The following is a 56,755-nucleotide window of genomic DNA, read 5'->3' on the forward strand; positions in this document are numbered from 1 at the left end:
GCTGCCCGATCGGCTGGTCACCGCGTGCGTCACGGGCCTGCGCGCCGCGGGTGGCAGCGTGGCGACAACGCTGGGCACGACGGTCGATCTCGTCGCCGAAGTACGGGCGGGTGTGTGCGATGTGGCGGTGATCGAACATCCGGCGCTGGTCGACGGGGTGGAGGCCGGACCGGTGGTGAAGTTGCCGCGCTGGTTGGTGGTGCCCGCCGATCACCGCACCACCACCGCCGAGCGGCCGACCTTCCCGATGCTCGCCGGCCTGAACTTCGCCCAGCCACCGCGTGCCGCGAACCCGCCTGCCTTCGACGCCATCACCGATCTGTTACGCGAGCGCGGCCTCGATGCGCCACCGCTCGCGGCTCCCGACGATCGCGCCGTGCTGGCCGCCGTCGCCGCGGGTACGAGTTTCGGCGTGACCGCCACCCCGCCGACTTCGACGCCGGGGGTCGCCTGGCTGACCTTGGCGCCGCAATCGATTGCCGTGCGGGTCAGGGTGATTCGCCGCGCCGACGCGGGTACGCATGCCGATGCGCTGGATCGGGTGCTGTATCGGGAGAGGCTGCGATGAGCGCGTTCGACGCGGCGACAGCGGGCAGTGCCCCCGATCCGGGATGGCTCGGCTCGACCGACGCGCGGCCCGGATCGAACAGCGCCGACACCGTGCCCGGCATCGCGGAATCGGCGATCGCCCGGATCCGTGCCGTGTTCGCCGACGCAGGCTGCGTCGGCTGGTTGCATGCCCGGCGCTGCGACGGCTCCCCCGGCGAGGTTTCCGTCGGTGGGCGCGACCGGGTGGTGATCGCGTCGGTGTACAAACTGCTGCTGTTGGCAGCGTTCCTCCGACAGGTCGATCGCGGCCTGATCGACCCCGTCGGCTCACTCACCATCGACCCCACCGACTGCACCCCGGGTCCCACCGGCATTGCGGCACTGCGTGATCCGGTCACCGTGAGCCGTCGCGATCTGGCCACGTCGATGATGACGGTGTCCGACAACGCCGCCGCCGACGTGCTACTCGGTGAGGTGGGCCTCGCCGCGGTGAGCGAGCTCGTGCACGAACTCGATCTGACGGATACCCGCATCGTCGGCGGCACCGCCGACCAGCATCGCAGCCTGGTCCGCGACACCGATACCCACAGCACCGCAGAGGCTTTCGCGGCCCTGGCCGACAACGACGAGGCCTGGACCGTCTCCGCCTACGACCCCTCTTACGCCAGCGCCACCACCCCTGAGGAGATGACCAGATTCCTGTGGAAGCTCTGGTCGGGCGACATATTGTCCACGGCGAGCGGCGAATTCGCGCGCGCGGTGATGAGCAAGCAGATCTGGCCGCACCGCATCGCCGCCGGATTCCCGCATCGCGGCGTGCTCGTCGCGGGCAAGACCGGCACCATCGGGGTGATCCGCAACGAAGTCGCCGTGATCGAATTCCCCGGCGAAACACCCGTGGCGGTGGCGGTTTTCACCCGTGCGGCCCGAGCCGATCCGGTGCTGCCGGTGGTCGATGCCGCGATCGGCGAGGCGGCCCGGATCGCTGTCACCGAACTGCGCCGCCCGCGCTGATCGACAACTCCCCTACGGCCATGGCTAGCATCGTCGTTTGTGGGTGGAGATTCTTCCGGCTTCGGCCGAGTGCAGAAAATCGGGATCGCGGCGGGGGCGCTGGGTGTAGTGCTTGCGGTGGCGACCCCGCTGTTGCCGGTGCACCAGCAGCGCGCGAGCCTGGATTGGCCGCAGCCTCAGTCGATGCAGCTCAGCGCGCCACTGGTGGACTACGTGCCGTTATCGCTCGATCTGAGCATTCCGTGCACGGCTTTGCGGGATATGACGGGCGCAACCGTGCTGTCCACGGTGCCCGCCCAGGCGCCGCGAGCCGGTTCGAAGGGATTGGTCGCGCGGATCGAGGACCGGCCGGGAGCTGGGCGGACGCTGTCGGTGGTGTTGCGTGACAAACTGCTGCTGAGCACGTCGATCGCGGATATCGCGGGAAACGTTCCCGCGAAGGAGGGCTCGGCCGCCGAGGGCCGAGACACCCCGCCGCCTCCTACCGGAGCGAACCAGCCCGCGCGGCCTACCGCAGGCAGCGCCGCACCTGACAGCGCGTCGCCCACCCCGCCGAACGGCGCCCAGCCGCCAGGGGCCACACCTCCCGGCGGCCCGCCCCCGTCCGGCAGCGCTCCCCCGTCCGGCAGCGCTCCCCCGTCCGGCGCCGCTCCCCCATCCGGCGCCGTTCCCCCGAACGGGCCGAGCGGTGCACCACCTTCGGCCACCCCACCGCCGCCCGGCGGCGCTGCGCCGGAGAACGCGCCGGCCGCGCGATGCGGGGCGTTGACGGTGGTCTCCACCGCGACCAGCACGACCGCTGAGCTCACGGGCATGACTCGCGCCGACGGGTCGCCGATGAAGACGACCGTGGACGCCGATGTGCGGCCGCAGGTGGTCGGGGTCTTCACCGAGCTGGATCGCGGTCGGATGGGCGATGCCCGGCTGCACGCCGAGATCGATGCGCGGTTCTCGTCGAGCCCGAGCGGCTGGAAACTGGCGGCGATCATCGGGGCCGTGTCGAGTGCGCTGCTGGCGTTGATCTGCTTGCACCGCGGCGATACTCGCGACGGACGCCGGGCGCGACGCGTTCTGCCCGCGCGCTGGTGGCGGTTCACCGGTCTCGATGCGGTGGTCGCGGGCACATTGGTGACCTGGCATGTGATCGGCGCCAACAGTTCTGACGACGGCTACATCCTCACGATGGCGCGCGCGTCGAAGGAAGCGGGCTACACCGCCAATTATTACCGGTGGTTCCAGGTCGCCGAGGCCCCGTTCGGGTGGCCCTACGAGGTGCTGGCGCAGATGACCAGAGTCAGCGAGACCGGGTTGTGGATGCGGCTGCCCGCGTTGCTCGCCGGGTTCGTGTGCTGGCTGGTGCTCAGCCGGGAAGTGTTGCCGCGCCTCGGTTCCGGTGTCACCTCGAGCCGGGTGGCGCGCTGGACGGCCGCGCTGATCTTCCTGTCGATCTGGCTGCCCTACAACAACGGCCTTCGCCCCGAACCGTTGATCGCGCTCGGCGCGCTGCTGACCTGGTGTTCGATGGAACGCGCGATCGCCACCCGCCGGCTGCTGCCCGCCGCCGTCGCGGTACTGATCGCCGCGTTCTCCCTCGCGGCCGGTCCCACCGGATTGATCTGCGTGGCAGCGCTGTTGGCCGGTTCGCGACCGGTGCTCCGCACGATCATCAGCCGCGCCACACCGGAGCCGCGCGGAGCCGCGCGCGGAGCCACTCTCCTCCGGTACACCGCTCTCGTTGCGCCGATCGTCGCGGCGGGCACCGTGGTGCTGGTCGTCGTCTTCGCCGACCAGACCTTCGCGACCGTTCTCGAAGCCACCCGCGTCCGCCAGCTCGTCGGCCCCGACATGTCCTGGTTCGAGGAACGCACCCGCTGGGATTCGCTGTTGTCGGTGAACCCCGACGGCTCCCTGGCCCGCCGCTTCGGCATCCTCGCCATGCTGCTGTGCCTCGCCGTCGGCATCGTCGCGACCCTGCGCCGCGGCCGCGTTCCCGCGACCGCCCGTGGCCCGGTGACCCGAGTCCTCGCCGTTGTCTGCATGGCTCTGCTGCTGATGATGTTCACCCCCACCAAGTGGACCCACCACTTCGGCGTCTACGCGGGCCTGGCCGCCGCACTCGCCGCGATCACCGCGGTGGCCCTGCTCCGCGTCGGCCAGAACTATCTCCGCACCCTGTTCGCCGCCGCGGTGCTGTTCCTGCTCGCCGTGAGCTTCACCGGCTCCAACGGCTGGTGGTACGTCTCCGGCTACGGCGTCCCCTGGCCGGACCGCGCGCCCACCCTCGGCGGCATCGAGCTGTCGACCCTCTTCCTGTCCGCTACGGCCGCGACCCTCCTCACAGCGCTGTTCCAGTACTACCGTGCGCCCATCGCCGCTGCCGTGCGGGACAATGCCGATGACCACCTCGGCGGCACCCCTGGCGCCGCGGACGGTGACGGAACCGACAGCGATTCCGCAGGTCAGTGCCGCAGCAGTCCATACCTCAGGTTCCCGGCTGTCGCGCCGCTGACCGTAACCGCAGCTGCCATGGTGCTGTTCGAAGTGGGATCGCTTGCCTCGGCGACTATTTCGCAATACCCCGCCTACTCGGTCGGGCTGTCGAATCTCCGCGCGTTGACGGGTGACCAGTGTGCGATGGCCGATGACGTCCTCGTCGAAACGAATACCGCGGACTCACTCCTCACCCCGTACCGCGGCACCGTCGCCGACGGGCTGGCCGCCGAGAACACCGGCTTCACCCCGAACGGCGTCGACAGCCTCGCCCCCGATCCCGGACCCGGCCAATCCTCCGCCCCGCCTTCGGGTTCGGGCCCTGGACCGAGTGGTGGCGGACCGGGTGGGGGCGCACCCGGCGGCCCTGGTCCCAGCGGAAGCGGACCGAGCGGCGGCGCGGCACCTGGTGGTGGCGCCGCTCCCGGTGGCGCGAACGGAGCGCCGGGCAGCGGGGCGAACGGCGCACCGGCGAATGGTCCCACTGCGGGACCGCCAGGAGCTCCGGGCGCATCCGGGCCCGCGGTGACGGGCGTCAACGGGAGCACGGTGGCATTGCCGTTCGGACTCGCCCCGGAACGAACGCCGGTGCTCGGCAGCTACTCGAGTGGCGAGCCGCAGCGAACACAGCTGACAACACAGTGGTATCGCCTGGATCTCGCTGCCGTGCAGCAGAACCCGGCATATCGGGTGCTGATCCTGACCGTGGCCGGGCGCATCGAGTCCACCGCACCCGATGGCTCGCGCATGCCGGGGCAACGGTTGCGCTTGGAGTTCGGGCACGGCGACGGCGAAACCATCGCGGCCCTGGGTGAGGTGATCCCACCGACAGTCGGCGGCGCTCCGGGCTGGCGGAATCTCCCGATCGCGCTGGATCGAATCCCCGCGGGCACCACCGCGGTTCGACTCGTCGCCGACGCCTCGGAACCCGACCCCATGCAGTGGTTGGCGATCACCCCACCGCGCCTACCGAAGCTGTCGAGCCTCAACACCGTCGTCGGCGCCGCCGACCCGATTCTGGCAGATTGGCATGTGGGACTGACCTTCCCGTGCCAGCGCCCGTTCGATCACCGCAACGGCGTCGCCGAGATGCCGATCTGGCGCATTCAGCCCGACAAACTCAACGCCCAGGTGTCGGAAACCTGGCAGGGCGACACCGGCGGCGGGCCCCTCGGCTGGACCAGCATGCTCATGCAATCGCGCACCATCCCCGCCTACCTGGCCGACGACTGGACCCGCGACTGGGGCGAGCTCCAACGCCTCACCCGCACCGTCGCCGCGCCACCGGCGGACATCACCGTCCACACCGAAACCCGCTGGGGCAGCACCACCGACTCCCCGATCAAGACCAACTGACGTCCCGAAAACACGAACCGCCGCTACCTGTCCAGGTAGCGGCGGTTTCGGTTGCGGCGGAGACTACTTCGGCGGCTCACCACCGGCGGGCGCACCTTCGGCAGGAGGTCCACCGGCGGGCGGTCCACCACCGGCGGGCGGCGTCGCACCCGCGGGCAGCGGCTTGCCGATATTGCGCGCCATGTCCGGCATCAAGCGGATGGCGACCTGCTCCCACGTGCCCCAGTTGTGGATGCCGATGTCGGGGAAGTCGTAGCTGACGTTCTCGTAACCCAGTGCCGTGACCCGCTTTTCGAACGAGCGAGTATTGGCCAGGGCGATCGCTTCCAGCGGCATGCCCTGGGTGATCGCGTCGATCGAGGACAGATCCTGGTCGGCGGGCTTGGCGCTGCCCGCCGAGACATAGAGCCGGGTGTTGTTCGCGATCAGCAACTCGGCGAACCCGTAAGGATCCATCCGCTTCCACTTCTCGCTGCCCGCGGGCGCCATCGCCTCGATGTTGTACCCACCGCTGGCGATCATCGCCCCGCCGAGCGCCTCACGCATGCCTGGCATCGACATGTGCAGGTAGCCCGACAGCGACCCGGCGTAGGTGAACTGCTCCGGGTAGTAGGCCGCCATCAACATCGCCGCGCTACCACCGCTGGACAGGCCGACCACACCGTTGCGGGTGGAACTGAAGCCGAGCCGGGACTTCATGGCGTCCGGCAGGGTCTTGGTGATGAAGGTTTCCCACATGTACTTGGTGGTCTTGCCCTGGGTGTCCTCCCAGCCGCCGATCGCGGAACCGGAGTCGGCGCTGGGCAGCATCGACCCGTCGAGGTTGATGCCGTTGAAGCTGCTCGGCTGCTCCCAGTCGGCGTAGAAACTGGACTGCCCGCCGACCGGCATCACCACGTTGATATTGAATTTCGCCATCTTCGCCGGGATATCGGTGTGCTTCTCCCAGCCGTTGAGGTCGTCCTCGGCGCGTTCGCCGTCGAGCAGGTAGACCACCCGATCGGTATTGCCGTCGGCCGCGCGGATGATTCTCGTGTTGATCTCGCCCATCGACGTGTCAACCCGGAAGTCGATCGCGGACGGGTCGGCATCGGCGGCCGCGGGCGCGACCGACGCGCCGAACGGCAGCACCGCCACCACCGCGCCCGCCACGACCCGCCGAAAGAGCACATTTACGCCACGCATGATCGGTGTTCTGACCTTCCCTTTTGTGCGGCTACGCCGCCTCCCCACTCGACCCGCGGCGGTCTGAACCTGCGCGCGGGGCCCTGCCGGGCAGCATAGCGCGCCCTCGAGCCCGGGGATAGATCGAATGATGAAGTGGGGCAGCACGCTTCGCGCGCCTACCCGGAACTGCGGATTCTCGGCGGCGGCCGACCCGACACGGACGCTAGGCTGGGAGGTCGATTCGTGGCCACGCCCGGCCGCCCTGCCCAGAACGGGACTGCCGTGAAGATCGCCGTACGCCTGATGATGTTGTCGCTGGTCCTCGCCCTGCTCTTCGGAGTGCCGTGGTGGACGTTGGTCTGGGCGCCGACCGGCGGAGACGGACCGCTGTTCTGGATCGGAACAGCGATCTGCGCGGCCGCCCTCGTGTGCCTGCCGGTGACGATGTTCCGTGGGCACGGGCCCGCGCAGTCCGACCCGGCGGTGATCGTCGGCGACACCCTGCTCGGCGTCGCGTGGGTGGTGTTCTCCTGGTCGGTGATCGGGCTGTTCGCACGGGGTGCGCTGGCGGTCGCCGGGGTCGACAGTGCACGGCTCGTGGCGGCCGGGGTGCTGGTCACGTCGGCGATCCTGGTCGGGTGGGGTGTGTACGAAGCGCGTCGGGTGCCGCGGGTGCGCACCGTCGATGTCGCGATCCGCGGGCTGGCCGAGGGTCTGGACGGGTTGCGTGTCGTGGTCGTCACCGATACCCACTACGCGGCGCTGAACCGTCGCCGATGGTCGGAGCGGGTGGTCGAGGTGGTGAACGCGCAGCGGCCCGATATCGCTTGTCACGCTGGTGATCTCGCCGACGGTTCGGTCGCGAAACGTCAGACGCAGGTCGATCCGCTCGGCAAGATCGACGCGCCACTCGGCCGCTTCTACATCACCGGCAACCACGAGTACTTCGGTGACGCCCAGGGCTGGATCGACTACATGGCCTCGCTCGGCTGGCAGCCGCTGCACAACCAGCACAGCGTCCTCACCCGCGACGGCGACCGGCTCGTCATCGCCGGCATCGACGACCCGACCGGCGTCGGACTGCCCGGTCACGGCCCCGATCTGCCCGCCGCGCTCGCGGGCGCCGACCCCGCGCTGCCGGTGGTCCTGCTGGCCCATCAGCCGAAGCAGATCGCCGACAGCGCCGCGGCGGGCGTCGCGTTGCAGATCTCCGGTCACACCCACGGCGGGCAGATCTGGCCGTTCCACTACCTCGTCCGGCTCGACCAGCCGGTCGTCGCGGGCCTGAGCCGCCACGCGAACAACACCCAGCTCTACACCAGCCGCGGCACCGGTTTCTGGGGTCCGCAGCTACGGGTGTTCGCACCCAGTGAGATCACGGTGCTGGTGCTGCACCCCGAGCGCTGACCCGCGCCTCTGCGAGCGACGGGCTGCCCACAACGACCCTGCCGCCCAATCATATTGGGCGGCGCGGCAGTTCTCGGCGCCGAGATCAGCGCTGAGGCTGGGTGACTTGCGACGGGAGCGGGCCGCTCATCACGACAGTGGATCCGGTCCACGAGTAGGTGATCGTCGCGGGTCCGCCCTGGGGTGCGGCGAAGGGTTCGTCGCCGGCCAGCCATCGGTATTCGACGGTGACGGCGGTGCTGCTGGAGCCGACGACGGTGGTGAAGGCGTAGGGCTCGGAAGTACCTGTGCCCAAGTATTTTCCGTTATGGAAGAACAGCACGTGAATCGGTGCGCCCGCCGAGTTGCCGCCGATGGCGCGCACCCACAGCAGCTCACCGCAGTTGCCCGGCTGATCGGCGGATGCCTGCCCCGCGACCCAGCTTCCGGTGAGGCTCGCGAGGGCGTTCTGCACGCCGGTGGAGGAGGTGTCGACGCAGCGATCCGGCCCACTGATGTCGTTGCCGGGAGCGGTCGTGTCCGGAACCGGGACAACCGTGGGAGCCTGTGTGACCGGCGGTGTTTCGGGCTCCGGCGCGATGGTGGCACCGGGCTGAGGTGGCGCCGTCTCCTGCGGCGCGCTCGCTCCCGGAGCCTGGGTGCCCGGCGCGGGTGCGCGGGTCGTCGACGAGGCGGCCGTCGCCTGCGAGGTCGACGTGGTTGTCCCCGAACCATTCTCACCGGTGCAGCCTGCGACCAGCCCCGCGGCGACGGCGATCAGCGCGCTCATTCGAACTGCGTTCTTCATGGTTCCTCGATTCCGTGTCCCCTACGCGCGGTAGCGCGTATGTGCTGACTTCATCGGGGCCCCGAGGACGGCCGTTAGGCGGTTGAACGAATTCCTAACCCTAGGTGGCGACATCCACACCCTGATACCTAGATCTGCTAGGTTATACCCTAGATGTTCTAGGTATAGGAGTGCGATGCGCATAGACAAAGACCTGGTGGCGGCCTCGGCGACACCGCTGGTGCTGGGGATTCTGGCCGAAGGTGAGTCGTACGGCTATGCCATCCTCGAGCAGGTCGGCAAGCTCTCGCACGGACGGATGCAGTGGACCGACGGGATGCTGTATCCCCTGCTGCACCGCTTGGAGCGACTGGGGCACGTGTCCTCGACCTGGCGGGTGTCCGAGGGCGGGCGCCGCCGCAAGCACTACCTCATCACCGATTCGGGCCGGGCCGCCCTCGCCGAACGACAAGCCCAGTGGAGCGTGGTCGCCGAGGCACTGGACCAGGTCTGGCGCAGCACCACCCAGCCGGTGGCGAAGGGATGGGCGTGATGGAGTTGCAGGTTCTCATCGACCAGTGGCGCGGCTACGTCCAGCGTCATCGTGCGATCTCGGTTGCCGATGTGGACGAGATGGAAGACCATCTGCGCGAGCGGATCTCGACACTGGAGGCAGCGGGACTGTCCGGCGACGAGGCGTTTCTCGTCGCGGTCAAACGCATGGGCAGCATGGACGCGATCTCACGCGAATTCGCGCGCGAGCACTCCGAAAGACTCTGGAAGCAACTGGTTCTGGTACCGGAGGAGTCCGAGACCGGCCCGGGCAATCGTGAGCTGATGGTGGTGCTCGCACTCGCCGTCATGGCCGGGCTCGCGGTGAAAGCGGGCTTCACCTGGCTGGACGGTTCCGCCCCCGGCCGCAATATCAGCCTGCTCGTATTCCCCTTCCTCGCAGGCTATTTCGCGTGGAAACGGCAGGTTTCCGGGCGGGTGGCCGCGATTCTGGCCGTACCGTTCGCGCTCACCGCGCTGGTTCTGAATCTGTATCCGTTCGAGCTCGAAGGCGCCACCGAGATCATCGCCGCGATCCACGCGCCGATTCTGCTGTGGCTGGTGGTCGGCCTCGCCTACACCGGCGGCGACTGGCGATCCGGACGGCGGCGGATGGACTTCATCCGGTTCACCGGGGAATGGTTCGTCTATCTGACGTTGCTGGCCCTCGGCGGCGGCGTGCTGATCGGACTGACAGTCGGGGCGTTCGAGATGCTGGATCTCGACATCGAGCCGGTGATCGAGTACTGGGTGCTGCCCTTCGGCGCCGCGGGGGCCGTCATCGTCGCCGCCTGGCTGGTCGAGGCGAAGCAGAACGTCGTGGAGAACATCGCGCCGGTGCTGACCCGGGTCTTCACTCCGCTCACGATCGTGATGCTGCTCGCGCTGCTCGCCGGACTCGCGTCCACCCGCAGCCTGACGACGATCGACCGCGAAATGCTGATTCTGATGGACCTGGTCCTCGTCCTGGTTCTCGGCCTGATCCTGTACACCATCTCGGCCCGCGACCCGCTGACCCCACCCGGCTTCTTCGACCGCCTGCAAGTGCTCCTGGTGGTCACCGCGCTGGCCGTCGACGTGATCATGCTGGCCGCCATGCTCAACCGCATCGCCGAATTCGGCTCCACACCGAACAAGGTGGTCGCGCTCGGCCTGAATGTGGTCCTGCTGGTGAACCTGGTGTGGTCGGGCTACCTCGGTGTCGGATTCGTGCGCGGCACCAAGACCTTCGCCGCGCTCGAACGCTGGCAGACCGACTACCTCCCCGTCTACGGCGTCTGGGCAGCGGCCGTGATCGTCGCCATCCCACCGTTGTTCGACTTCATCTGAATCGGCACAAGGCGAAAATCGCTGGCGGGGCGTGACAGGATCAGCAAGTGCTCTTGACGATCTCCACGACTCACACGCCGGCGACAGACCTCGGATACCTCCTGGTCAAACATCCCGACCGCGTGCAGTCGTTCACGACCACCGGCGGCACGGCACACGTCTTCTACCCCCAGGCCGACGCCGACCGCTGCACCGTCGCGTTGCTGCTGGAAGTCGACCCGGTGGAGCTGGCACGGCCGAGCAAGGGGCACAACGGATCCGCGCTCGGCCGCTACGTGAACGACCGGCCGTATGTGGCGTCGAGCCTGCTGTCGGTGGCGATGGGCAAGGTCTTCCGGTCGGCGCTGAACGGGACGAGCCGGGATCGAGCGGAGTTGGCGCAGACGCCGATTCCATTGGAGATCGACGTGCCCGCCGTGCCGTGCCGAGGTGGGACGCAGATCGTCGAAAGGCTGTTCGCGCCGCTGGGCTGGACGGTATCGACGACGTCGGAACCGCTCGATCCCGAATTTCCGGACTGGGGTTCCTCCCCCTACACCCACCTGCGGCTGACCGGGACACTGCGGCTGGCCGAGGCGCTCAACCACCTCTACGTGCTGCTGCCGGTGCTCGATGACGCCAAGCACTATTGGGTGGACGCCGACGAGGTCGACAAGCTGTTGCGGGCGGGCGAGGGCTGGCTCGGCACACATCCTGACCGTGAGCTGATCGCGCGACGATATCTGGCCGGGCGACGGACACTCACGCTGTCCGCGCTGGAACGGCTGCGGTCGGTGGACGAGGTGGTCGAGGATGCCGAAATCCCCGGAGACGCAGTCGAACGCGTCGAAGCCGCCGAGCGCCGCACGCCGCTGGTGAAGCTCCGCAAGGAAGCGGTGCTCGCCGCACTCATCGAGACCGGCGCATCGCGGGTGCTCGATCTCGGCTGTGGCCCAGGCGCTTTGCTTCTCATGCTGCAAGGCGAGGCCCGGTTCACCGAGATCGTCGGCGCCGATGTCTCGAGCGCCGCACTCTCGATGGCGGAGCGCCGCTTGAAGTTCGATCGGATGTCGGACCGGCAGCGAGCCAGGATCACGCTGATCCAATCCGCGCTGACCTACCACGACAACCGGCTGCGAGGCTTCGACGCGGCGGTGCTCATGGAGGTGATCGAACACGTCGACGAGTCCCGGTTGCCCGCACTCGAACGCGCGGTCTTCGGCCATGCCGCACCCGGCGCGGTGATCGTGACGACGCCGAACGTGGAATACAACGTGCACTACGAAACCCTCGACGGACACCGCCACGACGATCACCGATTCGAGTGGACCCGTGCGGAATTCGCCGCCTGGTCCACCCGTGTGGCCGAGACGTTCGGCTACACCGTCACCATCCGCCCGGTCGGCGACCACGACCCGCAGACCGGATCCCCCACCCAGCTCGCGCTTTTCCGGAAGGCCGCGTAAATGAACATCGACCTCCCCGAACTGTCGCTCATCGCCCTGATCGGTATCTCCGGCTCCGGCAAATCCACCTTCGCCCGCGAGCACTTCAAGCCCACCGAAGTACTGTCCTCGGACTTCTTCCGCGGCTTGGTGGCCGACGACGAGAACGACCAGTCCGCCACGAAGGACGCCTTCGACGCACTCGGTCACGTCGCCGGGATCCGGCTGCGCGCCGGACGACGGGTCGTCATCGACGCCACCAATGTGCAGAAGCACGCGCGCGCCGAATTAGTCGCACTGGCAAGGTCTTTCGACGTGCTGCCGGTCGCGATCGTGATCGATACACCCGAAGCTGTTGCGTGGGAACGCACTCAGGGCCGCGCCGATCGCTCGTTCGGACGCAATGTCCTTCGGCGGCAGAGCCAGGACCTGCGGCGATCACTGCGGGAACTGGGTCGAGAGGGTTTCCGCAAGGTGCACGTCGTCAGCGATCCCTCCGAGGTGACCATCACCTACGAGAAGGCCTGGAACGACCGGCGCGAACTCACCGGGCCGTTCGACATCATCGGCGATGTGCACGGCTGCCGAGCCGAATTGGAAACGCTGCTGGGCGAACTCGGCTGGTCGCTGGTTCGCGACGAGGCAGGCCGTCCGGTGGATGCCACCCATCCGGAGGGGCGTCAGGCGGTGTTCGTCGGCGACCTCGTCGACCGTGGGCCGGATTCGCCGGGTGTGCTGCGGTTGGTGATGGGGATGACCGCGAGCGGTAACGCGCTGTGCGTGCCGGGTAATCACGAGCAGAAACTGCTCAAGAAATTGCGGGGCAAGAACGTCACGGTGTCGCACGGGCTGGCCGAGACGCTCGAGCAATTGGAAGGCGAGACACCGGAATTCGTCGCCGCGGCGGCGCAGTGGATCCATGATCTGGTGAGCCACCTGCGATTGGACGGTGGGCGGCTGGTGGTCGCGCACGCCGGACTGAAGGAGGCGTACCACGGTCGCGCATCCGGGCGCGTTCGCGACTTCTGCCTCTACGGCGAATCCACTGGAGAGACAGACGAATACGGCTTGCCGGTGCGCTATCCCTGGGCACGAGACTACCGCGGTGCGGCCACGGTCGTCTACGGGCACGTGCCGACGCCGAAGGTGGAGTGGATCAACAACACCGTCTGCCTCGACACCGGCGCGGTGTTCGGTGGCGAATTGACGGCGATGCGGTATCCGGAGAAGACCTTCGTCGCGGTCGCGGCCGCCGAGGTGTACTACGAGCCGATCAAACCGCTCGCCGATGCCGAATCCGCCCGCGACAACGAGACTCTCGACCTCGCCGATGTCACCGGGCGCAGGCACCTGCGCACCGACTACGGCACGGTGATCGTCGATGCCGAGAACTCAGCTGCCGCGCTGGAAGTGATGAGCCGGTTCGCGATCGATCCTCGGCTGCTGCTGTGGTTGCCGCCGACCATGTCGCCGCCGTCGACGTCAACGGTCGAGGGCTATCTCGAATACCCCACGGAGGCGTTCGCCGACTATCGCGCGGCGGGTGTGGACAAGGTGGTGTGCGAGGAGAAGCACATGGGGTCGCGGGCCGTGGTGCTCGTGTGCCGTGATCAGGCCGAGGCTCGGTTCGGCGTGGGCTGTTCCGGTGCCATCTACACCCGCACCGGCCGTTCGTTCTTCAACGATGCGACCCTGACCGAGACCCTCCTGGATCGCGTACGTGCCGCAGCCGCACCACTTTTCGACGAACTCGATTCGGACTGGCTGCTCCTGGACTGCGAGCTGCTCCCCTGGTCGGCCAAGGCCGTCGGCCTGATCCGCACCCAATACGCGGCCGCCGGCGCCGCCGCGCGGTCCGCCCTTCCGTCCGCTGTCGCAGCACTCGACGCCGGACTGGCCCGTGGACTCGACCTCGGCGAACTGCGCGACCGCACCGCCACCCGCTCCGGGAACGCGGCCGACTTCACCACTGCCTACCGTCAATACTGCTGGCCGACAACAGGTCTCGACGGCGTCCAGATCGCCCCCTTCGCCCTCCTGGCCTCCGAAGGCGCCACCTACACCGACCGCGACCACAGCTGGCACCTCGACATCAGCGACCGCCTGGTAGCCGCCGACCCGGTAACCTTCCGCCCCACCGGCCGCCGCATCGTCGACCTCGCCGACCCCGCCACCGAAGCCGAAGCCACCACCTGGTGGCTCGAGCTGACCGCGGCAGGCGGCGAAGGCATGGTCATCAAGCCCTACGCCGGCCTCACCCACCGTGCCAAGGGCAAACTCGCCCAACCAGGCATCAAATGCCGAGGCCGCGAATACCTGCGCATCATCTACGGCCCCGACTACACCACCCCGGAACACCTCACCCGCCTCCGCGACCGCACCCTCAGCCGCAAACGCACCCTGGCCCTGCGCGAACACACCCTCGGCCTGGCCGCCCTGGACGCCGTCGCGGCCGGCGAGCCGCTGTGGCGGATCCACGAGCTGGTTTTCGCCATCCTGGCGATGGAATCCGTCCCGACCGACCCTCGCCTCTGACTACCCAAGCCACAGAGCCGCCGTTCCCACACGACTCCGTGTTCTCGGGCGGAGCAGAGGTCGCGCTTCGCTGAATTAAGGCAGGCGCGCCGTGGACCGAGCAGGCCTACCCGATCAGCTCGGTCCTGTGCGGTCTGCGGATCTTCCCGCTGGGCCGCAGGCATCTCGTCGCTGTGCGTACCGGGGTTGAGCGACACTGGATTTCGATGCGAATTCACCAGTCGTAGTAGGAGACAACCGAGGGTTGGCCGGTGTAGCCAGGGCCCGCGGTGGTGTCTGCACCGAGGTAGATGGCCGCGAAGTCGGGTCGGCCGTGGCCGTGGACCTGGCGCCGGCGGACGTCGTAGGTCAAGCCGGCCGCTCGGAGTGTATCGACGATGGTGCTGGTTGCCGGGAAGCCGTTGGAGCGACGGATTTCGGCGGGGTCGAAGTCGGCGGCGAATCGGGCCTTCGGCGCGAGCCAGCTCGTCATCGCCTCGATGAGAGCGAGTTTGTCGCCGATGTAGTGCAGTCCGTGCACGCAGGTGACGAGGTCAGCTTTGCGGGGTGGAGACCATGCTGTCGCCGAGGTGGCGAGTAGGCGCAGGCGGGGGGTGCGTGGACTGCCGAGGAAGAAGTCGACGAGGTCTATGCCGATGATGGTGAGGTCGGCGTCCGGGAATTCCTGCTCGAATCGTGCTTCGGCCTCGAGCAGCGCCCGGCCCGAACCGCAGCAGACATCGATCCAGGTGATGTCGGCCGTCGGATCGGTGCGAAGGCGTTGCGCGAGTAACTCGTACGGATCGAATCCGAGTTCTCGGGTGTAACTGTTCACACCGGACAGTCCTCGGCCACGGTTCATCGCGTTGTTCGCGACTACCGAGGACTGTTCCAGCGTCGGGTTGTCGAGCAGCACGCGATCTGTTGGCACCACACTATTATCGCCGCTGCGCAGGTCACGCGATTGCTTATCGACGCCAGAAGAAGTGGTGTACCACTCCGCTGGGGCTGGGGATCTGCTCGAGGTGGAAGCGGTCGGTGTATTCGTCGGGGCTATCCCAGAATCGTTCGCCCGCACCGATTTCCACCGGCGCGACGGCGATGTGCATCGCGTCGATGAGGTCGGCGGCGAGGAACTCGCGGACCGTCGCGACGCCGCCACCGATTCGGACATCCTTGCCGTCGGCAGCCTCGAAGGCTTGGGCGAGTGCGTCCTTCGGGGTGGCGTCGATGAAGTGGAAAGTGGTGTCGGCCAAGGTGAACGACGGGCGCTCATGGTGGGTGAGGACGAAGACCGGGGTGTGGAACGGCGGGTTGTCGCCCCACCATCCCTGCCAGTCGTAGTTCTCCCACGGGCCGCGCTGTGGGCCGAACTTGTTGCGGCCCATGATTTCCGCGCCGATGTTGACGGCCCAGTCGCGGGTGATGTAGTCATCGAGGCCGTAACTGCCCCCGGGATCGGTGCGGTTGGGCCAGTGCGCGGTGGCACCCGCCCAGGAAACGAGGTCACCCGGATTGGCGTGACCGAACGGGCGGTCGAGACTCTGCCCCTCCCCCGCACCGTAACCGTCGCTGGAAATGCTGAAGTTCTGAACGCGGACCATCTGAGCCATCGAGGTGCCCTTTCTGATTGCAATGTGCAAGCAGTGACGAACGTATCCTAAACTGATCCTATGTCGCAACCAGTTGCTCTGGAAAAGTTGCCCGTGCCGCCGGGCAAGTCGGGTTGCCCGATCAATCTGACGGTGGAGCTGCTCGGTGACCGCTGGAGCCTGATCATCCTGCGCGACATCATGTTCGGCGGTCACACGCACTTCCGGGAGCTGCTCACCGGATCCATCGAGGGCATCGCGTCCAACATCCTGGCCGCGAGACTCACCAAACTCGTCGCCGCCGGCCTGCTCACCCGCGACGACGACCCGAGCCATCGTCAGAAAGTCGAATATCACCTCACCGAGGCCGCGATTCAGCTCGTTCCGGTGCTGGCCGCGCTGGGTGCGTGGGGCGCGCGATGGTTGCACACGTCGCCGGAGCTGACCGTGCGCGCTGAGTTACTGGCCGCGGGCGGGCCGCCGATGTGGGATCGATTCATGGATGAACTGCGAGCCACCCATCTGCGCGGCGCGCCACTTCCCGCCGATGGGGTGCTCGCGGAACTCACCGCCGCCTATCTCGAGGCGGTCGGCGAGTAGGCCCTACGAGGTGGTCTGCACCTGGCGGCCGACTTCGTTCAAACTGGCCATCGCCTGACGGTAGGACTCGAACAAACCGGTCTCGCAATAGGGAACATCGATCTCGGCGCAGAACTGGGCGACCATCGGCTGCGCGTGACGCAGGTTGGCGCGCGGCATGGACGGGAACAGGTGGTGCTCGATCTGGTAGTTCAGCCCGCCCATCGCGGTGTCGACGAGAAAACTGCCGCGCACATTGCGGGAGGTGAGCACCTGGCGGCGCAGGAAGTCGGTGTTGTCGCCGTCGGGCAGAACTTCCATGCCCTTGTGGTTCGGAGCGAAGGTGGAGCCCATGTACAGACCGAACAGGCCCTGCTGAATCGCGATGAACACCAACGCTTTACCCGGCGACAGCACCAGGAACGCCGCGGACAGGATGCCGATGAAGTGGGCGGCGAGCAGCGCGCCCTCCCAGATGCGGTTCGGAATCGGCCAGCGGAACACCGCGACGATGCTCTTCCAGTGCAGGCTACCGCCCTCCAGCAGCAGCAGCGGGAAGAACAGCCACGCCTGGTAGCGGAAAATGAATCGGCGCCAGCCCTTTCCGGCCTTCGCGCGCTCGCCGGAGAACGCGAGCACCCCCATCGCGTCCGGGTCCATGCCCTCGGTATTGGGATGGGCGTGGTGGCGGTTGTGGTTGCTGGTCCACCAGCCGATGCTCAGCCCGATCATGAGGTTGCCCGCGATCAAGCCGTACAGATAGTTGGCCTTGCGACCGGCGAAGATCTGCTTGTGCCCCGCATCGTGTCCGAGGAACGCGATCTGTGAGAACACCGCGGCCAGGAACACCGCGACCAGCAGCGTCCACCACGAGTCACCGAGGGCGAAAAACGCCGCCCAACCAGCAACGAAGGCCCCCGCGGTCAGCGCGCTCTTCCACCCGTAATACCCCACCTGCCGGTCGAGCAGGTCCGCCGCCCGGATACGACGCAACAGGACCGAGTACTCACTGCCACGCACGGGAACGACATCAGACGCGATAACCACGGCACAAGCATGGCGTACGCACACTACGGCCGGGTGAACGGGTTGCAGATCACCCCACTCCGACACCCGACATCCCGGTCCTCGACTATCCCTGTTGCGAGTCGGAGGCCAGAACCTTGGTGGCGAAGTTCGCCAGCTGCGTGCGCATCCTTTCGCGCGGAATGCCCTCTGGTCCGGCCAATTGCTCGACGAGGCGTTGCAAGGGTGCCCATGTGTCTCCTCGATCTGGTTGCATGGGCGAGGGCGTGGTTGACTCGATACGACGCTGCGGCAACGTAATCCGATATTGTCACCGGCCCGGCGTGGCACGCTGGGCTGAAGGGATCGGAACATGGCGATGGGGTGGGACCAGGCAATCGTGCGTGACGATAAGCAGATACGTCCGATCGGGATGCTGGGGGTATGGGCGATCGCCCTGGCCGCCGCGGTTGTGATCATGATGTTCGTCAGTGCGATCGCCGACTGGATACTGCTGGCGGACTTCGAACGAAGCTGGAGACAGCCGACAGGGACACGCACGGAGTGGCAGTCATACACCTGGGCCGGAATCATCTCGGCCATCCTGCAACTCGGTGCAGGAGTGACCGTCATCACGTGGTTGTGGCGGGCGCGCCGCAATGCCGAAGCACTGTGCGCCGCACGCCATCGGCGTTCCATGGCATGGGTGATCGGCGGCTGGTTCTGCCCGGTGGTCAATGTGTGGTTCCCGCACACGATCATGTCCGACGTGTGGCGCGCGAGTGACCCGCACACACCGCCGGACGCGCTGGACCTGCGCGGCCGTCGCGCCAGCGGATGGGTAACCGCGTGGTGGTTGTTTCTGCTGCTCGGGTGGGTGCTCGGGTTCGTCGCGTTGATTTTGGGCCTCCCGGCGGTGCGGACGGAACGAGCCGGTGATTACGTCATCTATGGGCACGCCCCGGTGGGCGGATTCGGGCTGATAGCAGTGGAATTGATCCGGGCAGGTGTGGTCGCGGTCGCGGCGTTCTGCCTGGGCGCAGTGATCATCCAGGTGCAACGCCGGCAGCAAGCTCGGGCGGCTCAGCAACCGGATACGGAAAGACCACAGCCGCCGACTTCGCTGCCGACCGGTGCCGCGGTTGACGCATCCCTGGTCGGACCGGCCAGGCAGTCCGGCCCGCGAACGCTGCCGTTGCGGGCTTCCGCTCCGTCGACGATCGGTCCGTACGTGCTGATCGGCCTGCTCGGTTCGGACGCACGCGGCGATACCTATTTGGGTTGTGCCCCTGGCGCAGACAATGTTGTCGTCCAGACCGTGCACTCGGACCGCGGAACCGATATCAGCGACCGAAGCGAGCTTGCACAGGTTTTCGCGGCCGCGCGAGCCGTGCACAGCGACTTCACACCGACGGTCCTGGACGCGGACCCGCAAGCTCCGCAGCCGTGGATAGCAACCGAATACGTCACCGGCCCTTCGCTGCGCGAGCTGGTGACCGAACACGGGCCGCTGCCACTACCGGCCGTCGAGAAAATCGGTATCGGTATCGCGCACGCCTTGACCGCCATCCACGGCGCGGGTCTGGCGCACGGCGCCATCACCCCGCAGTCGGTGATCATCACCGAAACCGGCTCTCGGGTAATCGATTTCGGTCTTCCCAGGCCCCATTTCGCACCGTCGGCGTTCACGTCGCCGGAACAGCTCACCGGGGAACCGGGCGGACCCGCCGCCGATGTGTTCGCCATGGGCGCTGTGCTTTCCTACGCACTGATGGGGCGTCCTCCCTTCGGCGACGCCAACGCCGCGACGCTCCTGCATCGCGTGGCCACCCAGCCACTGGACCTCACCGGCATACCCGACACCAGACTCCGCTTCGTCATCGCGGGCTGCCTCGCGGCACATCCCGGTGCCCGGCTCACGACTACACAGATACTCCGACAGCTCGAAGCCACATCGCTGGGCGGGCGGGCACCGGCCCCGTCGTTCGAACCGCCCGCAGTACCGACCACCGAGGTTGTGGGTAACCTACCGAACTCGCCCAGCCCGAGTTCGGGGCCCACGTCGCTGGGCCGCAGAACCATGCTCACCAAGGGGCTGATCGGGCTCGGCGCGGGCTTGCTCGGCACCGGCGCCCTCGTCGGCGGTGGCTGTGCCGCGGTAGCGCTGGTGACGCGCGACGAGGAAACGCCGAAGGCCGAGCCCGAACCACTCCCCGGCCAAATCCTTTGGCAAGCCAAGATCCGTCCCAACACCGACAGCGACGGATCGCCACCTGTCGTCGCCAACGGACGCGTCTTCCTCTGCGGTCAGGACGACCGGCTGCACGCGCTTGACGCGGCAACCGGCGCAGTGCGGTGGAGTGTCGAGATCGGCAGCAAGCTCGCCGACCATTCGCGGGTCCTGGTCATCTCGAACGACACCGTGGTCGTCAACGGCGAGCGCTCGTTGATCGGGTTCGACGCGACCACCGGAGCGCGGCGATGGGCGACCGGAGCCCTCAGTGGCAACGACCTGTCCGCAACAAACGACCCGCCCTACGTCTATGCCGGAACGGGTCCGAGTTCTGGCTTCAACATTGTGGCACTCGATGCCGAGAGCGGTACCCCACGCTGGACGACCCCGGCTGACACCGGAGGCCCCGGCCGGATGTACTTCACCGCGGGCAACGGTGTTGTCGCAGCCGTCCAGGGCGATTCGCTTTTCGTCCTGGATTCCGTCAGTGGCGCGATCCGGTGGCGGGCCACCGTGGGTGAGGTGAGTGCCTACGACCCTGTCGACCGGCCCGCCATCGCCGCCGACACCGTGGTGGTCTCCAAGTTGCGGCAGCCCCAGATCCAGGTCTTCGATCTTGCCTCCGGCGAACCGCTGTGGGCTCTGGGCACACGCGGCGAATTCCGCGCCGACCGCGGTCGATACGCCGTCCCAGACGGGGATGCGGTCGTCCTCGGCGGCACACCGGAAGAATATGGTGGCGGCACGGCGCCGAGCACACCGCTGGAATCGCTCGACCGCAGGACCGGCAGGAAGCGATGGTCGAAAGTCAGTGGCGCGGGGCATATGGGGGCGCCTTTCGCGGCCGACGGAACCGTATTCGCAGTGTGGGAATCTCGAGTCCACGCATTCGACGCGGCCACCGGCACACTCCGATGGGAATGCAAGATCGGTACTGCTGTAGACGAAGGCCAATGGCAACGCGACCCCGCCGCGGCATGCAGTTCGATCGCGATCGCCGACAAGAGGGCATATGTGTACGGCGGGTTCGGCGTGTACGCGATCCGGGTATGACACGACATCACCCCACTTCAGCCAGTTCGGCATGACGCACCACGGTGCACCGCTCGGCAGCGCTTGTTCGACCTGTTCAGGCGATATTCTTCGATCTCCTCGATGCGCTTCACGGCGGACGATCAGGTGTCGGGGTGTTGGCTGAACCGCGGCAAAGGGGCTGAGTTGAGCGACGATTCGTTGAACGAACAGGCTGAGCACGGCGACGGGGCAACGTTGCGCAGGCGGGTGCACGAGTTGTCGACTCCGCTTCGCAGTGCGATCGGGATCGCGGCCGTCGCTGTGGGTGCACTGCTGGTTCTCGCTCCGATGCGGGTGCAGATGGTCGCGCTCGTTACCGGTGCCGGCTTCGTTCTCGTGGGGGTGGCGGCGGCGTTGATTCCGCACGCGGCGCCCGGACGCGTTCCACTGCACGCGCGGGTACTCGGCGGCGTGCTCGTCGTGCTGGGTGTGGCGATGGCCGTGTGGCCGAGTGCAGGGGCGCCGGGGCTCGCGTTTCTCATCGGGGCGGCGCTCATCGTTCATGGAGTCCTCGCGGTGTGGCAGGCGGTGCGCGACGATGGGGCTCGTCGGGGCGGTGTCGACCGGCGTATCACCGCGGCGCTCACCGCGATCGCGAGCATCACTGTCGGCGTGGTCGCCTTCTCCTGGCCGGTCCTCACCCTCGTGTTATTCCGGTTCGGGGTCGCCGCGTGGTTCGTCTTCTTCGGATTGCAGTTGCTGTTCACCACACTGCTCGGGCTCCGAGGACGGGCGAACCGGCACGACGACGTCAACCCTCACTGGGTCCGAACGGTCGCTGCCGCTTCGGCACTCGCGATCGCGGTCCTGCTCGCCTACGGCAGTGTTCGGATTCTGTCGGGCGTGCCGCTGCCCGAGCCCGGCCCGTTCTACACAGCGCCCGCGAACGTGCCGGACGAACCAGGTCGGCTGCTGCGCTCAGAACCGCTCGACGAAGGCGTTCCCGATGGTGCGCGGGGGTGGCGAATCCTCTATACGACAACGCATCCCGACGGCACCGCCGCCGTGTCGAGCGGCACGATCCTCGCTCCCGCGAACCCGTCGGCCGATCCGTATCCTCTGCTGACCGTCGCCCACGGCACCACCGGGATCGCGCCGAAGTGCGCGCCGTCGCTGGCTGCCGCGCCGTTCGACGACGGCGCCGGTACCGCGCTCCGGCAGTTGGTGACCGAACACGGCTGGGTCGCGGTGACCTCGGACTACATCGGGCTAGGAACCCAGGGCACCCACCCGTACCTCGTCGGGGAGGCCGAGGCACGCAACGTGCTTGATGCTTCTCGCGCGGCACAGCAGTTCGACGAGATCTCGACGACCACCGACACCGTCGTCTGGGGACATTCGCAGGGCGGCCAAGCGGCGCTGTGGACGGGTCAGGTCGCTAAGAGCTACGCCCCCGAGTTCACCATCAAGGGCGTCGCCGCTTTCGCCCCCGCCGCTGATCTCTACGGTCTCGCGGAGGCAGACAAATCCGAGGTCGGCGGCAAGACCATCTCCGCCTACATCGCGAACACATGGAATCTCCTCTACCCCGAACTCCAGCTCACCGAGCACCTGACACCAGGTTCGAAACACGGCGTCGAGAAGATCAGAAACCTGTGCTTCAACGGCAAAGACGCCCTCCCCGCGATCCTGCGCGGCTCGCAGATCCCGAACCAGGTCTTCCCGGACAGCCTTCTCGACGGCGAGTTCGGCACCCTGCTGAAGCGCCAGACTCCCACCGGCCCATTTCCAGCCCCGGTACTTGTCGCGCAAGGTCTCGCCGACCCGCTGGTCAAGCCCGCGCTGCAACAGAATTGGATCGACGCCCGCTGCGCAGCGGGCGAACCGATCGACTACCGCACCTTCCCCGGCCTCAGTCATATGAGCCTCGTCGCGCCCGATTCACCCCTCACACCCCAGCTCGTGCAATGGACCCTCGACCGCTGGACCGGCGTCGCCCCAACGCCAACCTGCAACGCAGGGTGATCACGGGACATCCGGCCCCAGAGTCTCTCGCGCCAGCGTGGCGCTGAGGACTCGGCGGTGGACGGTGTGGGCTCGGTAGCGGCGACCGGACCAGTCGAGGCGCACGATCAGATAGCGCAGAAACAACAAAGGTCCGGCTCGAAAGCCGGACCTTTGTTGTTTGGGTGGAGCTAAGGGGACTCGAACCCCTGACCCCCACACTGCCAGTGTGGTGCGCTACCAGCTGCGCCATAGCCCCGTGTTCAGTTGTTGCAGTGGCTCTCGCTGCTGCCTGAATGAAGTTACACCATGGTTCTCGGGGAGAACAAATCGGCTGGTAGATGGGGGAAACGTGAGGTTTCGGGTGGGGGTTCGGGTGGGACGGATCGGGTGGTCAGGGGTAGAATGTGCCGAACCTCACGCGGGGGCTCAGGGGGCCAGGTTCACTACCCAGTTCTCGTCGAGCCAGTCGATCTTGGTGGTGCCGTCGTAGATGGCGGGGGTGGCGGCCTTGTCGCCGGTTCGGGCGTCGAGGTCGGCGAGATTCTTCGCGGCGGCCGTCTTCGCGGCCTCGTTCTCGGCGCTGTTGTTGATGCACGCGGCGACCGGCTCGGGGGCGCCGGATTCGGTGGCGAGGGTGGCGAGGGCGGGGTTGCTCAGATCCGGGCCGCCTTCCTCTGGCTGCTTCTTCGTGAACAGGGCCTCGTGGAACTTGCTGTAGGTCGCACCGGAACCGGCTTGGGCGACACAGAGATTCGCGGCGACCGCGCGGGTGGAGTAGTCGTTGCTCTTGGACTGGGCGTCGAGGAACGCCACGAGGTGGTAGTTCACCGCGAGCTTGCCCTCGTCGATTTTCTGGGCGAGCTCCTGACCGAAGGTCGTTTCCATCACGCCGCACGCGGGGCAGATCGGGTCTTCGAAGATCTCGATGGTCTTCGCGGCATCGGGGCGACCGAGCCGGATGACACCCTCGGGCGTGGTCGTGACCTGTACGGCGGCCTCGCGCACGGCGCCGTAGCCGTCGTTGCGGACCTCGGTTGGTGCTTGCTTGTTCCACTTGAACGCCGCGAAGACCAGAAACCCGATCACGACGACCGCCACCGCGGCCAGCGCGTAGGTGGTGTTGCTGGAAACGGGGCGCGGATTGTGCGAAGAACCGGCTGTGCTCACCCGTCCACTCTGCCTCGAGTCACCGGCGGCGTGCCGCTCGGGCACGCCGAAAGTGCACTGACCAGCTAGTGCGGCTTCTGGTAGTCGCTGGATCGACCGGCGGGAACCATCCCGTCGCGCACCACCGGCACGCCATCGGGACTGCCGTCGCAGGTGCACTGCGGGTCGATGCCGTCACCCGCGTGATCGGGGTGCTCGGGGTCTTCGGGATGAATGATCCGCGAGGGCTCGGGAGTCACCAGCCAGACCGCGGCCGACACCGCGAGGATCGAACCGGTGACCGCCATGCCCACCCCGAACGAGGTGCGCTCCGCCAGCCAGCCGATGACGATCGGGCCGAGCACGGTGCCCAGATCGGCCGACATCTGGAACGCGGCAAGCACCGGACCACCGCGAGCCCGCGAACCGATCACATCGGCCAGCGCCGCCTGCTGCACGGGGCTGAACATCCCCGACCCCAGCCCCGCGATGAACGACGCGACCAGGAACCACGCGATATTCGGTGCGAAGCCGAGTGCACCGGTGCCGAGCGCGCAGATCACCGACCCGGCGATCAGGAACGGTTTTCGGCCGAACTTGTCCGAGAGCCTGCCCGACAGGAACAGCACCGCCGCGTTGCCAGCGGCGAACACCGTCAGCGCGACGCCCGCCATGCCGACTTCCTGATGCAGCGTCTCCACGACCAGCAACGGCACGAACGCCATTCGCACACCGAACACCGCGATGCCACCGGCGAAACTCGACAGCAGCACCGCCCGATACGCGGGTTCGGCCCAGCCTTGCCGGAAGCTGAATTCGATGGACTTCGCACCGTTCTCCGGAGCGAGCACCGGCGATTCACGCAGCCCGGCGAACACGATCACACACACGATGAGCAGCGCGGCCATGTAGATGAGGAACGGCGCACGCAGCCCGAAACTGGCCAAACTACTGCCGACCAGCGGCCCGACCAATGAGCCGATCAGGAAGCTGGTCGAGTAGACACCCGAAACCCGCCCGCGCGCCGCAGGCGGCGACACCCGGATGATCAGCGCCATCGACGACACCGTGAACATCGTCGACCCGATGCCGCCGAGCGAACGCAGCACCAGCAGTTGCCAATACGTCTGCGCCAGCGCGCACGCCCCGGTCGACACCGCGACGATCACGATGCCGGCCAGATACACCCGCCGCTCGCCCAGCTTCTGGACGAGCCGCCCACTGGCGGGCGCGAACAGCAACCGCATCAACGCGAACGCGCTCACGATCGCCGAGGCCGCCGCGATGCCGACCCCGAACTCCCGCGCGTACTGCGGGAGTACCGGTGCGACGAGGCCGAAGCCCAGCGCGATCACGAAGGCCGCCGCGATCAGTACCCAGATCTCGGCGGGTAGCCGAACTTTGGCCGGCGCGCTCACTCGCCCAGCGCCTGGTTCACCATCTCCTCGGCCGCAGCCTGCACCTGGGTGAGATGTTCGGGGCCGAGGAACGATTCGGCGTAGATCTTGTATTTGTCCTCGGTGCCCGAGGGACGCGCGGCGAACCAGGCGTTCTCGGTGGTCACCTTCAGCCCGCCCAGCGGCGCGCCGTTACCGCGCGCGGTGGTGAGGATGCCGGTGATCTCCTCGCCCGCGATCTCGGTGCCGGTGACGGCGTCGGGAGTCAGGCGCGCGAGCTCGGCTTTCTGCTCGCTGGTGGCGGCGGCGTCGATGCGCGCGTAGGCGGGGCTGCCGTACTGACGTTCGAGTTCGCCATAGCGAGCCGACGGGGTCTGGCCGGTGACGGCGGCGATCTCGGCGGCGAGCAGGGCGAGCAGGATGCCGTCCTTGTCGGTGGTCCACACGGTGCCGTCCATCCGCAGGAAGGACGCGCCCGCGCTCTCCTCGCCACCGAAAGCCAAACTGCCACTGAACAATCCGGGCACGAACCACTTGAACCCGACCGGCACCTCGTACACATCCCGCCCGAGCACGCCGACCACCCGGTCGACCATGGACGAGGTGACCACGGTCTTGCCGATCTTGGTGAGCGCGTCCCACCACATCCGATTCGCGACCAGGTATTCGATCGCGACAGCCAGGAAGTGATTCGGATTCATCAGGCCACCGTCGGGGGTGACGATGCCGTGCCGGTCGGCGTCGGCGTCGTTGCCGGTGGAGATGTCGTAGTCGTCCTTGATGCCGACCAGCGCGGCCATGGCGTGCCGCGAGGACGGGTCCATCCGGATCTGGCCGTCGCTGTCGAGGGTCATGAAACGCCAGGTGGGGTCGACGAACGGGTTGACCACCTCGAGCTCGAGATCGAAGCGCTGCCCGATCTCTTCCCAGTAGTCCACGCTCGCGCCACCCATCGGGTCGGCGCCCATCCGGATGCCCGCGCCGCGAATCGCGTCCAGGTTCAACGCGTTCGGCAGGTCGGAGACGTACTGGTCGAGGTAGTCGTAGCGTTCGACATGGGATTTCATCGCCTGATCGAGCGAGACCCGTTTGACCCCGGCGAGCCCGCCGCGCAGCAACTCGTTGGCGCGCGCGGCGATGGCGTCGGTGGCCTTGGTGTCGGCGGGACCACCGTGCGGCGGGTTGTATTTGAAGCCGCCGTCGCGCGGCGGGTTGTGCGAGGGGGTGACCACGATGCCGTCGGCCTGGTGCTTGGTGCCGCCGCGATTGTGGTTCAGCACCGCATGACTCAGCGCGGGCGTCGGGGTGTAGCGGCCGCGGGCGTCGATCACCGCGGTCACGTCGTTGCCTGCCAGGACCTCCAAGGCGGTGGTCCACGCGGGTTCGGACAGGGCGTGGGTGTCGCGCGCGAGGTAGACCGGGCCGGTGATGTCACGGGTGGCGCGGTATTCGACGATCGCCTGCGTCATCGCCATGATGTGGGCTTCGTTGAACGCGCTGTCCTCGCTGGACCCACGGTGACCCGAGGTGCCGAACACCACCTGCTGGCTCGGCTCGTCCGGATCGGGCACGAGGCTGTAGTACGCGGTGACCAGGTGGGCGATGTCCACCAGGTCGGTCGGGCGGGCAGGCCGTCCGGCGCGATCGTGGGCCATGGTGGGTGTTCCCTTCCGTGTCGGCTGCGCGCGGCTGGTCATGAGGATCATGCGCACAACCACTGGGTCAGGGACGCGGCGGCGTACACCGCGGCCAGGCTCGCCGCGACGCTGATCGCGACATTGCCCACGGCGTACACGTAGGCGCCCTCGGTTACCAGACGGATCGTCTCGTACCCGAACGTGCTGAACGTGGTCAGCGCACCACAGAAGCCGGTGGCCGCGAATGCCAGCAGCGCACTGCCCGCACTCGCGCCGATCAAACCCCCGAGCAACGCCGAACCGACAATGTTAACGGCTAGCGTCCCCCATGGCAGCCCAGTCGGAAACCACGCGGACATCCGCCGGTCGATCAGGTACCGGGCCGGCGCTCCGAGCATGCCACCGGCCATCACCAGCGCCACCGTCATGCCGCGCCTCCCCGTGCGAGAGCCCACATCTCGACCATCGGCTCGCCCCCTTCCGTCGTCGAATTCATGCGGTCCCCCTCCGCGCTACCCACCTGGTCGCGATCATGGCGATGGCCACGGCACCGAGCGCCGCGAGCACCGACAGACCGAGATAGGACACCGCCGTGCCCGTCGCGCCGGTGTTGACGAGTCTACGAATCTCGAGGCTATAGGTGGAGAAAGTCGTGAAGCCGCCCAGCACACCGATTCCCAGGAACGGGCGCAGCAGTTTCGGCGCGTTCCACAGTTCGGTGACCACGACCATCAAGACGCCGATCGCGAAGCAGCCGAGCACATTCACCGTGAATGTCGACCACGGGAACCCGCCGTCGGGCACCGGCCACCAGTGACCGATACCGAAACGTGCGGTAGCACCGAGACCGCCGCCCACCGAGATCGCCGCGAGAACGGCCGGATCGAGCGCCGCGGGCGGCGATGCCATGCGTTCCCCTCCCGTTGGCAGATCCGTGTGGTGGTCGTTGCTCATGGTATCGAGACCTACCGACACCGATGCGCGCGGTGCGGCCGCGGCAAACTTTCAGCAGACCACGCGAACGAACGACGATGGCCCGAACCGATTGTCGGTTCGGGCCATCGTCTGGCGATGTTTTCAGATCAGTGCGCGAGCACCGGCTCGCCTTCGGCCGGGGCGGGCACCGTGTTCGGCATGAGCACGCCGATCACGATCGCACCGAGCACGAAAGTGGCCGTCGCCCACCAGAAGCTGGTGGTGTAGCTCTCGATCGCGGCCTGCGCCATGGTGAGCGGGCCCGGCTGATGCGACGACACGTAGTCGGTCATCGCCGAGGCCGCGATGGTGCTGAGCAGCGCGGTGCCGATGGAACCACCGACCTGCTGGCTGGTGTTGACCATCGCCGAGGCGACGCCGGCGTCCTCGTGCTGCACGCCCGCCGTCGAACCCTGGAAGGCGACGGACATCGCACCACCGAGGCCGAGGCCGAGCAGCACCAGCGCGGGCAGGATGTGGGTGACATAACCCGAGTCGAGGCCGATCTGCGTGAGCCACAGCATGCCCACCGCGGCGACCAGGAAACCGCCGCTGATGACGACCTTGGGGCCGACCTTCGGCAGCAGCAGCGACGGCGCGGTGGTCGAGGAGACCACCATGCCCGCCACCATCGGCAGGAACGCCAGGCCGGTCACGATCGGCGTGTACGCCAGGGTCAGCTGCATGTAGTAGGTGAGGAACAGGAAGATCGCGAACATGCCGATGCCCATGATGAACACGGTCAGGTACGCCGCGCCACGGGTGCGGTCGGCGACGATGCGCAGCGGCAGCAGTGGGTGAGCGACCTTGGTCTCGATCCACACGAAGGCCGCGAGCAGCACGGCGCCACCGATCAGGAAGGCCAGCGTGGCCGGGTCGCTCCAGCCGTTGGACTCGGCGTGGGAGAAGCCGTAGACGATGGCGAACAGCGCGACGGTGACGGCGACGGTGCCGGTCCAATCGAGCTTGGGCCGCGAGGTCGCGACGTGCTTGGCGAGCAGCAGCACGGCGCCGACGAGCGCGACGGCGGCGAAGATCAGGTTCACATACATCGCCCAGCGCCACGACGCCCACTCGGTGAGCACGCCACCGAGGAGCAGACCGATCGCGCCACCGGTACCGGCAACGGCGCCGAAGATGCCGAAGGCCTTCGCCCGTTCCTTGGGTTCGGTGAAGGTGACCGTGAGCAGCGAGAGCGCGGCGGGCGCGAGCAGCGCACCGAACACACCCTGGCCGACGCGGGCCGCGACGAGCATCTCGAAGCTGGTGGCCGCGCCGCCGACGGCCGAGGCCACCGCGAAGCCGATCAGACCGACGATGAAGGTGTTGCGGCGACCGAACAGGTCGCTGAGCCTGCCGCCGAGCAGCAGGAGGCTGCCGAAGGCCAGCGCGTAGCCGGTGATGACCCACTGGCGGTCACCGTCGCCGAAGCCGAGGTCGGCTTGGGCGGCGGGCAGGGCGATGTTCACGATCGTCGCATCGAGCACGACCATCAGCTGGGCGATGCCGAGGACGGCAAGCACCCACCAGCGCAGGGCGTGCGAGCCGCGACGCCCGGTATCCGCGGAGCTCTTGGGCTCCGTGTCGAGTGTGGTGGTCATAACTCCCCTTGGAAGGCTGCGGGCGGTTGCTGGGTGGCATAATCGGAGATAACGCCTCCGCTTCATTCGAAGCTACCAGAGTAACGGAGAAACGACCTCCACTTAATCCCCGGATTGATAGGATGTACTTGTGAATCACGCCACGACGACTGCCACACCACCTCGCAGATTGCGCGCCGACGCCGCGCGCAACCAGCAACGCATCGTCGCGGCCGCCCGTGAGCTATTCGCCGATCACGGTCTCGAGATCACCCTCGACGATGTCGCCGAGCGCGCGGGCGTCGGCGTCGGCACGGTGTACCGGCGCTTCGCGAACAAGAAGGAACTCATTGCCGAGGTCTTCGATCAGCACGTCAAAGACTTCGCCGACGCGGCCGACGAAGCCCTCGGCAACCCGGACGCCTGGCTCGGGCTCGTCGAATTCTTCGAGAGCGCGTGCAAACACCTGGCGACCAACCGCGGTTTCGGCGAGGTGATGTTCGAGCTCGAGGAAGATCCGGCCCGATTCGCCGAGCTACGCGACCGAATCCACCCGTCGGTGACCGCGATCATCGATCGCGCGCGCGAGGCGGGCGCGATCGACTCCGACGTTGCCACCACGGACTTCTTCGCGCTGATCCACATGGTCAACTCGCTCGCCGAGTTCGCCGGGCCGGTGAATTCCGAAGTGTGGCAACGGTATATGGCCATCGCCCTCAACGGCGTTCGCACCGACTCGGTGCCACGCAGGCCACTGCTTGTCCCCCCGATGACCGACGAGGAGGTCGAGCAGGCCAAGGCCGCCGGCTGCCTCGGCCGCCGTCGCTGAGCCCCGACCCCACCCAGAAGTAGCGCGCGTCACAGTCCATCCTCTACAGTTGGACACATGACCAAGAGCACCTGGGTGAACTGGGCAGGCGAGCAGCGCTGCACACCCGCCGTCGTCGCCGCGCCGCGTGACGTCGAGGAACTGGCCGCGATCGTGGCCGATTCGGTCGCCGCGGGGCGGACCGTGCGCGTGGCCGGGTCGGGGCACTCGTTCACCGACGCGGTGCTCACCGACGGCACACTCGTCGACCTCAGCGGCCTGAACAAGGTGCTCGATGTCGACGCCGACACCGGCCGGGTGCGCGTGGAGGCCGGGATCTCGCTGCACGCGGCGAGCCCGATATTGCACGACCACGGGCTGGCCTTCCCCAATCTCGGCGACATCGATACACAGAGCCTGGCCGGCGCGACCGCCACCGCCACCCACGGCACCGGATCCCGGCTGCGCAATATCTCCGCCGCGCTGCACTCGGTGGAGTTGCTGCGTGCCGACGGCACCCGGGTGGAGCTCGACGAGCAGACCGATCCCGACGGCTGGAAGGCGGCGCGAGTCAGTGTCGGCGCGCTCGGCATCGTCACCGCGGCCACCTTGCAGCTCGCGCCGTCGTTCGTGCTGGAGTGCGTCGAAACACCGGTGGCGCTGGACGAGATCCTCGCCGATATCGACGAATTCGCCGATGGCAGTGACCATTTCGAGTTCTTCGCCTTCCCGCACAGTGGCACGGCGATGACCAAGGCCATCAATCGCACCGAGGCGCCGGAACAACCGCGCGGCAAGGTGAACGAATGGATCAACGACATCCTGATCGCCAACCATGTCTACGGCGGCATGTGCAAGCTCGGCCGGCGAATTCCCGCCGCCATTCCCGTGATTCATCGCGCGGCCACCCTGGCGGGCAGCAACAACCGGCAGGTCGACCGCTCCTACCGCGTGTTCTCCACGCCGCGGCTGGTGAAGTTCAACGAGATGGAATACGCGATCCCGCGCGCACACGCAGCGCAGGCGATCCGCGAGATACTGGCGCTGGGAAGGCGATTCGGCACGCCGATGCCGATCGAGGTGCGCTGGGTCGCGCCCGACGACGCCTTCCTCTCCCCCGCCGGCGGCCGCGAGACCTGCTACATCGCGGTGCACCAGTACGAGGGCATGGTGTGGGAGCCGTATTTCCGTGCGTGCGAGGCGGTGTTCAACACCTATGACGGCAGGCCGCACTGGGGCAAACGCCACTTCCAGACCGCCGAGACGCTGCGCCCGCGCTACCCCGAATGGGACCGCTTCGCCGCGGTACGACGCCGCTTCGACCCCACCGGGGTATTCGCCAACGACTACGTGAACCGGGTGCTCGGCACCCTCGACTGAGGCGGACACACCTCGGACAACAGTGTCGCCGGTTCGTCCGCACGCGCCCCCGACGGTGCGCCCGGATGGAATGATGGGCGGTGATAGCCGAAGCGCCACAAGCACTTCGCCCCTGCGCCGAAAGGGCGACCATGGCCCACACTCCCACAGTGTTGTTCGTCTGCGTCCACAACGCGGGCCGATCACAGATGGCGGCGGGCTTGCTGCGCGCCATGGCCGGTGACCGGATCGAGGTGCGCACCGCGGGCAGCGACCCGGCGCCCGCGCTGAACCCCGCCGCGGTGGCGGCCATGGCCGAGATCGGGATTGATATCTCCGGCGAACGACCAAAGCCGCTCACCGATGACGTGGTCGGGCTCTCGGACGTGGTGGTCACGATGGGGTGTGGCGAGGTGTGCCCGTACTTTCCCGGGATCAGCTATCGCGACTGGGTGCTGTCGGATCCGGCCGGGCAGCCGATCGAGGTGGTGCGCAGCATTCGCGATCACCTGCAGATCCTGATCGGCAATCTGATCGCGGAACTGGTGCCGGTGCCTGCGCGCTGAACGTCCGATTCGTTCAAGACTTCGTCGGGTTCACGTGTCTACGCTGCGAATATGACTCCACAGCTCGATGTCGTGTCCGTTGTTGTTTCCGATATGGCCGCTTCGGTGGCCTTCTACCGCAAGCTGGGGCTGGTTTTCCCCGACGGCTCCGAAACCGAGGGGCATGCCGAGGCCGTGCTCGGCGGCGGGCTGCGGCTGGCGCTGGACACCGAGGCCACGATCGCCTCGTTCACGCCCGGCTGGCAGCCACCGACCGGCCCCGGCCGCAGCAGTCTCGCGTTCCGCTGCGCCGATCCGGCCGAGGTCGACAAGCTCTACGCCGAGCTCGTCGACGCCGGCCATCACGGGGAACTCCCGCCATGGGATGCCTTCTGGGGTCAGCGTTACGCCTCGCTCGTCGACCCCGACGGGCACGGAATCGACCTCTACGCGCCGTTGCCAGCCGAATAGGTCGACCAGTCGTGCGGGGCGCGCTGACGCCGCTGATACACGCCGAGCATGTCGCGGACCTCGTCGCTGACCGGGGGTTCTCCGGTGAGCCTGGTCCACAGGTGCGCGTCGTGCTCGGTGAGCGTCACCGGTCCCGTGGCGGCCACGTCGACCACGAAGGTGAACTGCCGCGTGCGGGCACCCGCGCCGGTCAGGTAGTCGAAATCGCCGAGATAGTCGCTGACCCCGGTGACCTCGAGCCCGGTCTCCTCCGCGACTTCGCGGGCCAGCGCTTCGTCGAGTGCCTCACCCGGCTCGACGACGCCGCTGGGCAGCTCCCACCGGCCACTCAGGAAATCCGATCGTCGGCGGCGCAGGATGAGTACTCGTTGATGGCGGACGATGACCGCGCCGACGACAAGCCGGCGGATTTCGTCTCGTTCAGCCTCGATACGGAGTGCGGAGTACACGGATTCGTCGATCATCAGGTCACATCCTCTCGTCGGTGTTCGGACTGTGCTGAGCACTTGCGACGGGGCGTGCTCTGTGAGCGTAACCCTCCGTCACGATGAATCCGAATGAGACTTTCCGGGCATCGAGGTGCTGGTCAGCCCATTTGTAGTGCGCGCACCGAGCATCCCGCCAGGTCACGGAATTCCCGCGACAGGTGCGCTTGGTCGGCGAAACCGGTCGTCGCCGCGATTCGCGCGGCTGGGACGCCGGTGCGAACCGCCCCCAGCGCACGTTGAAATCGCAGCACACGGGCCAGCATCTTGGGTCCGTAGCCGAACGCGGACAACGATCGCCGATGCAGCATCCGGGCCGACATACCCGTCTCGGCGGCGGTTTCGGCAACCGTCGCACCCGCCGACAACGAGTCGACGACGGCGGTGAGCGCCGGATCCGCCGGACCGTTCTCGGCGGCGAATCGTAATGCGATCGCTTCCAGCGCGGCCACGCGGTCGGGCGCGTTGTCGACCTGGTCGACGAGTGCGCGGGTGGTCCGCGACGGTGCGATCTCGGCCAGGTCGACCCGCTGGTTCAGCAGCTCCACCGCCGGAATCCCGAGCAACGTCGGCGCGGTGCCCGGCGCGAACCTGATGCCGGCGAATTCGCTCGCCCGCGCGGTCGGCGCGCGGAACGCCCGATCGTCCGGACCCGCCACCATCAACGTGCCCTCGGTCCAGATCAGATCCATGCACCCGTCCGGAAACACGGTGACCGGCCCCGTGTGGGCAGGCACCGTCCGCGACCAGACCACCGCTCGGTCCAGCCGCGATGCGCGTTCCCGGTATCCCGTCACCCTTCCGACGGTAGTCCTGCCCACCGACAGGTAGCTGCCGCGCTGTCATCGCGCAGTACGTAAGATCTGGCGGCACGACGTTCGCTCGGCAGAGGGGTGCCACATGCAACCGACAGCAGCAGTGCAGGGCGGACGGCCGCGCGTGGCCGGTTTCCCGGGGGCGGACATCGATATCGAGCCCGACGTATGGTCCGGGGCGGCCGTTGACGACGACCGGATCCGGGCCTTGGCCGTCGGCGCGTATTACGGCCGGAGCTGGGGTGCGCAGTGCGATGGGGTCGCGTTCCTCCCGGAGGAGCCGGACAGCTCGTCGACGCGGCGCGAGACCGCGATCGAGGGACTCCATGAATCGTGGGGCGTCGACAACGCCGAGGACGCCCATGACACCGCGCGGCGGTTGCTGGCCGGGATGCACGCGCCGCTGTTCGAACTCGTCCATCCGCTCGCCGTCATGGCGGCGACCGATACCGGACGGGTCGACCGGTCCGGGTTGGCCGACGAGCACCGCGAATTCCTGCACACGCTCTCGGGTTTCCGCGGGTATCGCGGACCCGCGGGGATCGATCGCGACTACGACGCCTGGTTGCAGGCCATCAAACTCGGCATCACCGACAGTCTGCCGACGCCGCTGCAGATCGACGCCACCGCATGGGATCTGGCACGGCTGGTGTTCATCGCCCGCGCCGCGTGCACGGCGGGTTACCTCACCGAGGACGAGGCGTGGGAGCACATGCTGACCGGCCTGGATCGGGCGCGTCAGCACTATCGCAATTGGCGCCAGTTCGGCGACGGGTTCCTCACCGGGGCGATCTTCTGGGCGGCCACACAGGATCTATCGGCGGCGAAAAGTCAAGTGGCCGAACGCAGGCGGATGATCGCGGGGCTTCACCTGCGGCCGTCGAGTCCATGGCGGCGGGTCGCCCTGCACGCGGGTGCGCCGGTGTTCAGCCCGGCATCGTCAGCATGATGCCGACGGCTTGACGGCGGAACGGATCGTCGTCGACCATGCCGAGTTTGCGGCGTTCCACCAGCAGTTGCCATTCGCCGAAGAGGTCGGCCGAGGAGGGCATCGTCGCGGCGATGGATCCGTCGACGTGCTCGATTTCGCAGGCCAGCTGGACGGCCTCGGTGATGCGGGTGAAGTCGGCGGGTTCCCAGTCGACGAAGTCCAGGTCGGCGCCCGCGCCCGAAATACGCAGGGTCGCAACCTGACCGGAGATCACTTCGGCGCCGGACAGGACCGAGACCGGGAATTCGTAGACCGCCCACGCGGAGACGAACAGCAGGCGCAGGGTGGTGATCGCGACCAGGCCGGGTGCGCCCTCGTGGCCGGCTTGGGCCAGTTCGAGCACGTACTCATCGGGACGGGCACAGCGGTGCAGGATGTCGATCTCACGTAAGGAGTTGCCCGCGTGGCGCATTCGGTACGCGGCGGCCGTGACATCGGGACGTTGCCTGCCGTTCGCACCGTGCACCGATTGTGGTGGAACGAGATTCGGTCGAGGAGGGAAGACCCTCCGTAAGCTGACCAGGTCACGTTCGACCGCTCTGATCAGCGTCTGCGCCTGCTCGCGTAAACCGGTTTCGAGGAACACCGGCACCGGATGACGTTCGGTCGGCGCCCCGTCGACCACGAACTGCGCCGACCGGAAGAACAGCAGCAGTGCCATCTGCCCGTCCTCGGTGGTCGCGAGCGCGACCCTGCCCAGTTCGGCGACGCCGACATCCAGCCCGATCTCGTTGTCCGCGCGCAGCGGCGTCGTCACCAGCCGCCCGTCCGCGTACCGAACCGCGACCCGCGCACCCCATACTTCGATCACAGCCACGTCCCTCCTGGCCTGCCCCGCATCGGTGGATCGTACCGAGGGGCACTGACGGGCCGGGCGATGGTCCCGCCGATGGTGCCGGAAGGTGCGTCGAGGTGGCAGGCTGTACGCATGCCCGATGATCAGGAAATCTCCGCCGACCAGTCCGGTGATGCGAACGAAACTCCGGAAGAGGCGACCAAGCGGAAGTTCCGCGAGGCGCTCGAGCGGAAGAACGGCCACTCCTCCGCCGGAGGGGCCGCGCAGAATGCCGCCAAGGTGCGTGGGACGCACGCGCAGGCAGGCGGGAAGCGCACCTTCCGCCGTCGCGCCGGAGGATAGTTCGCGCTGCGGCCCCGCTTCCGTGAGCAGCCCTGCCCCGCCGGTAATCACCGTGCGGCGCAGGGCTTTTCGGTGACGCGGAGCTACTGCAAGCGGGAGGTGTCGGCGTCCGCTTCGGATCGAACCGCGTTCTCGAACGTGGTACCGCTGTCTGCTTCGCTGAAGACCAGCCAACATCCCCGGATGGCGCCGAGCAGGTCTTCGAGCAGGTCGATCGCGGGGCGAGTGGGGTCGAGGCGGCAGATGCGATATCCGTCGGACCAGGCGTCGGGATCGTCGTCCTCGTCGCGCTCCTCGATTTCCTGCGCGGCGTCGATGATTCCGTCCAGGTCGCGAACCTTGCCTTCGGACACGGCGATGGCATCGGCGATCAGGTCGACCACCACCTGGGTGGGCGTCTCCCCCTCGCCGAGCCGTTCCAGGACCACGGTCGGCGTTTCGACCTGCAGTGCTTCGATGTCGTCCGCCTCGGCGACCACGTCCACCGGCTCGAGGCCCGTGACCTCGCCCGCCACCGTCGCCGCGGCCCGTAGCCAGTGTGCGGCGGCGACCGATGCGGCGGCCGGATCCAGTTCGGTGAACAGGTCGATCGTGCCCAACGGGTTGGCGCGGAGCAGGCTGTCCGCCGCGTGCACCTGCACCGGGGAGATCTCCGGCCGGGTGAGTTCGACGGCCTGCCTGGCTCGGCCTGCCAGATCACCCAGTTCCGCGGCCGTGATCGCCGCCTGCTCGGTCAGCACCTCGTTCACCACCCGGTCCACCAGGCCCGCGTCACCGATCGCGTGGAGCACGCGGCCCACGTGGTGCGCGGATTCCTCGATGGGGCTGTAGAAGACCAGCATGCATCCGTCGTCGTCGGGCAGATTGGGGGTGCGCAGCGCTGCTTCGACCTTCGCGAAGCGATTGCGCTCCTCCGCCCGCCGCCACGCTTCCCCGTTCTCGATATCGGGATCCCCGGCCGCGGTCGCCGGATGGGTGTAGGTCCGCCACTGAAACCGCGCCAAACTCGCCAGCGCCGCCGCCAGCTCCACCCCGTGCTCGGCCCCCGGCACCTCGGCGATCGTCTCGGCGACGTCACCCCGACCGGTCCCCCAGGTGGCGACCAGCGTTCCCGCCCCCGAGTCGTATGCATACCGCGTCATTCGCTCAGTTCTACGTGGCCTCGCCGCACGGGCCTGCACCAGGGTCTCGCCGGTCAGATCAGGCGCGGCCGATGCCAGGGACGAAGCGGCCCGTGGCGGCGAGGTAGGCGCGATAGTTCGCGCCGTGTACCCGCGTCAGATACGGCTCCTCGACGACGCGCACCTGGAGTTCGATCGTCACCAGCAGCAATGCGAACGCGACGATCGCGACAGCGTCCGGGATGATCAGCGTGATGCCACCGGCGAACAGCAGCATCGCGGTGAAGATGGGGTTCCGGACCAGACCGAACACGCCGGTGTCGACCAGAGTGACCGAGTGCGCAGCTCGCCATCATGTGTTTCCCCTGGTGAAGTCGTCACAGCAGCCGTCGGGATCCCCGTGACCGCATCCGGTGGACGTTGTCGTGCAGCAGGTTTCGCCCTGCCAGGCGTTGATCCCTTCTCTGATCGCGATCACCGCGATCACCAGCGCCGCGAGCGGGTCGGCCAACGACCAGCCGAAAAGGCTGTTGAGCACCAGGCCGACAAGCAGCACAGCCGAGAGATAGGTGCACAACAGGGTTTGCTTGGAATCTGCGACGGCGGAGGCGGACCCGAGTTCGCGTCCGGCCCTGCGCTGCGCTGCGGACAGCACCGGCATGATCACCAGACTCGCTGCCGCCAGCCCGATTCCGACCGTCGAATGCCGCGCCTCGCCGACCCCGAGCAGTGAACGGACAGCGTCGACGGCGACATAGGCGGCCAACGCGAAGAACGAGAATGCGATGACCCGCAGCGCCACCTTCTCCCGCGCTTCCGGATCGCGCCCGGCGAACTGCCACGCCACCGCGGCCGCCGAGGACACCTCGATCACCGAGTCCAGTCCGAACCCGATCAGCGCGGTCGAGGAGACCCGCGCTCCTTCGGCCAGCGCGATGACCGCCTCGACCACGTTGTAGCTGATGGTCACCGCGACCAACCATCGAATCCGCTTCGCCAGCACCACCTTCCGCGCCGAACTCGGCGCCGTCAGCGCAGGCATCCCGATCGACTCCATCAGCAGCAGCCATCCGACTCCGCCGCCGGGCAGCAGGCCGGATCGACAGCCAGCACCAGCCCGACCAGATCGTCCAAGGCCCGCCCGATCCGCGGATCGGACAGCTCATACCGACTGCGCCGCCCCTCAGGAACCGCGACGACCAGCCCGCATCCACGCAGGCAGGCCAGATGATTCGACAGAATCTGCCGCGAGACCCCGATCGCCTCGGCGAGCTCCGACGGATACCCAGACCCCTTCCGCAGACTCAGCAGAATCCGGGTTCGCGTCGCATCCGAGAGGGCGTAGCCGAAACGGGCGAGAGCGTCGATCTGCACTGCGGTAGTCACGGGAAAGATAGTACAGAGACTTCTGAATTCAGAGAAGTATGTATCGAATATTGATGCCGGGGAGGGCCGCGAGCCCTCCCCCACGGCAGGTTCGGGTCACACGGTCTTGATCACACCACCGTCAGCCAGATAGTCGGCGCCGGTGAGGTTACCCGCGCGAGGCGAGGCCAGAAACGTGATCAGCGCGGCGGTCTCGGCCGGTTCGGTGAGCCGCCCGGTGGTGATTCCCATCCGTTCGGGGACCCTGGCCAGGAAGTCGGCTAGGTCCTCACCCGCCACGTCGGCGAGCCGGCCCGCGTAGCCGGACGGGTCGCCCCAGTTCTCGGTGCGGGTAGGTCCCGGACTGACCGTCATGGCACGCAGACCTTGTGGGCCGAACTCCTCGGCGAGGGCTTTGGTCAGGTTGGTGATGGCGGCTTTGGCCGTCCCGTAGTCGACCGGCGGGAAGGCGGCGCGAGCGCCGATCGAGGACACGTTGACGATCACGCCGGACCGCCGCAGGAGGCCGGGCAGCAGCGCTCGGGTGACGCGGACCGTGGCGAACAGGTTGAGGTCATAGGTCTGCTGCCACGCGGCATCGTCGACGGCCAGGAAGCCAGCGGCCGCCATGCTGGCCGGTGCCACGCCACCGAGATTGTTGACCAGGATGTCCACGTCGCCGAATTCGGTGAGCTGGGCGGCACTCAGCGGATCGGTGAGGTCGAGCGACACCGCGGTCACGCCGAGTTCGGCCAGGTCACTGTTCGTGCCCGCGGACCGTGCGGCCGCGATGACGTGCACGCCCTCGGCCGCGAGCGACCGGGCGACTTCGAGCCCGATCCCCCTGCTGGCACCGGTGACGACGGCGGTCTTTCCCGAAAGTTGTAGATCCATGATGTTCCTTTCTTGAACTACAGATACAAAATATGAGCATGACGAAGCGCGGGAAGTTCACACCAGAGACGTCAGAGGGCGCGCAACGCCGTAGCGGCCATAATGTCGAGGCGCGGCGAACTCTGATCGGCCTTGGCCAGCACCCGAATGCCGTTGATCGTCGCGAGGAACAGCCCGGCCACGGCCACGGCATCGACGTCGGCGGCGATCTCGCCGGAACGCTGTCCTTCCTCGATGGTGCTCCGGAAGGCCGCCTCCTGCCGGTCGAAGATTCGCCGCACGAGATGTTCGACCACCTGATCCCGACCGCCGAACTCGATCGCGGCATTGGCGGCCATGCATCCGCGCCCGTCATCCGACCGCGCCGCGTCGACCACCAGATCGACCGCGGCACGCAGACGCTCGCGCGGCGCGCCCGGCCCATCCAGCACCTGAATCAGGCGCACCGACTCCCGCTCGTAGTAACGCCGCAACGTCCGCTCGAACAGCGCGCGCTTGCTCTCGAACGCGTTGTAGAGGCTGCCGCTACCGATCCCGAGCTCAGCAGTGAGCCGCTTCGGCGTGGTGCCCGCATAGCCGTTGGCCCAGAAGACTTCCATCGCCTGGTCCACGGCTCGATCCATGTCGAACCCCTTGCTCCGCGCCACATCCTGAACCCTACACATAGTGGATTCGAAGTTACAAAACTGCGTCGTCCGCGCACGAAAAAGCCCCTCACCTGCGTGTCAGGTGAGGGGCTCTGAGTGGAGCTGCCGGGAATCGAACCCGGGTCCTCCGCCGGATCGCAGATCCGGCAACTTTCTGACCTGCGGTTGCATTCCAATCGGTCCGGCCTCCGGTGCCCTGTTTTCGCTCCCTGTGTGGGCAAAATGTGGGCACCGGAGCACCGGAGCGCCTGGGCGCAAACGCGCGTCATGGAGCGAACTCGGCGGCCATCCCCTGGAGTCTGACGAGTCCGGCGGCGCTCACCTGCTTCTGGGCCGCCAGATATCCCACGATGAAGCCAGGGTCGTAGTCGTCGCGTTCAGACATAGCGGTCAGGATCTCGTTCGCGCTGAGCTTGGTCGGATTGTCTGTGAACCCCTTGTATCCCGCGTGGGCGAGACGACGGAGTTGCGTCGCGAGGTCCTCTGGGGGCGGATCGGTAACCTGGCCGGTCGCGAGGTTGAGCGCACCAACAGCGGCGGCCCATCCGTGAACCGGGAAGATGACGTTTTCCAACACACACAGCGCCGTGTCTTTCGTCAGCGTGACTGCGGTAACAAGCTCTTTGACGTCCGGCGTATACGAGAGCACCGGCCCGGACCCGGGCAGAATGGCATGCGACAGGGCGGTGATGTGCACATTCGCTGCCGCGAATTCGGCAAGCGGCTCCGAAGACTCGACGGCAGGGCGGGTCGGCGACATCAGCACGGGGTACAGACCCAGCCGGTGCGCTTCGCTGTTAATCCATCCGATGCACAGCTCGACGGCAGGGTCCAACGGATGTTCGGGTAGCGCCATTGGTACCCACGCGGCCCGATAGCTTGCGTGCTTCTGGTCCGTCATCGCGCGATCGTATTCGAGCGCACACCCTGTGACGTGCAGACTTAATCAGCTTCCGGGTGGTTCAGCGTGTCGGCGGGATTCAATCGCCCGGCGGATCAACGTTCGTGCGCGCTCTCCGGTGACTGACTGCCGGGCGAGCACGTCGAACGCTCGTGCGTAGAGCCGGATCTCTCGTGGCTGGGTGACGTTCAGCTCTGCGGAGACGGTTTCGACCTGGACCAGTCGGTCATCGAACATGACGAACCCGTTGATCGTCGGTGCCCGGTAGACGGCGGCTGTGGGGACGATCGCCAACGACACCCGCGCAAGCTCCATGACGGTCTGTAGTCGGTCGAGTTGACCCAACATGATCTGGTCGTCACCGGCGGTTGTGTGGAGCACCTGCTCAGCGATGACGAACCAGAACCGATGACGGCCGTGGTAGAGCACACGTTGCCGTTCGATTCGGGCGGCTACGCCCTGCTCGAGGTCGTTCGGGGTTTCGTAGAAGTCGGTGACGCGCGCGAGTATCCATCGCGCGTAGTCGGCGGTCTGGAGGAGGCCGGGCACTACCTGCGGCTCGTACCAGCGTGTGACCTCGGTGTCGGCTTCGAGCTTGACGGCCTGTTTCTGCCGTCGCTTCGTGCCGGTCGCCAGGACGCGCCTGTACTCGAGGTAGGCCGCTTCGATGTTGCGGAGCGCTGCGATGAGATCGGGCAGGTGTTCGGTGCTGTTGGTGTGCTCGCACCATGTCCGAACGTCGTCCTCGGACGGCGTCTGTTTGCCGTATTCGACCTTGCTGATCTTGGACTCGTGCCAGCCCGCGAGACCCGCAAGAGCGCGGCCGGTGAGTCGGGCATCGTGGCGAAGGCCCCGGAGCTGGAGCCCCAGGGCCTCGCGTGCCGCGTGGACGGCGCTTGTCACCGCTGGGGTTCTCCGGCGGCGTACTCATCACGGGGAACCGACTTCAGCCAGACCGTGTCTCGTACTTCCCGCAGCATCGCGAGAATCCTGGGGTCGGTGGTCACCGCACCGCCCGCGAAACGGCCGGACGGCTCGAACACGTTGAACGAGGCGACCCTGTCATCGAAGAGCCACCAATCGTCAGTGGTCAGCAGCTCAGGGTCGATGTCGGCGCGGTCGATGTACTGGACCTGTTCACCCGCACGGATGTTCTCCTGCGCGACGTGCAGACACCACCGCGTGTAGTCGGTATGAGGACGGCTGACCACCCGAACCCTGCGCACAGTCGCACCGGACGCGGTCAGGTCGGCTACCTGGTCGAGCCACGGAGTCATCCATCCGTAGTCGTCGGGTTCACCGGCCAACCACCGCGCGTAAGGCCCGTTTTCGAGGTCTACGGCGTAGGTGTCTTGGACCTCGAGGTGGAACGCGTCGCGCGTGGTTCTGCCGAACAGTTCGGCGAACCCGTCGTCACTGAGTTGCTGCATGACCGTAAAACTCTCGCTTTCGTAGCGGTACCTCGATGGCTGTCTCGTCGGCAGCCAGGTCGATCTGTGCGAGCGTGTCTGTCTCGGTGATCGGGCGACCGGTCACGGTGAACGTGCCTCGGCCGGTGTCGGTGAGCGTTGCGCCCAGGTATGTGCGTGGCTGTGCGAAACCGGTTAGCAGGTGCGGGATTTCGACTGTGTCGGCGGTGTCGGTAGTCCAGCCCTGCACCAGGAATGTGCCCTGGTCTGTCTCGTACAGCGATGGGCAACCGTTCGTGTTCGATCCACCTGATCCCAGAAAATGAAGCTTCACTTTGGACCCTCCCGTCCAGCGGTGTGCGTGAGTTTGCGTCACGCACGTTCATGGTCGCGTGAAACCCGGTGTGCTGACCAGCATTTGCGCAACTTCGAGCAAACTGAAGCAAAGTCGTAGTGCTGCCGACCTGGTGGTTCGTACGTTGAACACGGCTCCGGTAGCGAGTGACAGATCCGAACGGCCACCCCCTTACGTTCTCCCTCTGTGTTGTGCCTCGCTACCGGATGCCTACCAACTTCGGCCCTGGAAGGTGCGCCATGAGCAAGGCGATACAAGAGACATTGGACGCCCTGCGCGAACGTGCCGCGCTTCGGTCGATGGCGATCCGCAAGGCTCCCGAACCGCCCTATGGGTGGGAGTTGTACAACCCCTACAGGGTGGTCGTCACCGGGTCGCTGGAGAACGTGGCCGACTGGCTGACCGCAGCCGAACAGCGCGACGTCGCACCCCGACCGCTGAACACAGCAGGGGCGAGGGCAGACGGATGATGACGCTGGGATGGACGGTCGCAGTCGGACTCCCGGGGGCGGTATTCATTGCCGCAGTGTGGCCCAGGCGCGATACTCACGCACGCCCAGGTCGCCGCGCTGGCTGCTGAGTCGAAGCACCCGGCGATCGTGATGCTCTTGGCCTACTCCGGTCTCCGGTGGGGCGAGATGGCTGCTCTGCGACCGCGTGACATCGACGTGGCTCGTCGGCGCATCCACATCGTCCGGTCAGCATCCAAGGTGAACTCCCGCACGGTGATCGGCACCCCGAAGACGTGGGAGCGGCGCACGGTCGCGGTACCGGCCGAAGTGATGGACCTCAGCGTCCCGGTCCTGAAGGGCAAGCACTCGACAGAGTTGGTGTGGTCGCGGCCGGATGGTCAGCCGTTGCGCCCGCCGACGACAACGCATTGGTTCGGTGGCGCTGTGCGTCGCTGCATCGCAGCGTCCACACCGCGAGACGAGGACGGCAACGCGACGGACTCCCCCACCTTCCCTCGCGTCACGGCGCACGAACTGCGGCACACTGCCGCGTCCCTGATGATCCGGTCCGGTGCTCACGTGAAGACTGTCCAACGCCAGCTCGGCCACAAGTCAGCGACGATGACCCTCGACAACTACGGGCACCTGTTCGAGGACGACTTGGACGATGTGGCGGCCCGTATGGGCTCCGGTTTGAGGCTTGCTGCCGCAGGATGTGGGCAAAGTGTGGGCAGCAGGCCGAATCTGACCGTGCTCAGCGCATAAAAAAAGTCTCTGACCTGCATTAACAGGCCAGAGACTTCGAGTGGAGCTGCCGGGAATCGAACCCGGGTCCTCCGCCGCGTCTTCAGGGCTTCTCCGTGTGCAGTTCGCTATGTCTCTGCTTGGATCTCCAGGTCTCGCGAACAAGCTTGGATGACGATCCCAGTCGCTGTTAGATGTCCCATTCGACTCCGCGACCGAGCCGAACGGTAATTCCCTCTAGCTGATGCCAGTACCCGGGTCGAGGGACGAACCCGGACTGACAGAGACGTCCTGGCTACTTAGGCAGCGAGGGCGTACTCGCGCTGATTGGAATCGGCGCTTAATTGGTTGCAGCGACGCTTACGGTGGTCTCTTGCCTGCACCGACACGCTTCCCCTGAATCAACGTACGCAGTCGAAACCGTTCAGCCCCGTACGTGCCCGCACCTTGCGGGCTAGTCATATTAACACCGGCGCGGCGCGGGATCATCCCATTATCCGCTGCCAGCTCGCGGTGGCGCCGAGGTGATCTTGTGGCGAACCACTGGCCGACCGCATCGGCGAAACCGGGTAGGAGTGCCGGGAGCGGCGGGTACTGTTCTCGATCGGCCGCCCCGGAACTGTGAAATGTCCTGGGCGACTGGAGCAAGGAGTTATCCCATGGCATACACCAGTCACCGTGGACTACGCCGATTCGCGGCTGTCCCGGCTGTCGCGAGTCTCGTGCTGGCCGCGGCGTGCTCGTCCGGCGAGCCCACCGCCGCGCCGGGCGTCACCAGCGCACCGTGTCCTGGTTCGGCGAACACAGACCGCGGCTGCATCTATCTCGGGGTGCTCTCGGATCTGCAGAACGGGCCGTTCTCCGCGCTCGGAGCGTCGATGAACGACGGTCAGGTGGCGTTCTGGCGGCAGGTCAACGCGGCGGGCGGTATCGGCGGCTACGACATCGACATCAGCACCTACACCCGCAACACCTCCCTCGATCCCCGCACTCATCGCGGCGCGTATCACGAGATCGAGCCGAACGTGCTCGCGTTGTCGATGAGTTTCGGGACCGCGCAGACCATCGGGATGCTGAATCAGATGGACGCCGACGACATGGTGAGCACGGCGGCCACCCAGTGGTCGGGCTGGAACTATCGCAGCGCCGACCGCAACCTGGTGCTCAGCGCCGGCTACTCCTACTGCACCGAAGCGGTGACGGGACTCGACTGGTTCGCCGAAACCCATTACATGCCACGCGATATCGCCGTGGTCGCCTATCGCGGCAACTACGGCGGCGACTACGCCAGCGGCGCACTGAAGTGGGCGCTGGCCAACGACGCGACCATCGCCGATCGCATCGACACCGGACCCAATGCCGAGGTCGGCAACCAGGACGGGCCGGTCGAGGAGATCCTGGCGGCGACACCGGATCTGGTGATGCTGGCCACCGGGCCGGCCGAGACCGCGGAGATCGTGGGCAAGCTGGTGAAGGCCGGCTTCACCGGCCGGTTCCTCGGCTCGCTGCCCACCTGGAACCAGGCGCTGCTGCAATCGGCGGCCGCGCCCGCGCTGACCGCGCTCTACAACTACACGACCCCGGTCGACAGCTGGTCTGGTGACAGTGTGGGCGCCAAAAATGCCCGCGAGGCGGTCAGCGGTGAACCCGCCAACTTCGGTTACTCACTCGGCTGGGCGATCACCTACCCGCTCAAAGCCCTGCTCACGACGGCGGCGGCGAACGGCGAACTCACCAGGGCGGGCCTGCGGCGCAGCGTCGGGGCGATGAAACCCGACGGTGAGGGCATGGTCGTGATCCACCCGGCGGGCGCGGCCGAACCGGATCTGGACGCGGAATGGTCGGTGGTGTTCGAACCGGACCGGACGGCGCCGATGGGCGCCAAGGCGGTGAGAGTCGGCTATCAGGGCAAGACGCTGGGGCGGCTGAGCCTGCACGAGCCCTGCACCCGGCTGTAGGGATCAGCTCGCGGCGATCATGGCGACCGCCGCGAGCGCCAGCACCATACCGACCTTCTGGGTGGCACTGATGCGTTCGCCGAGCAGCACCATCGCCAGCAGCACAGTCGCCGCCGGATACAGCGAACCGATCACGCTGACCACCGAAAGCATCGCGCCGTGGAAGGCGTAGAGCAGCGCGGCGTTGGCGATCACATCGAGCACGCCGATCGCCAACGCCAGGCGCAGCGGCTCGCCGTGTAATCCGCGGAATTCGCCTGCCGCCAGCGCCGATGTCCACACGACCGCGGTTGCCGCGGCGCGCTGGGCCAGCAACGGCCACAGGCCCGCGCTCGCGCTGGTCTCGTGCAGGAAATAGAACGCGAAACCGAAGGCGGCGCCCGACCCGATCGTGAGGAGCGCAACCCGGCGGGTGAAACGCAGTTGCCTGCCGCCGGTGATCTCCTCGGTGGTTTCGTCGGGCGCCTCTCTGCTGACGAGCACCACCGCGACCAGGGCCAAGGCGATGCCCGCGATCGCGACCGAGCCCGGCCGTTCGCCGAGAAAGAAACCGGCGATGACCGGGATCCCAGCGACCAGCACCGCGGTCACCGGCGACACCACGGCCATGGGCCCGTCGGCCAGCGCGGCGTAGAACCACCACACCGCCAATCCACTGGCCACCCCGGCGGCCAGACCCCACACCATCGACGCGGTGTCGGCATGCCCGCCGACCAGCGGCGCGATCAGCAAGACCAACAGCACCGAGAACGGGTACGACACCACGACCACCCGCAATGCGGTGACCCTGCGTGCCGCGATCCCGCCGAAGAAGTCGCTGACTCCGTAGCCCGCCGCCGCGATGAGGGCGAGCGCGACGGAGAGCACTAACGCATGCCCTTGACCCGCCGACCCACCTCACGGGTGACCTCGCGCTCGGCCTGCTTGCGAGCCAGATCCTGACGCTTGTCGTAGTCCTGCTTGCCCTTGGCGAGCGCGAGCTCCACCTTCACCTTGCCGTCGGAGAAGTACATCGACAGCGGCACCAGCGTCTGGTTGCCCTCGCGCGACTTGCCGACCAGGTGCTCGATCTCCCGCTTGTGCAGCAGCAGCTTGCGGGTGCGGCGCGGCGAATGATTGGTCCAGGTGCCGTGACTGAACTCCGGGATGTGCAGGCCACGCAGCCAGACCTCACCGTGATCGACGGTCGCGAAGGCGTCGACGAGCGAGGCCTTGCCCTCACGCAAGCTCTTCACCTCGGTGCCGACCAGCGCGATCCCCGCCTCGTAGGTATCGAGGATCGTGTAGTTGTGCCGGGCCTTGCGGTTGGTCGCGATGACCTTCCGGCCTTTCTCCTTCATAACGGTCAACTGTAAGTGACGGCGCCAGCGGTTTATTCCATGGCTGACTCAGACCCTGGCGGCGGCCCTGGCCAGGGAACGGTCGCGCTGCTCTTCGAAACGGGCCGCCTTGACCTCGAGGTCGAGCAGGTAGGTGTGCAGCTCGTCGCGGGCGATTTCACCTTCGGCGCCGAAATCGGTGCGCTCGAAGATGCGCCAGGTGCGCAGGGTGGGGCGCAGCACGACATCGAGGTGCTGGCGCAGGTCGTAGACGCCGTGCTTGGCGAGCAGGACCGCGTTGCGCCGGAAGTTGGGCTGGTTGAGGCCGGGCATCTGGAAACGCAGGATCACATCGGTGATGGCGCGCATGGTCTCGTCGGGAGTGAGATCGAGCGCCGCGGCGCAGAGCTTGCGGTAGAAGATCATGTGCAGGTTCTCGTCGGTGGCGATGCGAGCCAGCATGCGATCGGCGACCGCGTCGTTGCACAGGGCACCGGTGTTGCGGTGGCTGATCCTGGTCGCGAGTTCCTGCAGGGTGACGTAGGCGACGCCCTTGAGGAACTGCGAACCCTTCTCGGGCTTGGCGATGCCCGCGGTCATGTGCGACATCCTGGCCTCTTCGAGCGCGACCGGGTCGACGGCGCGGGTCACGACGAGGTAGTCACGCAGGACGATGCCGTGGCGGTTCTCCTCGGCGGTCCACCGGCCGACCCAGGTACCCCAGGCGTTGTCGAAGCCGAAGGTGTCGGCGAGTTCACGGTGGTAGGAGGGCAGGTTGTCCTCGGTGAGCAGATTGGTGATCATCGCCGCCTTGGCGACCTCGCTCAGCCGCGACTGTTCGGGGTCCCAGTCGTCGCCACCCATGGCCGCGAAGTTGCGGCCCTCGTCCCACGGCACGTAATCGTGGGGGTGCCACATCTTGGCCTTGGCCAGGTGGTCGTTGAGGTTGGCTTCGGCCGTCGGCTCGAGCTCGGCGAGGATGTCGCTGTCGGACAGGTGGAGCGTCATGGGTCGACGTTACGAGGCGAGGGGCGGGTTCTCGGGGTTATTGCCCAGAATTCCGCGACTACTCATCACAACTGCCGACCTGCGGCGATGATCGGTCACAGCGACGCCGGAAGGGTGCCTGCGCACCGCGTTTCGGCACCGCCGGGGCACAGGCTGGGTACACATCATCCGGCCGAGGGCGCTGGGCCGAAGCGGCCGATGTGCAGTGGCACCGCATCCCACTGGGCGCGGTCGGGCGTGAGGTCGCCGACAACGAGCACACCCGCGTCGGCGAAAGCGCCTCTGGCTCGGGCGATGTGGTCCTCGGAGGTGACGAGCACGACCGAGCGCAGGCCCTTGTCGGCGAGCATCGCCGCGGTATTGCGAGCATTGGCGACTGTCGAATCGGCCTCGGATTCGCGGATGATCCGGCTCTGGTCGATGCCCGCGGCCACCAGCCAATCGGCCATCGCGTCGGCTTCGGACAGGCCGGCCTGCGGGTTGCCGCCGGTAACGATGATCGGTGACCACGGCGCGAAGACTGCTTGGGCCAGGCCCGCACGCAGTCGTCGGACCAGTTCCTCGCGCATCGTGCCCTCCGGTGTGAGGCCGTAGCCGAGGACCACCACCGCGGTGTCGGGGCCGTAGATTCCGGGCAGGGTCGGCGTGCCGAGGGCTCGCGCGAAGTCGAGACCGGGTGGGGCCGACAGGTCGGCACCGGCGGGTACCGGCACGCAGGCCAATCCGGATACCGCGATCGCCGCGCACACCACCCGCGTACTCCAAGTCCACCGCACCATTGCCGTCGCCTCCTCGAGCTCGGGCCGATCTCGGTGATCGATCCCGCTCGGCAACGGTGCGCCGGGGTGACGACGGCAGGTATCCCTTTGACCTGCGGTTACGACAACTCACATGCGCATGTCGGCCCGCGCTGGTGCGTGGCATCGCAAAATTTCCGGAATCGTCGAAACGCTGACGATCGGTCGGTGCGGCGCTGGCGTCAGCCCGGGCTCAGGACAAGGTAGAGAACAAGGGCCGCGGCGAAGACGGCGATCAGGGCGAGGGTGGACCAGCGCGGTCGGCCGCGGTGGATCGCGGTGTGGTGCGTGCCGAGGAGGGTCGGTGCGACGACCGGATCGATGTGACGGTGCGGCATCGGAGGTGTCGGAGAATCGCCTCCCGCGCTCGGGCTGCTGCCCGACGATTCGCTGTCGGAGCCTTCACCATTCGCCATGACTCGACAGTAACTCGGGGTCGTCCGATTCGGTGCGGGTTCCTTTCCGCCGCGCGTGTACACCCTTGTGGGCGGCGCATGAGCGCCGACGGGCGCCGGTCTTCGCGAATCGCCGGGGCATCCGGGCGTCCGGCCTATTCCTCGCCGAGGGTCGTCAGCACCCCCTCGCCGTAGCGGGCCAGCTTGTTTTCGCCGACGCCTGCGACGGTGCCGAGGGCGGCGAGGTCGGCGGGCTTGCGCGCGGCGATCTCGCGCAAGGTGGCATCGTGGAACACCACGTAGGCGGGCACGCCCTGTTCCTTGGCGGTGGCGGCGCGCCAGGCCCGCAGACGCTCGAACAGCGGGACGTCGGCGGCGGGCAGGTCGACGGCGGCTTTGGCCGACTTGCCCGTGCGCGCGGGGCGGGCGGCACGTTCGGCGCGTTCGGGCTCGCGCCGCAGCGGCACCTTTCTGCCCTCGAACAACACCGCGTTGCTCTCGTCGGTGAGCGCGAGGACACCGTATTCGCCCTGCACGGCGAGCAGACCGCCCGCGAGCAGTTGCCGGACCACCCCGCGCCATTCGGTATCGCGCAGATCGGTACCGATGCCGAAGACCGAGAGCTCGTTGTGCCGGTGCTGGGTGATCTTCTGGTTGGTCTTGCCGAGCAGGATGTCGACGAGGTGGCCCGCGCCGAACGATTGTCCGCGTTCACGTTTGAGCCGCAGCACCGTGGACAGCAGCTTCTGCGCGGGCACCGTGCCGTCCCAGGTTTCGGGCGGGTTCAGGCACACATCGCAGTTGCCGCAGGCGCCGCCGGACTGGCCGAAGTAGTTCAGCAGCCGGGCGCGCCGGCAGCCGACGGTCTCGCACAGGGCGAGCATGGCGTCGAGGTGCAGTTGCAACTGCCTGCGATGGGCGGCGTCGCCCTCGCTGGCATCGATCATCTTGCGTTGCTGCACAACATCATTGAGGCCGTAGACCATCCAGGCCGTCGACGGCAGTCCGTCGCGGCCGGCGCGGCCGGTCTCCTGGTAGTAGCCCTCCACCGATTTGGGCAGGTCGAGGTGGGCGACGAAACGCACGTCGGGCTTGTCGATGCCCATGCCGAAGGCGATGGTGGCGACCACGATCAGGCCGTCTTCGCGCAGGAATCTGGACTGGTTCTCGGCACGGGTCCGAAAGTCGAGGCCCGCGTGATAGGGCACCGCGCGAATGCCGTTCTCGTTGAGCATGGCCGCGGTCTTCTCCACCGAATTGCGCGAGAGGCAGTAGACGATGCCCGCGTCGCCGGGGTGCTCGGCGCGGATGAAGTCGAGCAGCTGGCGGTCGGCGCGGTTCTTCGATTCGATCCGGTACTGGATATTGGGCCGGTCGAAGCTGGAGATGAACTGCTTCGCGGCGCCGAGATCCAGGCGTTCGACGATCTCGGCGGCCGTTTTCTCGGTGGCGGTCGCGGTGAGCGCGATGCGCGGGACATCGGGCCAGCGTTCGTGCACCAGCGACAGCGCGAGGTAGTCGGGCCGGAAGTCGTGGCCCCACTGCGACACGCAGTGCGCCTCGTCGATGGCGAACAGGGCGATCTTGCCCCGGTCGAGTAGCCGCAGCGTGGCTTCCAGTCGGAGGCGTTCCGGCGCCAGATAGAGCAGGTCCAGATCGCCTGAAACGAACTGCGCTTCCACGGTCCGCCGCTGATCCGGCGACTGGGTGGAGTTGAGGAATCCGGCCCGCACGCCGAGGGCACTCAGTGCATCGACCTGGTCCTGCATGAGGGCGATCAGCGGTGAGACGACGACGCCGACACCATCACGGACCAGCGACGGGACCTGGTAGCAGAGGGATTTTCCGCCACCGGTCGGCATCAGCACCAGCGCGTCGCCACCGCCGACGACCTGTTCGACGATGGCCGCCTGGTCGCCGCGGAAACTGTCGTAGCCGAAGACGCGGCGTAGTACCTCGTCGGCGGTCTCGGCGTGGTCTGGTGCCGCGACCCGGCCGGGAGTGGCCGGGGCCAGATCGTCGAAATGGAAGTGGCCGGTGTCGGCGAAGTCGTGCTCGGAGACATACCCGCCGTCGGACGGGTACGCGTCGTCGGGTGGGAAGTCTTCGGGCGGGAAGTCTTCGACATCGGGGGCTGTGGCGCCGGAATTGCTCACCGGGCCATCCTACGAGCGAGCGCCGGTCGCGCAGCCCGTCGACCGAAGGAGACGGCGGCGGATACGGAAGTTGCTCACATGTGGATAACTCGATTCACCCGCGCAAACGGGCCAGGACCTCGTCTTGCAGCGGGCCGTTGGACGCCACGGCGTCGCCGCCGTGCGGGCCGGGCCGCCCGTCCAGGGCGGTGAACGCGCCACCCGCCTCACGGACCAGGACATCGAGGGCCGCCAGGTCCCACAGCGAGACCTCCGGCTCGGCGGCGATATCCACCGCACCCTCCGCGACCAGGCAATAGTTGAAGAAATCACCGTAGCCACGAACCCGCCAGACCGCGTCGGTGAGGTCGATGAACTTCTCGCGCAGGCCGCGCTCGTGCCAGCCGGACAGGCTGGAGAAGGCCAGGCTCGCGTTGTCGATCTCGGTGACCGCGGACACCGAGATCGGCTTGGGCGCACCGGGGTGGACCCGCGCCCACGCACCCGAACCGGCGGCGGCCCACCAGCGCCTGCCCAGCGCGGGCGCGCTCACCACGCCCACCACCGGGACACCGTCTTCCAGCAGGGCGATCAGGCTGGCCCACACCGGTACGCCGCGGACGAAGTTCTTGGTGCCGTCGATCGGGTCGACTACCCACTGCCTGCCGGTGAACTCGGCGTCGCCGCCGAATTCCTCGCCCAGCACGGCGTCGGCGGGGCGCTCCTCGGCGAGTACGCGGCGGATCATCTGTTCTACCGCGAGGTCGGCATCCGAGACGGGGGTCAGGTCGGGCTTCGAGTCGACCTTCAGATCGACGGCGCCGAAGCGTTCCTGTGAGATCGCGTCGGCCTCGTCGGCCAGTCGCAGGGCAAGGTCCAGGTCAGCGGAGTAGGCAGCCACGCGGAGAGTGTATTCGCCGAACCGGCGCGCTCGAGTTCGCGGCGGCGCCGACAGCGATTCCGATGCCCGCCCGAACTCAGCTGCTCCGGCCGGGCGGGTGAGAACGCGACGAAGGATCTGGTCAGGCCGCGACCTGGGCGGCTTTCGCCGCGACCAGAGCGGTTGTCCACCAATGCAACTGGTCGAGCAGGGCGGTGGCGTCCGCGGTGGGCTGTTCGGGGTCGCGCAGTTGGCCGTTCTCGTCGAAGAGCAGGTAGTAGCGCGGGAAGGAGACGTAGTTGCGGACGGTGTGGGCGTTGAGTTCGTTGAAGACCTGGCGCAGGTGCTCGATGGCCATCAGGCCGCCGGAGCCGCCGCTGTAGCCGACGAAGCCGATCGCCTTGGCGTCCCACTCGGTGAAGTGCCAGTCGATGGCGGCTTTGAGGGCGGCGGGGTAGCTGCGGTTGTAGTCGGGGGTGACGATGACGTACGCGTCGGCGGCGGCCAGGCGGTCGGTGAGGTCGCGCATGCCTGCGGGGCGCACCGGGTCGGGGTCCATCATGGGCGGCACCGCGGGCAGCGCGGCGGGCACTTCGGCCTCGGCGAGGTCGATGATGTCGACCTCGAAGCGGTCGTCGACCTGCTGGGCGAACCAGTTCGCGACCACGGGGCCGAATCTGCCTTCGCGGACGCTGCCGATGATGATCGCGAGCTTCAGTGCGGACACGATGTTCTCCTCTTCGTCGAACCGGCCCGATCAGCCGGTGCAACCAAATCTCGCGGACCGCGACCGTCGCAGGGAGACCACGCTGAGAGTGGTAGTGGCACGGCTACTCTCCGGTGCGCCGGGCTGGGTACCGTCGATGAGGTGAGCGACAACGAACTGGGGCTGTTCCTGCGGACCCGCCGCGAAGCGGTCTCCCCCGCCGAGGTCGGGCTGCCCACGGGACAACGCAGGCGCACGCCGGGCCTGCGCCGCGCGGAGGTCGCGATGTTGGCAGGCGTCAGCGTCGAATACCTGATCCGGCTCGAGCAGGGCCGCGACAGCCATCCGTCCGCCCAGGTGCTGTCCGCGCTCGCCGAGACGTTGCGGTTGAGTCCTCGCGAGCGCGTCCACCTGCACCAACTCAGCAAAGGCGTGTCCGGTTTCAGTTGCGGCGCCGCCGAGAACGGTCCCAACCGCACCGTGCGCCCCACGATCCTGGCCGTCCTCGCCCAGCTCGAGCCCGCGCCCGCCGCGATCACCAACCGCTGCACCGAGATCCTGGCCTGCACCGAGGGCTATCGAAAGCTGATGGCGCCGAGCGGGCTGTTCGAACAGGGCGAACCCGCCAACCTGGCCCGGTTCGTCTTCACTCACCCCGGCGCCCGCGAGCTGTACCCGGACTGGGATAGCGCCGCCGACAAGCTGGTCGCCTCGCTCAAACAGGGCCCGTTCCGCGCCGATCCGATGGTCGCCGCCCTGGTCGACGAGCTCACTGTCACCGCGGGCGGTCCGTTCACCGGCCGCCTCGCGACCCTGCCCGGACTGCCACCATCGGGTGGGATCAACCGCCTCGGTCACCCCGAGGCGGGCACGCTGCGCCTGGCATACGAATCACTGGATCTGTCGATCGACGACGACCAATCGCTCTACGTCCTGCTCCCGGCCGACGAGGCCAGCGCGAAAGCCTTGGACCAGCTGGTCGGACGTCGCCCCGGCGGCTTGCGCGCCATCGCGAGCTGAGACCGAATACGCAGGGAAATCGCGCCCGATACCCCACGGTCGCGGCCCGACAAACCCCGGTGTCGGAGGGGACCGGTAGCCTAGGACATCGTGCATCCTGACGTTATCGCCGACCTCGCAGAACTCGACACCACGCTCAAGACGGTCGAGTCGGTCCTCGATGTCGAGGAGCTACGCCGCCGCATCGACGAACTCGAGCACCAGGCCGCCGATCCCGAGCTGTGGAACAACCAGGAGCACGCCCAGCAGGTGACCAGCGAGCTCTCGCACGCGCAGAGCGAACTGCGCCGCGTCGAGGATCTGCGCCAGCGCCTCGAGGACCTGCCGGTGCTCTACGAGCTGGCCGAAGCCGAAGAAGACGCGGCCGCCGCCGAAGCCACCGCCGATGCCGATGCCGAACGCGCGACCCTGCGCGAGGACATCGAGGCGATGGAAGTGCGCACCCTGCTCTCGGGCGAGTACGACAAGCGCGACGCGCTGGTCAACATCCGTTCCGGCGCCGGCGGCGTCGACGCGGCCGACTGGGCGATGATGCTGATGCGCATGTACATCCGCTGGGCCGAGCGGCACAAGTTTCCCGTCGAGGTCTACGACACCTCCTACGCCGAAGAGGCGGGCCTCAAGAGCGCCACCTTCGCGGTGAAGGCGCCCTACGCCTACGGCACGCTGTCGGTGGAGATGGGCACACACCGCCTGGTCCGGATCAGTCCGTTCGACAACCAAGGCCGCCGCCAGACCTCTTTCGCCGAGGTCGAGGTCCTGCCCGTCGTGGAGACCACCGACCACATCGAGATCCCGGACGGCGACATCCGCGTCGATGTGTACCGCTCGTCGGGTCCCGGCGGCCAGTCGGTCAACACCACCGACTCCGCGGTGCGCCTGACCCACATCCCGACCGGCATCGTCGTGACCTGTCAGAACGAGAAGTCGCAGCTGCAGAACAAGATCTCGGCGATGCGCGTGCTGCAGGCCAAGCTCCTGGAACGCAAGCGCCAGGAGGAGCGTGCCCAGATGGACGCGCTCAAGACCAACGAGGGCGCCTCGTGGGGCAACCAGATGCGTTCCTACGTGCTGCACCCGTACCAGATGGTCAAGGACCTGCGCACCAACCACGAGGTCAACAACCCGACCGCGGTACTCGACGGTGACATCGACGGCTTCATCGAATCCGGAATCCGTTGGCGGATGCGCGATCAGGACGACGCGTAGCCAGCTGTTCGCTCAGAAACCGTGCGCTTCACCACGTTTGACCGCACGCCGTGACCGACCTGTAACCTTTCTGGTGTGCGTTCGACCGAACCGAAACTGTGCCTGTGCAGGTCCATGAAGGAGACGCGATGACCCAGGTCCTCGCGGCCAACAGCGGACCCGAGATCACCGACTGGATGCGTTCCAGTGGGCTCGAAATCGTGCTGCTGATCGTCGGCGCGATGCTGTTCGGCCGGTTCGCCGCGTTCTTACGCGACAGGGTGACCACCAAGATCGACTCGGGTTTCCAGACGAGCGACGCCCTGGTCCGCACCGAAGCGGCCAAACACCGCCACGCGCTGGCCCAGGTGGTCACGTGGGTGGTGCTGACCATTGTGTATGTGCTGGTCGGCATGGAAGTACTGCGCCGGCTCGGCTTCTCGGTGACAGGTCTGGTCGCGCCCGCCGCGGTGCTCGGCGCCGCGCTCGGTTTCGGCGCCCAGCGCATCGTCCAGGACATCCTGGCCGGGTTCTTCCTGATCACCGAACGCCAGTACGGCTTCGGTGACGTGGTGCAGATCGCGGTCACCGGCTCGGCCGATCCGGCCGAGGGCACCGTCGAGGACGTGACCCTGCGCATCACCACGCTGCGCAACTCCGACGGTGAGGTGATCATCGTCCCCAACGGACAGATCGTGAAGGTCACCAACCTGTCCAAGGACTGGGCGCGCGCCGCGATCGACGTGCCGGTCTCCGCGCAGGCCGACATCACCAAGATCAACGAGATCCTGCACGAGGTCTGCACCAAGGCCTACGAGGATCGTCGCCTCAAACCGCTGCTGCTCGACGAGCCGTCGGTGATGGGTGTCGAAGATCTCTCGCTCGACGTGATGAACATCCGGATGGTTGCCCGCACATTGCCAGGCAAACAATTCGAAGTGGGCCGCGAACTGCGCGTGCGCGTCGCCGCGGCCCTGCGTAAGGAGGGAATCAGTGAAACCACGTAAGTCCACAGCGATCCTGATGGCGGCGTGGCTGTCGACGTTTGTCGTCTACGTTTTCGTCAAACCGACCGAGACGACGCCGGATGGCTCGACATCGTTCCTCAATGCCGTC

At 67.3% G+C, this 56,755-nt stretch carries 55 protein-coding genes, 1 tRNA gene, 1 other RNA gene and 1 pseudogene (2 of these 58 only partly in view); 24 read left to right on the top strand and 34 right to left on the bottom strand.

The features are described 5' to 3' along the window. From ACWZHB_RS21120 to ACWZHB_RS21130, 3 genes are all read left to right on the top strand, one after another. Positions 1–568, top strand: the 3' portion of a protein-coding gene (locus ACWZHB_RS21120; RefSeq protein ID WP_427903572.1) for a LysR family transcriptional regulator. The gene continues 308 nt to the left of window position 1, outside the view; only the last 568 of its 876 coding nucleotides appear in the window; the start codon falls outside the window, past its left edge; its stop codon occupies positions 566–568. 101 nt (positions 569–669) lie between these two features. Further along, positions 670–1,563, top strand: coding sequence for a serine hydrolase (locus tag ACWZHB_RS21125; protein ID WP_427909243.1), 894 nt, complete (start codon positions 670–672; stop codon positions 1,561–1,563). A 39-nt stretch (positions 1,564–1,602) separates the two neighbouring features. Then, positions 1,603–5,409 carry an arabinosyltransferase domain-containing protein gene (locus ACWZHB_RS21130; RefSeq protein ID WP_427903573.1) on the top strand — a complete coding sequence of 1,269 codons (3,807 nt, stop codon included), beginning with the start codon at positions 1,603–1,605 and terminating at the stop codon, positions 5,407–5,409. Positions 5,410–5,472: 63 nt separating this feature from the next. Here the strand turns inward: ACWZHB_RS21130 and ACWZHB_RS21135 are convergent, their stop codons facing one another. Beyond that, positions 5,473–6,594, bottom strand: coding sequence for an alpha/beta hydrolase (locus tag ACWZHB_RS21135; protein ID WP_427903574.1), 1,122 nt, complete (start codon positions 6,592–6,594; stop codon positions 5,473–5,475). Between the two features lie 288 nt (positions 6,595–6,882). Here ACWZHB_RS21135 and ACWZHB_RS21140 point away from each other — a divergent pair, with 288 nt between their 5' ends. After that, on the top strand, positions 6,883–7,983 hold the full coding sequence (locus ACWZHB_RS21140; protein WP_427909244.1) for a metallophosphoesterase: 1,101 nt from the start codon (positions 6,883–6,885) through the stop codon (positions 7,981–7,983). Between the two features lie 85 nt (positions 7,984–8,068). Here ACWZHB_RS21140 and ACWZHB_RS21145 read toward each other — a convergent pair whose 3' ends face one another. Beyond that, complete coding sequence (locus ACWZHB_RS21145) at positions 8,069–8,770, bottom strand: LppP/LprE family lipoprotein (protein WP_427903575.1); 702 nt, start codon at positions 8,768–8,770, stop codon at positions 8,069–8,071. Positions 8,771–8,945: 175 nt separating this feature from the next. Between ACWZHB_RS21145 and ACWZHB_RS21150 the strand changes: the two genes are divergently transcribed. Genes ACWZHB_RS21150 through ACWZHB_RS21165 form a run of 4 tightly spaced genes read left to right on the top strand, consistent with a single transcriptional unit; the run spans position 8,946 to position 14,589 of the window. Next, positions 8,946–9,302 carry a PadR family transcriptional regulator gene (locus ACWZHB_RS21150; protein ID WP_427903576.1) on the top strand — a complete coding sequence of 119 codons (357 nt, stop codon included), beginning with the start codon at positions 8,946–8,948 and terminating at the stop codon, positions 9,300–9,302. Then, complete coding sequence (locus ACWZHB_RS21155) at positions 9,293–10,630, top strand: permease prefix domain 1-containing protein (protein ID WP_427903577.1); 1,338 nt, start codon at positions 9,293–9,295, stop codon at positions 10,628–10,630. Before ACWZHB_RS21150 ends, ACWZHB_RS21155 begins: the two co-directional genes overlap by 10 nt. 47 nt (positions 10,631–10,677) lie before the next feature. Further along, on the top strand, positions 10,678–12,075 hold the full coding sequence (locus ACWZHB_RS21160) for a 3' terminal RNA ribose 2'-O-methyltransferase Hen1 (RefSeq protein WP_427903578.1): 1,398 nt from the start codon (positions 10,678–10,680) through the stop codon (positions 12,073–12,075). Next, complete coding sequence (locus ACWZHB_RS21165) at positions 12,076–14,589, top strand: polynucleotide kinase-phosphatase (protein WP_427903579.1); 2,514 nt, start codon at positions 12,076–12,078, stop codon at positions 14,587–14,589. Between the two features lie 214 nt (positions 14,590–14,803). On the opposite strand, the gene ACWZHB_RS21170 is transcribed toward ACWZHB_RS21165, so the two are convergent. Further along, the gene (locus tag ACWZHB_RS21170; RefSeq protein ID WP_427903580.1) at positions 14,804–15,499 is read right to left on the bottom strand and encodes a class I SAM-dependent methyltransferase; all 696 of its coding nucleotides are present in this window, start codon (positions 15,497–15,499) and stop codon (positions 14,804–14,806) included. 37 nt (positions 15,500–15,536) lie between these two features. After that, positions 15,537–16,181, bottom strand: coding sequence for a dihydrofolate reductase family protein (locus tag ACWZHB_RS21175; RefSeq protein ID WP_427903581.1), 645 nt, complete (start codon positions 16,179–16,181; stop codon positions 15,537–15,539). 60 nt (positions 16,182–16,241) lie between these two features. Here ACWZHB_RS21175 and ACWZHB_RS21180 point away from each other — a divergent pair, with 60 nt between their 5' ends. Next, positions 16,242–16,760, top strand: coding sequence for a winged helix-turn-helix transcriptional regulator (locus ACWZHB_RS21180; RefSeq protein ID WP_427903582.1), 519 nt, complete (start codon positions 16,242–16,244; stop codon positions 16,758–16,760). 3 nt (positions 16,761–16,763) lie between these two features. Here the strand turns inward: ACWZHB_RS21180 and ACWZHB_RS21185 are convergent, their stop codons facing one another. Further along, a complete protein-coding gene (locus tag ACWZHB_RS21185) occupies positions 16,764–17,786 on the bottom strand; it encodes a fatty acid desaturase family protein (RefSeq protein ID WP_427903583.1) in 1,023 nt (340 codons plus the stop codon). Positions 17,787–18,144: 358 nt separating this feature from the next. Here ACWZHB_RS21185 and ACWZHB_RS21190 point away from each other — a divergent pair, with 358 nt between their 5' ends. Then, positions 18,145–21,030: an outer membrane protein assembly factor BamB family protein gene (locus ACWZHB_RS21190; protein WP_427903584.1), complete on the top strand. Its 2,886-nt coding sequence runs from the start codon at positions 18,145–18,147 to the stop codon at positions 21,028–21,030. A 165-nt stretch (positions 21,031–21,195) separates the two neighbouring features. Further along, a complete protein-coding gene (locus ACWZHB_RS21195; protein ID WP_427903585.1) occupies positions 21,196–23,016 on the top strand; it encodes a lipase family protein in 1,821 nt (606 codons plus the stop codon). A 165-nt stretch (positions 23,017–23,181) separates the two neighbouring features. Here ACWZHB_RS21195 and ACWZHB_RS21200 read toward each other — a convergent pair. The 7 genes from ACWZHB_RS21200 to ACWZHB_RS21230 all read right to left on the bottom strand — a co-directional run bounded on the left by ACWZHB_RS21200 (position 23,182) and on the right by ACWZHB_RS21230 (position 29,754). After that, positions 23,182–23,254, bottom strand: a tRNA-Ala gene (locus ACWZHB_RS21200). 170 nt (positions 23,255–23,424) lie between these two features. Further along, positions 23,425–24,165: a DsbA family protein gene (locus tag ACWZHB_RS21205; protein WP_427903586.1), complete on the bottom strand. Its 741-nt coding sequence runs from the start codon at positions 24,163–24,165 to the stop codon at positions 23,425–23,427. A 65-nt stretch (positions 24,166–24,230) separates the two neighbouring features. Then, on the bottom strand, positions 24,231–25,562 hold the full coding sequence (locus ACWZHB_RS21210; protein ID WP_427903587.1) for an MFS transporter: 1,332 nt from the start codon (positions 25,560–25,562) through the stop codon (positions 24,231–24,233). Then, positions 25,559–27,196: a phosphoglucomutase (alpha-D-glucose-1,6-bisphosphate-dependent) gene (gene pgm, locus ACWZHB_RS21215; protein ID WP_427903588.1), complete on the bottom strand. Its 1,638-nt coding sequence runs from the start codon at positions 27,194–27,196 to the stop codon at positions 25,559–25,561. The genes ACWZHB_RS21210 and pgm overlap by 4 nt, the downstream gene beginning before the upstream one ends. A gap of 47 nt (positions 27,197–27,243) precedes the next feature. Beyond that, positions 27,244–27,606: a fluoride efflux transporter CrcB gene (crcB, locus tag ACWZHB_RS21220; protein ID WP_427903589.1), complete on the bottom strand. Its 363-nt coding sequence runs from the start codon at positions 27,604–27,606 to the stop codon at positions 27,244–27,246. Between the two features lie 64 nt (positions 27,607–27,670). Beyond that, entirely contained in the window at positions 27,671–28,087 is a 417-nt protein-coding gene (gene crcB / locus ACWZHB_RS21225) for a fluoride efflux transporter CrcB (RefSeq protein WP_427903590.1), read from the bottom strand. A gap of 173 nt (positions 28,088–28,260) precedes the next feature. Further along, positions 28,261–29,754 (bottom strand): MFS transporter, encoded by a 1,494-nt coding sequence (locus ACWZHB_RS21230; protein ID WP_427903591.1) that lies wholly within the window; start codon positions 29,752–29,754, stop codon positions 28,261–28,263. A gap of 130 nt (positions 29,755–29,884) precedes the next feature. Between ACWZHB_RS21230 and ACWZHB_RS21235 the strand changes: the two genes are divergently transcribed. From ACWZHB_RS21235 to ACWZHB_RS21250, 4 genes are all read left to right on the top strand, one after another. Next, positions 29,885–30,562 (top strand): TetR/AcrR family transcriptional regulator, encoded by a 678-nt coding sequence (locus ACWZHB_RS21235; RefSeq protein ID WP_427903592.1) that lies wholly within the window; start codon positions 29,885–29,887, stop codon positions 30,560–30,562. A gap of 57 nt (positions 30,563–30,619) precedes the next feature. Beyond that, the gene (locus ACWZHB_RS21240; protein WP_427903593.1) at positions 30,620–31,921 is read left to right on the top strand and encodes a D-arabinono-1,4-lactone oxidase; all 1,302 of its coding nucleotides are present in this window, start codon (positions 30,620–30,622) and stop codon (positions 31,919–31,921) included. A gap of 131 nt (positions 31,922–32,052) precedes the next feature. After that, a complete protein-coding gene (locus ACWZHB_RS21245; RefSeq protein WP_427903594.1) occupies positions 32,053–32,466 on the top strand; it encodes an arsenate reductase ArsC in 414 nt (137 codons plus the stop codon). A 51-nt stretch (positions 32,467–32,517) separates the two neighbouring features. Continuing rightward, positions 32,518–32,916, top strand: a complete 399-nt coding sequence (locus ACWZHB_RS21250) for a VOC family protein (protein WP_427903595.1) — start codon at positions 32,518–32,520, stop codon at positions 32,914–32,916. On the opposite strand, the gene ACWZHB_RS21255 is transcribed toward ACWZHB_RS21250, so the two are convergent. Both ACWZHB_RS21255 and ACWZHB_RS21260 read right to left on the bottom strand, forming a co-directional pair. Then, positions 32,892–33,380 (bottom strand): NUDIX domain-containing protein, encoded by a 489-nt coding sequence (locus tag ACWZHB_RS21255; RefSeq protein WP_427903596.1) that lies wholly within the window; start codon positions 33,378–33,380, stop codon positions 32,892–32,894. The two genes, ACWZHB_RS21250 and ACWZHB_RS21255, sit on opposite strands and share 25 nt — an antisense overlap. A gap of 122 nt (positions 33,381–33,502) precedes the next feature. Then, on the bottom strand, positions 33,503–34,198 hold the full coding sequence (locus ACWZHB_RS21260) for a helix-turn-helix domain-containing protein (protein WP_427903597.1): 696 nt from the start codon (positions 34,196–34,198) through the stop codon (positions 33,503–33,505). Between the two features lie 103 nt (positions 34,199–34,301). Here ACWZHB_RS21260 and ACWZHB_RS21265 point away from each other — a divergent pair, with 103 nt between their 5' ends. Further along, the gene (locus tag ACWZHB_RS21265; protein ID WP_427903598.1) at positions 34,302–35,165 is read left to right on the top strand and encodes a DUF1266 domain-containing protein; all 864 of its coding nucleotides are present in this window, start codon (positions 34,302–34,304) and stop codon (positions 35,163–35,165) included. On the opposite strand, the gene ACWZHB_RS21270 is transcribed toward ACWZHB_RS21265, so the two are convergent. Then, the gene (locus ACWZHB_RS21270) at positions 35,143–36,024 is read right to left on the bottom strand and encodes a hypothetical protein (protein ID WP_427903599.1); all 882 of its coding nucleotides are present in this window, start codon (positions 36,022–36,024) and stop codon (positions 35,143–35,145) included. The two genes, ACWZHB_RS21265 and ACWZHB_RS21270, sit on opposite strands and share 23 nt — an antisense overlap. A gap of 111 nt (positions 36,025–36,135) precedes the next feature. Here ACWZHB_RS21270 and ACWZHB_RS21275 point away from each other — a divergent pair, with 111 nt between their 5' ends. After that, positions 36,136–36,345 (top strand): DUF5302 domain-containing protein, encoded by a 210-nt coding sequence (locus ACWZHB_RS21275; RefSeq protein WP_427903600.1) that lies wholly within the window; start codon positions 36,136–36,138, stop codon positions 36,343–36,345. Between the two features lie 83 nt (positions 36,346–36,428). On the opposite strand, the gene ACWZHB_RS21280 is transcribed toward ACWZHB_RS21275, so the two are convergent. The 10 genes and pseudogenes from ACWZHB_RS21280 to ACWZHB_RS21325 form a co-directional block, all read right to left on the bottom strand. Next, positions 36,429–37,487, bottom strand: coding sequence for a hypothetical protein (locus ACWZHB_RS21280; RefSeq protein ID WP_427903601.1), 1,059 nt, complete (start codon positions 37,485–37,487; stop codon positions 36,429–36,431). A 58-nt stretch (positions 37,488–37,545) separates the two neighbouring features. Beyond that, positions 37,546–37,818 (bottom strand): annotated as a pseudogene (locus tag ACWZHB_RS21285) (methyltransferase family protein); the annotation flags it as partial. After that, the gene (locus ACWZHB_RS21290; RefSeq protein WP_427903602.1) at positions 37,819–38,523 is read right to left on the bottom strand and encodes a cation transporter; all 705 of its coding nucleotides are present in this window, start codon (positions 38,521–38,523) and stop codon (positions 37,819–37,821) included. It lies immediately after the preceding pseudogene. Next, a complete protein-coding gene (locus tag ACWZHB_RS21295; RefSeq protein ID WP_427903603.1) occupies positions 38,523–38,852 on the bottom strand; it encodes an ArsR/SmtB family transcription factor in 330 nt (109 codons plus the stop codon). The genes ACWZHB_RS21290 and ACWZHB_RS21295 overlap by 1 nt, the downstream gene beginning before the upstream one ends. A 96-nt stretch (positions 38,853–38,948) precedes the next feature. After that, positions 38,949–39,725 (bottom strand): SDR family oxidoreductase, encoded by a 777-nt coding sequence (locus ACWZHB_RS21300; RefSeq protein WP_427903604.1) that lies wholly within the window; start codon positions 39,723–39,725, stop codon positions 38,949–38,951. A 71-nt stretch (positions 39,726–39,796) separates the two neighbouring features. Next, positions 39,797–40,348 carry a TetR/AcrR family transcriptional regulator gene (locus ACWZHB_RS21305; protein WP_427903605.1) on the bottom strand — a complete coding sequence of 184 codons (552 nt, stop codon included), beginning with the start codon at positions 40,346–40,348 and terminating at the stop codon, positions 39,797–39,799. Between the two features lie 289 nt (positions 40,349–40,637). Continuing rightward, positions 40,638–41,273, bottom strand: a complete 636-nt coding sequence (locus ACWZHB_RS21310) for a hypothetical protein (protein WP_427903606.1) — start codon at positions 41,271–41,273, stop codon at positions 40,638–40,640. A gap of 45 nt (positions 41,274–41,318) precedes the next feature. After that, positions 41,319–42,176: a helix-turn-helix domain-containing protein gene (locus ACWZHB_RS21315; RefSeq protein ID WP_427903607.1), complete on the bottom strand. Its 858-nt coding sequence runs from the start codon at positions 42,174–42,176 to the stop codon at positions 41,319–41,321. Continuing rightward, positions 42,173–42,703, bottom strand: a complete 531-nt coding sequence (locus ACWZHB_RS21320) for a DUF6879 family protein (RefSeq protein WP_427903608.1) — start codon at positions 42,701–42,703, stop codon at positions 42,173–42,175. Before ACWZHB_RS21320 ends, ACWZHB_RS21315 begins: the two co-directional genes overlap by 4 nt. Further along, entirely contained in the window at positions 42,687–43,058 is a 372-nt protein-coding gene (locus tag ACWZHB_RS21325; protein ID WP_427903609.1) for a hypothetical protein, read from the bottom strand. Before ACWZHB_RS21325 ends, ACWZHB_RS21320 begins: the two co-directional genes overlap by 17 nt. A 218-nt stretch (positions 43,059–43,276) precedes the next feature. Here ACWZHB_RS21325 and ACWZHB_RS21330 point away from each other — a divergent pair, with 218 nt between their 5' ends. Next, positions 43,277–43,507, top strand: coding sequence for a hypothetical protein (locus ACWZHB_RS21330; protein WP_427903610.1), 231 nt, complete (start codon positions 43,277–43,279; stop codon positions 43,505–43,507). A gap of 48 nt (positions 43,508–43,555) precedes the next feature. Next, complete coding sequence (locus ACWZHB_RS21335) at positions 43,556–44,254, top strand: site-specific integrase (protein WP_427903611.1); 699 nt, start codon at positions 43,556–43,558, stop codon at positions 44,252–44,254. Between the two features lie 38 nt (positions 44,255–44,292). Here the strand turns inward: ACWZHB_RS21335 and ssrA are convergent. Next, positions 44,293–44,665: a transfer-messenger RNA gene (gene ssrA / locus ACWZHB_RS21340) on the bottom strand. Between the two features lie 227 nt (positions 44,666–44,892). On the opposite strand from ssrA, the gene ACWZHB_RS21345 reads away from it, so the two are divergent. Beyond that, positions 44,893–46,191: an ABC transporter substrate-binding protein gene (locus ACWZHB_RS21345; protein ID WP_427903612.1), complete on the top strand. Its 1,299-nt coding sequence runs from the start codon at positions 44,893–44,895 to the stop codon at positions 46,189–46,191. A 3-nt stretch (positions 46,192–46,194) separates the two neighbouring features. On the opposite strand, the gene ACWZHB_RS21350 is transcribed toward ACWZHB_RS21345, so the two are convergent. The 8 genes from ACWZHB_RS21350 to ACWZHB_RS21385 all read right to left on the bottom strand — a co-directional run bounded on the left by ACWZHB_RS21350 (position 46,195) and on the right by ACWZHB_RS21385 (position 53,452). Beyond that, positions 46,195–47,058, bottom strand: a complete 864-nt coding sequence (locus ACWZHB_RS21350; RefSeq protein ID WP_427903613.1) for a DMT family transporter — start codon at positions 47,056–47,058, stop codon at positions 46,195–46,197. Beyond that, a complete protein-coding gene (smpB, locus tag ACWZHB_RS21355) occupies positions 47,058–47,531 on the bottom strand; it encodes an SsrA-binding protein SmpB (protein ID WP_427903614.1) in 474 nt (157 codons plus the stop codon). The genes ACWZHB_RS21350 and smpB overlap by 1 nt, the downstream gene beginning before the upstream one ends. Positions 47,532–47,579: 48 nt before the next feature. After that, positions 47,580–48,518 carry an acyl-ACP desaturase gene (locus ACWZHB_RS21360; RefSeq protein ID WP_427903615.1) on the bottom strand — a complete coding sequence of 313 codons (939 nt, stop codon included), beginning with the start codon at positions 48,516–48,518 and terminating at the stop codon, positions 47,580–47,582. 164 nt (positions 48,519–48,682) lie between these two features. Then, the gene (locus tag ACWZHB_RS21365) at positions 48,683–49,297 is read right to left on the bottom strand and encodes a YdcF family protein (RefSeq protein ID WP_427903616.1); all 615 of its coding nucleotides are present in this window, start codon (positions 49,295–49,297) and stop codon (positions 48,683–48,685) included. A gap of 200 nt (positions 49,298–49,497) precedes the next feature. Next, the gene (locus ACWZHB_RS21370) at positions 49,498–49,731 is read right to left on the bottom strand and encodes a hypothetical protein (protein WP_427903617.1); all 234 of its coding nucleotides are present in this window, start codon (positions 49,729–49,731) and stop codon (positions 49,498–49,500) included. 134 nt (positions 49,732–49,865) lie between these two features. Next, a complete protein-coding gene (recQ, locus tag ACWZHB_RS21375) occupies positions 49,866–51,866 on the bottom strand; it encodes a DNA helicase RecQ (protein WP_427903618.1) in 2,001 nt (666 codons plus the stop codon). 94 nt (positions 51,867–51,960) lie between these two features. Next, entirely contained in the window at positions 51,961–52,746 is a 786-nt protein-coding gene (hisN, locus tag ACWZHB_RS21380) for a histidinol-phosphatase (protein ID WP_427903619.1), read from the bottom strand. 121 nt (positions 52,747–52,867) lie between these two features. Then, positions 52,868–53,452, bottom strand: coding sequence for an NADPH-dependent FMN reductase (locus ACWZHB_RS21385; RefSeq protein WP_427903620.1), 585 nt, complete (start codon positions 53,450–53,452; stop codon positions 52,868–52,870). 141 nt (positions 53,453–53,593) lie between these two features. On the opposite strand from ACWZHB_RS21385, the gene ACWZHB_RS21390 reads away from it, so the two are divergent. From ACWZHB_RS21390 to ACWZHB_RS21405, 4 genes are all read left to right on the top strand, one after another. Further along, positions 53,594–54,451 carry a helix-turn-helix transcriptional regulator gene (locus ACWZHB_RS21390; RefSeq protein WP_427903621.1) on the top strand — a complete coding sequence of 286 codons (858 nt, stop codon included), beginning with the start codon at positions 53,594–53,596 and terminating at the stop codon, positions 54,449–54,451. Between the two features lie 90 nt (positions 54,452–54,541). After that, on the top strand, positions 54,542–55,660 hold the full coding sequence (gene prfB / locus ACWZHB_RS21395) for a peptide chain release factor 2 (RefSeq protein ID WP_427903622.1): 1,119 nt from the start codon (positions 54,542–54,544) through the stop codon (positions 55,658–55,660). Positions 55,661–55,788: 128 nt separating this feature from the next. Further along, positions 55,789–56,646 carry a mechanosensitive ion channel family protein gene (locus ACWZHB_RS21400; protein WP_427903623.1) on the top strand — a complete coding sequence of 286 codons (858 nt, stop codon included), beginning with the start codon at positions 55,789–55,791 and terminating at the stop codon, positions 56,644–56,646. After that, positions 56,633–56,755 carry the 5' portion of a hypothetical protein gene (locus tag ACWZHB_RS21405; protein WP_427903624.1) on the top strand. The gene runs 33 nt beyond the window's last position, so 123 of the gene's 156 nt are visible here — the first part of the coding sequence; it begins with the start codon at positions 56,633–56,635; the stop codon falls past the right edge of the window. Before ACWZHB_RS21400 ends, ACWZHB_RS21405 begins: the two co-directional genes overlap by 14 nt.

It is taken from the genome of Nocardia sp. FBN12 (genome assembly GCF_054031145.1).

Excerpts from the sequence above, each read along its gene's own strand:
- smpB (WP_427903614.1), bottom strand. The coding sequence starts at position 47,531 with ATGAAGGAGAAAGGCCGGAAGGTCATCGCGACCAACCGCAAGGCCCGG.
- ACWZHB_RS21345 (WP_427903612.1), top strand. The coding sequence starts at position 44,893 with ATGGCATACACCAGTCACCGTGGACTACGCCGATTCGCGGCTGTCCCG.
- ACWZHB_RS21145 (WP_427903575.1), bottom strand. The coding sequence starts at position 8,770 with ATGAAGAACGCAGTTCGAATGAGCGCGCTGATCGCCGTCGCCGCGGGG.
- ACWZHB_RS21230 (WP_427903591.1), bottom strand. The coding sequence starts at position 29,754 with ATGACCACCACACTCGACACGGAGCCCAAGAGCTCCGCGGATACCGGG.
- ACWZHB_RS21305 (WP_427903605.1), bottom strand. The coding sequence starts at position 40,348 with ATGGATCGAGCCGTGGACCAGGCGATGGAAGTCTTCTGGGCCAACGGC.
- ACWZHB_RS21165 (WP_427903579.1), top strand. The coding sequence starts at position 12,076 with ATGAACATCGACCTCCCCGAACTGTCGCTCATCGCCCTGATCGGTATC.
- ACWZHB_RS21320 (WP_427903608.1), bottom strand. The coding sequence starts at position 42,703 with ATGCAGCAACTCAGTGACGACGGGTTCGCCGAACTGTTCGGCAGAACC.
- ACWZHB_RS21280 (WP_427903601.1), bottom strand. The coding sequence starts at position 37,487 with ATGACGCGGTATGCATACGACTCGGGGGCGGGAACGCTGGTCGCCACC.
- ACWZHB_RS21140 (WP_427909244.1), top strand. The coding sequence starts at position 6,883 with ATGTTGTCGCTGGTCCTCGCCCTGCTCTTCGGAGTGCCGTGGTGGACG.
- ACWZHB_RS21245 (WP_427903594.1), top strand. The coding sequence starts at position 32,053 with ATGGCCCACACTCCCACAGTGTTGTTCGTCTGCGTCCACAACGCGGGC.
- ACWZHB_RS21255 (WP_427903596.1), bottom strand. The coding sequence starts at position 33,380 with ATGATCGACGAATCCGTGTACTCCGCACTCCGTATCGAGGCTGAACGA.
- ACWZHB_RS21240 (WP_427903593.1), top strand. The coding sequence starts at position 30,620 with ATGACCAAGAGCACCTGGGTGAACTGGGCAGGCGAGCAGCGCTGCACA.
- ACWZHB_RS21330 (WP_427903610.1), top strand. The coding sequence starts at position 43,277 with ATGAGCAAGGCGATACAAGAGACATTGGACGCCCTGCGCGAACGTGCC.
- ACWZHB_RS21180 (WP_427903582.1), top strand. The coding sequence starts at position 16,242 with ATGTCGCAACCAGTTGCTCTGGAAAAGTTGCCCGTGCCGCCGGGCAAG.
- ACWZHB_RS21365 (WP_427903616.1), bottom strand. The coding sequence starts at position 49,297 with ATGGTGCGGTGGACTTGGAGTACGCGGGTGGTGTGCGCGGCGATCGCG.
- ACWZHB_RS21275 (WP_427903600.1), top strand. The coding sequence starts at position 36,136 with ATGCCCGATGATCAGGAAATCTCCGCCGACCAGTCCGGTGATGCGAAC.
- ACWZHB_RS21135 (WP_427903574.1), bottom strand. The coding sequence starts at position 6,594 with ATGCGTGGCGTAAATGTGCTCTTTCGGCGGGTCGTGGCGGGCGCGGTG.
- ACWZHB_RS21155 (WP_427903577.1), top strand. The coding sequence starts at position 9,293 with ATGGGCGTGATGGAGTTGCAGGTTCTCATCGACCAGTGGCGCGGCTAC.
- ACWZHB_RS21250 (WP_427903595.1), top strand. The coding sequence starts at position 32,518 with ATGACTCCACAGCTCGATGTCGTGTCCGTTGTTGTTTCCGATATGGCC.
- ACWZHB_RS21310 (WP_427903606.1), bottom strand. The coding sequence starts at position 41,273 with ATGACGGACCAGAAGCACGCAAGCTATCGGGCCGCGTGGGTACCAATG.
- ACWZHB_RS21400 (WP_427903623.1), top strand. The coding sequence starts at position 55,789 with ATGACCCAGGTCCTCGCGGCCAACAGCGGACCCGAGATCACCGACTGG.
- ACWZHB_RS21175 (WP_427903581.1), bottom strand. The coding sequence starts at position 16,181 with ATGGCTCAGATGGTCCGCGTTCAGAACTTCAGCATTTCCAGCGACGGT.
- ACWZHB_RS21150 (WP_427903576.1), top strand. The coding sequence starts at position 8,946 with ATGCGCATAGACAAAGACCTGGTGGCGGCCTCGGCGACACCGCTGGTG.
- ACWZHB_RS21290 (WP_427903602.1), bottom strand. The coding sequence starts at position 38,523 with ATGGAGTCGATCGGGATGCCTGCGCTGACGGCGCCGAGTTCGGCGCGG.
- crcB (WP_427903590.1), bottom strand. The coding sequence starts at position 28,087 with ATGGCATCGCCGCCCGCGGCGCTCGATCCGGCCGTTCTCGCGGCGATC.
- ACWZHB_RS21360 (WP_427903615.1), bottom strand. The coding sequence starts at position 48,518 with ATGACGCTCCACCTGTCCGACAGCGACATCCTCGCCGAGCTCGAGCCG.
- pgm (WP_427903588.1), bottom strand. The coding sequence starts at position 27,196 with ATGGCCCACGATCGCGCCGGACGGCCTGCCCGCCCGACCGACCTGGTG.
- crcB (WP_427903589.1), bottom strand. The coding sequence starts at position 27,606 with ATGACGGTGGCGCTGGTGATGGCCGGTGGCATGCTCGGAGCGCCGGCC.
- ACWZHB_RS21370 (WP_427903617.1), bottom strand. The coding sequence starts at position 49,731 with ATGGCGAATGGTGAAGGCTCCGACAGCGAATCGTCGGGCAGCAGCCCG.
- ACWZHB_RS21300 (WP_427903604.1), bottom strand. The coding sequence starts at position 39,725 with ATGGATCTACAACTTTCGGGAAAGACCGCCGTCGTCACCGGTGCCAGC.
- ACWZHB_RS21265 (WP_427903598.1), top strand. The coding sequence starts at position 34,302 with ATGCAACCGACAGCAGCAGTGCAGGGCGGACGGCCGCGCGTGGCCGGT.